51 protein-coding genes and 3 tRNA genes (1 of these 54 only partly in view) are annotated in these 56793 nt (G+C 56.1%); 22 read left to right on the top strand and 32 right to left on the bottom strand.

Translation table 11 applies throughout. The features are described from left to right. Positions 1-318: 318 nt before the first annotated feature. Positions 319-1251 carry an HNH endonuclease gene (locus AB7E06_RS11380; protein WP_395029958.1) on the bottom strand — a complete coding sequence of 311 codons (933 nt, stop codon included), beginning with the start codon at positions 1249-1251 and terminating at the stop codon, positions 319-321. A gap of 213 nt (positions 1252-1464) precedes the next feature. Here AB7E06_RS11380 and AB7E06_RS11385 point away from each other — a divergent pair, with 213 nt between their 5' ends. Beyond that, complete coding sequence (locus AB7E06_RS11385) at positions 1465-3045, top strand: phytoene desaturase family protein (RefSeq protein WP_427957044.1); 1581 nt, start codon at positions 1465-1467, stop codon at positions 3043-3045. Between the two features lie 11 nt (positions 3046-3056). Here AB7E06_RS11385 and glcC read toward each other — a convergent pair whose 3' ends face one another. Further along, positions 3057-3821 carry a transcriptional regulator GlcC gene (gene glcC / locus AB7E06_RS11390; RefSeq protein WP_094196052.1) on the bottom strand — a complete coding sequence of 255 codons (765 nt, stop codon included), beginning with the start codon at positions 3819-3821 and terminating at the stop codon, positions 3057-3059. 195 nt (positions 3822-4016) lie between these two features. On the opposite strand from glcC, the gene glcD reads away from it, so the two are divergent. From glcD to glcF, 3 genes are read left to right on the top strand one after another with little or no spacing between them, the layout of a single operon-like run. Next, a complete protein-coding gene (glcD, locus tag AB7E06_RS11395) occupies positions 4017-5516 on the top strand; it encodes a glycolate oxidase subunit GlcD (protein WP_427957047.1) in 1500 nt (499 codons plus the stop codon). Then, positions 5516-6601: a glycolate oxidase subunit GlcE gene (glcE, locus tag AB7E06_RS11400; protein ID WP_230018746.1), complete on the top strand. Its 1086-nt coding sequence runs from the start codon at positions 5516-5518 to the stop codon at positions 6599-6601. Before glcD ends, glcE begins: the two co-directional genes overlap by 1 nt. Beyond that, positions 6586-7809: a glycolate oxidase subunit GlcF gene (gene glcF / locus AB7E06_RS11405; RefSeq protein WP_427957051.1), complete on the top strand. Its 1224-nt coding sequence runs from the start codon at positions 6586-6588 to the stop codon at positions 7807-7809. Before glcE ends, glcF begins: the two co-directional genes overlap by 16 nt. Before the next feature lie 226 nt (positions 7810-8035). Here the strand turns inward: glcF and AB7E06_RS11410 are convergent, their stop codons facing one another. From AB7E06_RS11410 to AB7E06_RS11445, 8 genes are all read right to left on the bottom strand, one after another. Then, on the bottom strand, positions 8036-8989 hold the full coding sequence (locus AB7E06_RS11410) for a Gfo/Idh/MocA family oxidoreductase (RefSeq protein WP_094196056.1): 954 nt from the start codon (positions 8987-8989) through the stop codon (positions 8036-8038). Positions 8990-9028: 39 nt separating this feature from the next. Further along, positions 9029-9877 carry a class III extradiol dioxygenase subunit beta gene (locus AB7E06_RS11415; protein WP_094196057.1) on the bottom strand — a complete coding sequence of 283 codons (849 nt, stop codon included), beginning with the start codon at positions 9875-9877 and terminating at the stop codon, positions 9029-9031. 12 nt (positions 9878-9889) lie between these two features. Beyond that, positions 9890-10282, bottom strand: a complete 393-nt coding sequence (gene ligA / locus AB7E06_RS11420) for a protocatechuate 4,5-dioxygenase subunit alpha (RefSeq protein ID WP_094196058.1) — start codon at positions 10280-10282, stop codon at positions 9890-9892. A 16-nt stretch (positions 10283-10298) separates the two neighbouring features. Further along, positions 10299-11219: an amidohydrolase family protein gene (locus tag AB7E06_RS11425; protein ID WP_094196059.1), complete on the bottom strand. Its 921-nt coding sequence runs from the start codon at positions 11217-11219 to the stop codon at positions 10299-10301. A gap of 10 nt (positions 11220-11229) precedes the next feature. Further along, positions 11230-11913, bottom strand: coding sequence for a 4-carboxy-4-hydroxy-2-oxoadipate aldolase/oxaloacetate decarboxylase (gene ligK, locus AB7E06_RS11430; protein ID WP_094196060.1), 684 nt, complete (start codon positions 11911-11913; stop codon positions 11230-11232). A 32-nt stretch (positions 11914-11945) separates the two neighbouring features. Beyond that, positions 11946-12974 carry an amidohydrolase family protein gene (locus AB7E06_RS11435; protein WP_094196061.1) on the bottom strand — a complete coding sequence of 343 codons (1029 nt, stop codon included), beginning with the start codon at positions 12972-12974 and terminating at the stop codon, positions 11946-11948. Positions 12975-13007: 33 nt separating this feature from the next. After that, complete coding sequence (locus AB7E06_RS11440) at positions 13008-14378, bottom strand: MFS transporter (RefSeq protein WP_427957058.1); 1371 nt, start codon at positions 14376-14378, stop codon at positions 13008-13010. 118 nt (positions 14379-14496) lie between these two features. After that, the gene (locus tag AB7E06_RS11445; RefSeq protein WP_108727118.1) at positions 14497-15606 is read right to left on the bottom strand and encodes a 4-oxalomesaconate tautomerase; all 1110 of its coding nucleotides are present in this window, start codon (positions 15604-15606) and stop codon (positions 14497-14499) included. 136 nt (positions 15607-15742) lie between these two features. Here AB7E06_RS11445 and AB7E06_RS11450 point away from each other — a divergent pair, with 136 nt between their 5' ends. Continuing rightward, positions 15743-16699 carry a LysR family transcriptional regulator gene (locus AB7E06_RS11450; protein ID WP_022983202.1) on the top strand — a complete coding sequence of 319 codons (957 nt, stop codon included), beginning with the start codon at positions 15743-15745 and terminating at the stop codon, positions 16697-16699. Here the strand turns inward: AB7E06_RS11450 and AB7E06_RS11455 are convergent. The 7 genes from AB7E06_RS11455 to AB7E06_RS11485 all read right to left on the bottom strand — a co-directional run bounded on the left by AB7E06_RS11455 (position 16696) and on the right by AB7E06_RS11485 (position 24130). Then, entirely contained in the window at positions 16696-18114 is a 1419-nt protein-coding gene (locus AB7E06_RS11455) for an MFS transporter (RefSeq protein ID WP_406611818.1), read from the bottom strand. The genes AB7E06_RS11450 and AB7E06_RS11455 overlap by 4 nt on opposite strands. 59 nt (positions 18115-18173) lie before the next feature. After that, complete coding sequence (locus AB7E06_RS11460; protein ID WP_094196064.1) at positions 18174-19625, bottom strand: aldehyde dehydrogenase; 1452 nt, start codon at positions 19623-19625, stop codon at positions 18174-18176. A gap of 36 nt (positions 19626-19661) precedes the next feature. Then, positions 19662-21227, bottom strand: coding sequence for an FAD-binding oxidoreductase (locus AB7E06_RS11465; RefSeq protein ID WP_234354390.1), 1566 nt, complete (start codon positions 21225-21227; stop codon positions 19662-19664). 10 nt (positions 21228-21237) lie between these two features. Further along, positions 21238-21729, bottom strand: a complete 492-nt coding sequence (locus AB7E06_RS11470) for a hypothetical protein (protein WP_321265830.1) — start codon at positions 21727-21729, stop codon at positions 21238-21240. 10 nt (positions 21730-21739) lie between these two features. Further along, positions 21740-22102, bottom strand: a complete 363-nt coding sequence (locus AB7E06_RS11475) for a cytochrome c (RefSeq protein ID WP_346548812.1) — start codon at positions 22100-22102, stop codon at positions 21740-21742. Between the two features lie 38 nt (positions 22103-22140). Further along, positions 22141-23310 carry a 4-hydroxybenzoate 3-monooxygenase gene (pobA, locus tag AB7E06_RS11480; RefSeq protein WP_094196067.1) on the bottom strand — a complete coding sequence of 390 codons (1170 nt, stop codon included), beginning with the start codon at positions 23308-23310 and terminating at the stop codon, positions 22141-22143. Positions 23311-23695: 385 nt separating this feature from the next. Beyond that, on the bottom strand, positions 23696-24130 hold the full coding sequence (locus AB7E06_RS11485) for a hypothetical protein (protein WP_427957067.1): 435 nt from the start codon (positions 24128-24130) through the stop codon (positions 23696-23698). A 307-nt stretch (positions 24131-24437) separates the two neighbouring features. On the opposite strand from AB7E06_RS11485, the gene AB7E06_RS11490 reads away from it, so the two are divergent. Next, the gene (locus AB7E06_RS11490) at positions 24438-25496 is read left to right on the top strand and encodes a DUF1176 domain-containing protein (protein ID WP_427957070.1); all 1059 of its coding nucleotides are present in this window, start codon (positions 24438-24440) and stop codon (positions 25494-25496) included. 318 nt (positions 25497-25814) lie between these two features. On the opposite strand, the gene AB7E06_RS11495 is transcribed toward AB7E06_RS11490, so the two are convergent. Next, positions 25815-25890: transfer RNA gene (locus AB7E06_RS11495), tRNA-Thr, on the bottom strand. 111 nt (positions 25891-26001) lie between these two features. On the opposite strand from AB7E06_RS11495, the gene AB7E06_RS11500 reads away from it, so the two are divergent. After that, the gene (locus AB7E06_RS11500) at positions 26002-26385 is read left to right on the top strand and encodes an MAPEG family protein (RefSeq protein WP_094196070.1); all 384 of its coding nucleotides are present in this window, start codon (positions 26002-26004) and stop codon (positions 26383-26385) included. Positions 26386-26521: 136 nt separating this feature from the next. Here AB7E06_RS11500 and AB7E06_RS11505 read toward each other — a convergent pair whose 3' ends face one another. Together AB7E06_RS11505 and AB7E06_RS11510 are read right to left on the bottom strand one after the other, a co-directional pair. After that, entirely contained in the window at positions 26522-27610 is a 1089-nt protein-coding gene (locus AB7E06_RS11505; protein WP_108727120.1) for an AI-2E family transporter, read from the bottom strand. A 243-nt stretch (positions 27611-27853) separates the two neighbouring features. Next, positions 27854-29431 (bottom strand): Na/Pi cotransporter family protein, encoded by a 1578-nt coding sequence (locus AB7E06_RS11510; RefSeq protein ID WP_199827862.1) that lies wholly within the window; start codon positions 29429-29431, stop codon positions 27854-27856. A gap of 299 nt (positions 29432-29730) precedes the next feature. On the opposite strand from AB7E06_RS11510, the gene AB7E06_RS11515 reads away from it, so the two are divergent. Next, positions 29731-30021, top strand: a complete 291-nt coding sequence (locus AB7E06_RS11515) for an IrmA family protein (RefSeq protein ID WP_427957074.1) — start codon at positions 29731-29733, stop codon at positions 30019-30021. Positions 30022-30166: 145 nt separating this feature from the next. Here the strand turns inward: AB7E06_RS11515 and AB7E06_RS11520 are convergent. After that, positions 30167-30242, bottom strand: a tRNA-Asn gene (locus AB7E06_RS11520). 543 nt (positions 30243-30785) lie between these two features. Between AB7E06_RS11520 and AB7E06_RS11525 the strand changes: the two genes are divergently transcribed. Beyond that, entirely contained in the window at positions 30786-31928 is a 1143-nt protein-coding gene (locus tag AB7E06_RS11525; protein WP_094196073.1) for a porin, read from the top strand. 262 nt (positions 31929-32190) lie between these two features. Here the strand turns inward: AB7E06_RS11525 and AB7E06_RS11530 are convergent. Beyond that, a tRNA-Asn gene (locus AB7E06_RS11530) sits at positions 32191-32266 on the bottom strand. 339 nt (positions 32267-32605) lie between these two features. On the opposite strand from AB7E06_RS11530, the gene AB7E06_RS11535 reads away from it, so the two are divergent. Beyond that, the gene (locus AB7E06_RS11535) at positions 32606-33526 is read left to right on the top strand and encodes a DMT family transporter (RefSeq protein WP_094196074.1); all 921 of its coding nucleotides are present in this window, start codon (positions 32606-32608) and stop codon (positions 33524-33526) included. An 18-nt stretch (positions 33527-33544) separates the two neighbouring features. Here the strand turns inward: AB7E06_RS11535 and AB7E06_RS11540 are convergent, their stop codons facing one another. Together AB7E06_RS11540 and AB7E06_RS11545 are read right to left on the bottom strand one after the other, a co-directional pair. Beyond that, a complete protein-coding gene (locus AB7E06_RS11540; protein WP_094196075.1) occupies positions 33545-34768 on the bottom strand; it encodes a patatin-like phospholipase family protein in 1224 nt (407 codons plus the stop codon). 122 nt (positions 34769-34890) lie between these two features. After that, entirely contained in the window at positions 34891-35796 is a 906-nt protein-coding gene (locus AB7E06_RS11545) for a LysR family transcriptional regulator (protein WP_427957079.1), read from the bottom strand. A gap of 100 nt (positions 35797-35896) precedes the next feature. Between AB7E06_RS11545 and AB7E06_RS11550 the strand changes: the two genes are divergently transcribed. After that, positions 35897-36952: a YeiH family protein gene (locus AB7E06_RS11550; protein ID WP_094196077.1), complete on the top strand. Its 1056-nt coding sequence runs from the start codon at positions 35897-35899 to the stop codon at positions 36950-36952. Positions 36953-37029: 77 nt separating this feature from the next. Here the strand turns inward: AB7E06_RS11550 and AB7E06_RS11555 are convergent, their stop codons facing one another. Both AB7E06_RS11555 and AB7E06_RS11560 read right to left on the bottom strand, forming a co-directional pair. Then, positions 37030-37410, bottom strand: coding sequence for a SirB2 family protein (locus AB7E06_RS11555; RefSeq protein WP_094196078.1), 381 nt, complete (start codon positions 37408-37410; stop codon positions 37030-37032). A 117-nt stretch (positions 37411-37527) separates the two neighbouring features. Continuing rightward, positions 37528-38394 carry an MBL fold metallo-hydrolase gene (locus tag AB7E06_RS11560; RefSeq protein WP_395029952.1) on the bottom strand — a complete coding sequence of 289 codons (867 nt, stop codon included), beginning with the start codon at positions 38392-38394 and terminating at the stop codon, positions 37528-37530. Positions 38395-38468: 74 nt separating this feature from the next. Here AB7E06_RS11560 and AB7E06_RS11565 point away from each other — a divergent pair, with 74 nt between their 5' ends. From AB7E06_RS11565 to AB7E06_RS11575, 3 genes are read left to right on the top strand one after another with little or no spacing between them, the layout of a single operon-like run. After that, positions 38469-38795, top strand: coding sequence for an ArsR/SmtB family transcription factor (locus AB7E06_RS11565; protein WP_094196080.1), 327 nt, complete (start codon positions 38469-38471; stop codon positions 38793-38795). Beyond that, positions 38782-39213, top strand: a complete 432-nt coding sequence (locus tag AB7E06_RS11570) for a YeeE/YedE family protein (RefSeq protein ID WP_395029951.1) — start codon at positions 38782-38784, stop codon at positions 39211-39213. The genes AB7E06_RS11565 and AB7E06_RS11570 overlap by 14 nt, the downstream gene beginning before the upstream one ends. 10 nt (positions 39214-39223) lie before the next feature. Beyond that, on the top strand, positions 39224-39634 hold the full coding sequence (locus AB7E06_RS11575; protein ID WP_094196081.1) for a DUF6691 family protein: 411 nt from the start codon (positions 39224-39226) through the stop codon (positions 39632-39634). An 18-nt stretch (positions 39635-39652) separates the two neighbouring features. Here AB7E06_RS11575 and cadR read toward each other — a convergent pair whose 3' ends face one another. Next, positions 39653-40084: a Cd(II)/Pb(II)-responsive transcriptional regulator gene (cadR, locus tag AB7E06_RS11580; protein WP_094196082.1), complete on the bottom strand. Its 432-nt coding sequence runs from the start codon at positions 40082-40084 to the stop codon at positions 39653-39655. Positions 40085-40162: 78 nt separating this feature from the next. On the opposite strand from cadR, the gene AB7E06_RS11585 reads away from it, so the two are divergent. Both AB7E06_RS11585 and AB7E06_RS11590 read left to right on the top strand, forming a co-directional pair. Then, positions 40163-42472, top strand: coding sequence for a heavy metal translocating P-type ATPase (locus tag AB7E06_RS11585; protein WP_230018725.1), 2310 nt, complete (start codon positions 40163-40165; stop codon positions 42470-42472). A gap of 199 nt (positions 42473-42671) precedes the next feature. Then, positions 42672-44372 (top strand): SulP family inorganic anion transporter, encoded by a 1701-nt coding sequence (locus AB7E06_RS11590; RefSeq protein ID WP_094196083.1) that lies wholly within the window; start codon positions 42672-42674, stop codon positions 44370-44372. A 122-nt stretch (positions 44373-44494) separates the two neighbouring features. Here AB7E06_RS11590 and AB7E06_RS11595 read toward each other — a convergent pair whose 3' ends face one another. From AB7E06_RS11595 to glpK, 4 genes are all read right to left on the bottom strand, one after another. Further along, entirely contained in the window at positions 44495-45604 is a 1110-nt protein-coding gene (locus tag AB7E06_RS11595; protein ID WP_395029830.1) for a formylglycine-generating enzyme family protein, read from the bottom strand. Continuing rightward, complete coding sequence (locus AB7E06_RS11600; protein ID WP_199827864.1) at positions 45591-47312, bottom strand: arylsulfatase; 1722 nt, start codon at positions 47310-47312, stop codon at positions 45591-45593. Before AB7E06_RS11600 ends, AB7E06_RS11595 begins: the two co-directional genes overlap by 14 nt. 643 nt (positions 47313-47955) lie before the next feature. Continuing rightward, a complete protein-coding gene (locus AB7E06_RS11605) occupies positions 47956-48408 on the bottom strand; it encodes a TM2 domain-containing protein (protein WP_108727128.1) in 453 nt (150 codons plus the stop codon). A 27-nt stretch (positions 48409-48435) separates the two neighbouring features. Continuing rightward, a complete protein-coding gene (glpK, locus tag AB7E06_RS11610; protein ID WP_427957087.1) occupies positions 48436-49929 on the bottom strand; it encodes a glycerol kinase GlpK in 1494 nt (497 codons plus the stop codon). Between the two features lie 199 nt (positions 49930-50128). Here glpK and AB7E06_RS11615 point away from each other — a divergent pair, with 199 nt between their 5' ends. Continuing rightward, complete coding sequence (locus AB7E06_RS11615) at positions 50129-51727, top strand: FAD-dependent oxidoreductase (protein WP_427957089.1); 1599 nt, start codon at positions 50129-50131, stop codon at positions 51725-51727. 126 nt (positions 51728-51853) lie between these two features. On the opposite strand, the gene AB7E06_RS11620 is transcribed toward AB7E06_RS11615, so the two are convergent. Continuing rightward, a complete protein-coding gene (locus AB7E06_RS11620; RefSeq protein WP_321265854.1) occupies positions 51854-52351 on the bottom strand; it encodes a C40 family peptidase in 498 nt (165 codons plus the stop codon). A gap of 435 nt (positions 52352-52786) precedes the next feature. Here AB7E06_RS11620 and flhD point away from each other — a divergent pair, with 435 nt between their 5' ends. The 5 genes from flhD to cheA all read left to right on the top strand — a co-directional run. Next, positions 52787-53113 (top strand): flagellar transcriptional regulator FlhD, encoded by a 327-nt coding sequence (gene flhD / locus AB7E06_RS11625; RefSeq protein WP_094196089.1) that lies wholly within the window; start codon positions 52787-52789, stop codon positions 53111-53113. Between the two features lie 30 nt (positions 53114-53143). Continuing rightward, on the top strand, positions 53144-53794 hold the full coding sequence (gene flhC / locus AB7E06_RS11630; RefSeq protein ID WP_094196090.1) for a flagellar transcriptional regulator FlhC: 651 nt from the start codon (positions 53144-53146) through the stop codon (positions 53792-53794). Between the two features lie 193 nt (positions 53795-53987). After that, positions 53988-54863 (top strand): flagellar motor stator protein MotA, encoded by an 876-nt coding sequence (gene motA / locus AB7E06_RS11635; protein WP_121738525.1) that lies wholly within the window; start codon positions 53988-53990, stop codon positions 54861-54863. 12 nt (positions 54864-54875) lie between these two features. Then, positions 54876-55814 (top strand): flagellar motor protein MotB, encoded by a 939-nt coding sequence (gene motB / locus AB7E06_RS11640; protein WP_108727133.1) that lies wholly within the window; start codon positions 54876-54878, stop codon positions 55812-55814. An 86-nt stretch (positions 55815-55900) separates the two neighbouring features. After that, a protein-coding gene (cheA, locus tag AB7E06_RS11645) for a chemotaxis protein CheA (RefSeq protein ID WP_249461609.1) crosses the window boundary here: on the top strand, positions 55901-56793 show its 5' portion. The gene runs 1204 nt beyond the window's last position; the window shows 893 of its 2097 coding nt (coding positions 1-893); its start codon is at positions 55901-55903; its stop codon lies off the right edge, out of view.

Here is a 56793-nt window from a genome sequence, read left to right on the forward strand (position 1 = left end):
GACGGACGTCTGTGAAAGTAGGTCATCGTCAAGCTCTTATTGCTCAAAACCCCCGCAAGTATCCCTTGCGGGGGTTTTGTTTTTTATGCGCGCTACGCGTACACCTTGCTACTCAGCCGTGTTCTGGGGGCAGTAAAGACCGGATCCCTGCGATCATCGGTCGGACGTCCCTTCCTTCCTCCTGGCCCGTTCTAGGCACCCTTACCGTTCTTTCCTTTGTACGGCTGCTGCACCCTGTTTAGACGAACATGGTGGTCACTTTACGCCTGGCGTTTGTTGCTGGGGTGCGGTTGTGACTGTCTCTTCAGCTTATCTCGATCAGCTATCTTCTTTAATCGCCCTTTTTGTCTCTTCCCAATGTTTTTTTAGGGCAGCTTTGGCTTGTGAGAAAAGGTTCTTACTGAGCTGTTTATTTTGCAGCTTTTTATAGTCGCCTGATCTAGACTTGGGTTCTATCCACACTTTGAATGTTTCAGGATCGATGGCGAGGAGGCCTCTATCCCATAGTGTATGCAGGTCAGCCCTTAGCAGGATTCCATTGCCAATTTGATTCGTGGATTTCCCGTTGTAAGGCGTAATATGCGCAGCTTGCAAAACATCAACTATTACGCAACCGGAGATTGGACACATCTGTTGATAATGTTTAATCAGTTTTTGCCTGAATTGTGGTTGGCCTTGGCGCTTTGTGACCTGGCGCTCTATCAGCTCTCTTCCTTCTTGCTCTGAACTGGGGTTGTACGAATTATTGTTTTCATCACTATGAAGTGTTTTGCTGCTAGCTTTTCTCTGTTTTTCACTCGGAAAGGTGTGTGTCAGTTCCAGAAATTGAGACAATTCCTCTAATGGGTCTAAAGGTGTGATGTTGAAATGAACTACCTGTATTGAGGGCTGACCCTCTGCATCTTTTAGCATTTCGACTTCAAACCGTTTGGGAACACGGTAAGGTGCTCGAAGCTCGAATTGCAGTCTTATATGCTGTTGTCGTCCATAGATTTTGAGCTGATAGATGAGTGGGTCGTCGGAGGTAGAGGCAAAGCGGTACTCTACGGTTCTGGCTCGATTTATATAACCGTGATATCCACCTACGTAGCGAGAGTAGAGAAACTCAAGGATGCGATCTAGGTTTTTTGTGGACTCTCTATGGTTGGCTCTCCATTTCTTGGCCTCAGGTTTTGTATTCGGATCCGGATCGCGCCCATGTGTCAAAGGAGCTGATTTAGGTGAGTGTTTTTTAGGTTGATTCTTGATCATACGGTTCAAATAGAAGTGAGGAAGCTTGCTCTTCTAAAGATGGTAATAGCTAATTTCAACGAGAGTTCCATAGAAAAGCAGTGGTTTCTTACCCTGCAATAAAAGTATGTAATTCTGGGGGCTTTGATGCCAAAGTTCTGAGTGAAATCCTACTCAGTTTCCTCTTTGCGCCGTAGAATACGGATAAATACTTTAGAGCTAAAGGAGTTGCCCGTGGGTGCAGAGACAACAGTAGATGCGATTGTGGTTGGGGCAGGGCACAATGGCCTGGCGGCGGCTGTGGAGTTAGCCAGCCGTGGTTGGAAGGTTCAAGTTGTGGAAGCCAAAAGTTCGGCTGGCGGTGCGGTCAGCACTCAAGAGCTGACCTTGCCGGGCTTCAAGCATGACGTATGTGCCATGAACCTGTCCTCTTTTGCCGGCTCTGCGTTTTTCCAGCGTCATAAGGATGCTTTGGGCCGCCATGGTCTGGCTTTCGTCCCCGCAGAGCATTGCTTTGCCAGTGTGTTCCGGGATCAAAGCTATTTGGGTGTCAGCACGAATCTGGAAACGACCTTGGCGCGCATTCGTGCGGTTTCTGAAAAAGACGCTCAGGCCTGGCAGGCCATGCTGGAGGACTTTCAGCGTAAAGCTCCCCATTTGTTTGCGGTGCTGGGTAGCCCTATGCCTTCCATGGGCCTGTTCAAAAGCGCGTGGAAGAGCTGGCGTGAGCTGGGCAAGGATGGCGTGGCCGAGCTGATGCAATTGCTGCTGGCGACACCTCGTGACTTTCTGGACCGCCATTTCGAGAGCGACTCATTGAAAGCCATGATGGCGGCCTGGGGGCTGCATGTGGATTTCACACCAGACACTGCCGGTGGTGCCTTGTTCCCTTACCTTGAATCCATGGCTAATCAAGCTTTCGGTATGGTGATCGGGCAGGGCGGTGCCGATACGATTATTCGTGCCATGACGGGTTTGTTGCAGGGGTTGGGCGGGGAGCTGCTATTGAATGCCCCCGTGCAAACGATTGAGCAGGAAAACGGTCGAGCCAGTGGTGTCGTTCTGGCCGATGGTCGTCGCCTGAAAGCGCGCAAGGCCGTGATTGCGAATCTGAATCCTCAACTCGTCTTTGGTCGTCTGGTGCAGTCCGCTGCGGTTCCCAAAGATTATCAGAAGAAAGTCGATGCCTTCCGCCCCGGTTTGGGCACCATGATGATTCATTTGGCGCTGGATGGCTTGCCTGACTGGAAAGCCGGTGCCGAGCTGCAGCGTTTCTCCTACGTGCATCTGGCACCCGATATGGCCATGATGAGCCGTGTCTACGCCGAAGCCGCCGCAGGCTTGTTGCCTGCCGAGCCTGTGCTGGTGGTTGGGCAGGGTACGGCCCTGGATCCTTCCCGCGCCCCAGCGGGGAAACATACCTTGTGGATTCAAGTGCGTGTGCTACCTGCTCAGGTCAAAGGCGATGCTGCTGCTCAGATTGCGGCCGGCGACTGGTCACAGCTGAAAGAGGCGTATGCAGAGCGGGTTCTGGATTTGCTCGAAAGCTATGCGCCCGGTTTGCGTAGCAAGATTCTGGGCCGCCACATCATGTCGCCCCAGGATCTGGAGCAGTTCAATGCGAACTTGATTGGTGGTGATAACCTCTCGGGCAGCCACCACCTGGATCAGAACTTTTTCTTTCGCCCAGTGGCCGGCTACTCCAAATACAAGACGCCGATCAAGGATCTGTACTTATGCGGTGCCTCGACCTGGCCGGGTGCAGGGACAGGGGCTGGATCAGGCTATATGCTGGCCAATCTGCTGGCGAAGTAAGCCCACACAACCTAGAGGCCATTCAGACGCTGCCGAGCATGCTCCAGGCGTAACTGTTTGGCCTCCATCTCCTGAAGCTGTCGCCGAATCCCATCAATATGTTCTTTGGCTGCGCGTCGGGCCAAGTCCGCTTGACCTTGCGTGACGGCATTACATAAACGGGCATGCTGTCTGTCCAGCCTGCGTTTGGAATCATGATCGGGGTACAGGTGCTGCACGGACACGCGTACCGTGGACAACATCAAGTCGTTGAACAGGCTGATCATGTGTACCAGCACCGGATTATGCGAGGCCTCACAGATAGCGGCATGAAAAGCGTGGTCGGCACGAGCAACCTGTTCAGGAGCCGCATCCTGCATTTGCAGATCTTCCAGTTCCTGAAAGCGCCGTCTTATCATGATGTGATCCGCTTCTGTCCCTCTGGAGGCAGCTAACTGGGCGGCCTCGCTTTCCAATAACTCACGCACTTCCAGCAAGTCATACAGTGTGCGCCCTTGCGCTTGCAGCAGATGCTCCAGCGGTTTGCTGACAGTGGAGTCAATCAGGTTGGCAACGAAGGACCCTTTGCCATGTCGGGTTTCAATCAAGCCGCGCACGCGCAGGATTTGTAGTCCTTCCCGCAGGGCAGAGCGGGACACTGCTAGCCGTTGCGTCAGTTGTCGCTCGGACGGCAGAACTTGTCCCGGTTTCAGGACGCCATCCATAATAAATGTTTCGATGCGTTGGGCGACCAGCTCGGCGGTGACTTCTAAACGCTTGGGTTCCTGCATGTTCATTCGTGGTCAGACCAGTTGTATGCCTGTGAAAATGATAACAAGCCGAGTATCTATCTGTCTGATTTTTAAGTATAAAGATAAACCCTAATACTCTCTAAGGGTAAAAACTGGTCGGACCAGTAGTCTGGCGGCTGGACAAGCCCGCCAGCATCAAAGACCATCCGTTTCAGGAGACTTTAAAAGACAGGAGGCGTCATGAGCTTGCGCTACGACGAAAAACTGGACGGAGTGCTGCCCCGCGTGGACAAAATGCAGCTGCTTAGCCGTTTGCGTGATGATATTCCCGACCTGGATGTGCTGCACACGGATGAGCAGTTGCACCCTTATGAGTGTGATGGGCTCAGTGTGTATCGCGCCAAACCCTTGCTGGTGGTGTTGCCTCGTAATGTGGAGCAGGTACAGGCCGTAATGCGTTTGGCCCATGAAGTCGGCGTGCCGGTGGTGGCCCGTGGTGCGGGTACCGGTTTGTCGGGCGGTGCCATGCCTTTGGAGCAGGGCATTTTGCTGGTGATGGCACGCTTGAACCAGATTCTGGATTTGGATCCCGTAGCCGGGATTGCCCGTGTTCAGCCAGGCGTGCGTAATATTGCGATCTCTCAGGCGGCCCAACCCTTTGGTTTGTATTACGCGCCGGATCCGTCTTCGCAGATTGCCTGTTCGATTGGTGGCAACGTAGCGGAAAATGCGGGTGGTGTGCATTGCCTGAAATATGGCCTGACCGTACATAATATTTTGCGCCTGGAAGTCATTACCGTCACAGGCGAACGCTTGATTCTAGGCTCCGAAGCCCTGGATTCGCCCGGTTTTGATCTGATGGCTTTGTTCACCGGTTCCGAAGGCATGTTGGGCGTCGTCACGGAAATTACGGTCAAGTTGTTGGCGCGTCCGCCCTGTACGGTGGTGCTGCTGGCCAGTTTTGACGAAGTGGAAAAAGCGGCCGATGCCGTGGCGCAGATTATTGCCCAGGGCATTGTGCCGGCAGGGCTGGAGATGATGGATCAAATGTCCATCCGTGCGGCCGAGGACTTTATTCACGCAGGCTATCCCGTTGATGCACAAGCGATTTTGCTTTGCGAGATTGATGGCGCTTTGGAAGATGTGCAGGACGATGTGGCCCGTGTCGAGCAGGTGTTGTTCCAGGCCGGTGCGCAAGAGGTGCGAGTGGCTCGGGACGAACAGGAGCGGCAGCGTTTCTGGGCTGGTCGTAAAAATGCTTTCCCCGCCGTAGGCCGGATCTCACCCGACTATTACTGTATGGATGGCACCATTCCGCGTCGTCAGTTGGCCTATGTCCTGAAGAAAACCGCCGAGCTTTCCGAAGAGTACGGCCTGCGTGTCGCCAACGTATTTCATGCTGGCGATGGCAATATGCACCCCCTGATTTTGTTCGATGCCAATGAGCCCGGCGAACTGGAACGCGCGGAAGCCTTGGGTGGCAAGATTCTGGAATTGTGTGTGGAAGTCGGCGGCACAATTACTGGCGAGCACGGCGTAGGTCGAGAAAAAATCAATCAGATGTGTGTGCAGTTCAACGAAGACGAGCTGCAGTTTTTCCATGCGATCAAAGCTGCTTTTGATCCCAAAACCATGCTAAATCCCGGCAAGAACATTCCTACCCTGCATCGCTGTGCCGAAATGGGTGGCATGCATATTCATCACGGGCAACTGCCTTTCCCAGAGTTGGAGCGATTCTGATGAGTACCGTAGAACATAAGAATCAGGATCGCAGCGCTGAATTGCTGGAGCAGGTTCAGCAAGCCCTGGCCACGAAAACCCCGTTGCGTCTGCAAGGCGGCAACACTAAAGCCTTTTTGGGCAAAGCCGTGCAGGGGCAAGCGTTGAGTCTGGCAGGCCATGAAGGTGTGGTCGATTACGACCCGGCGGAGCTGGTGGTCACGGTGCGCGCCGGGACGTCCTTGCAAGCATTGGAAAAAGTCCTGAACGAGCAAGGCCAATGCCTACCTTTTGAGCCACCTCTGTTTGATGGCCGAGCTACGGTTGGCGGAGCCACCGCCTGTGGTTTGTCGGGACCGCGCCGTCCCTGGGTGGGTTCACTACGGGACTATGTGCTGGGCTGTCGTTTGATCAGTGGCATGGGCACACATATGCGCTTTGGCGGCCAGGTCATGAAGAACGTCGCTGGTTATGACGTGTCGCGTTTGATGGTTGGTGCGCAAGGCGCCTTGGGTGTGATTACGGAGGTGTCCTTCAAGGTCCTGCCGCGTCCACGTAGTCGCGCCAGTCTGGTGCTGGATGTCGCTCAGCAAGACATGGCGGGTTTATTGCGTGGCTGGCGTGACCAAAGTCGCCCCATTACGGGTGCAGCATGGCAGGACGGGCGTTTGCATTTGCGTCTGGAAGGGGGAGACAGTTCGGTGCAGTTGGCCCAGGAGCAAATCGGCGGGGAGGCCTTGGACTTGTCCTATTGGGATGATTTGTGCGAACAGCGCCTGGAGTTTTTCAGGCAGCCCGGCACTTTGTGGCGAATTGCTTTGCCAGTGGATGCACCCGTACAAACATGGCCGGGCCAGATTCTGGTGGACTGGGGTGGGACACAACTGTGGCTAAAATCCGATGCCCCTGCCGAGCAGATTCATGAGCAGGCTCAAACCATGAAAGGGCATGCCCGTTGCTGGTCTGGATCAGGCGCCGGGCAGGATATCTTGCCCGAGTCCTTGTTGATATGGCATCAGCGCTTGAAGCAACAACTGGACCCTGTTGGGATTTTTAACCCTGGTCGTCTCTTTCCTTCGCTGGAGTCCACATGCAAACACAATTGACATCATGGGCTCAACAACTGCCGCAAGCCGAGCAAGCCCAGGCCATTTTGCGCTCCTGTGTGCATTGCGGGTTCTGTAATGCCACCTGTCCGACGTATCTGGATCAAGGCAATGAGCTGGACGGTCCCCGTGGCCGTATTTACCTGATCAAGATGTTCCTGGAAGGCAAGGCGACCTCGGAGCTGACTCAGCACCACCTGGATCGCTGCCTGAGTTGCCGTAACTGTGAAACCACCTGTCCTTCGGGGGTGAAGTATCACAACTTGCTCGATATTGGCCGGGCTGCGTTGGAGCCCAAAGTCAAGCGTCCTTTGAAGGATCGCGCCATGCGAGTCGCCTTGACGCAGATTCTGCCAGAACCCGGTCGCGTCGGTGCCTTGTTGGGGGTCGCGCGAACCATGCGTCCCTTGCTGCCATCTTCTTTACAGGAAAAAATCCCGCCCAAGCAGAATGCGGATTTGACGCGCCCTGCACAGCGACATAGCAAACGCGTTCTGATGCTGGAAGGCTGTGTGCAACCTGCCATGGCACCGTCTATTAACGCCGCGACGGCCAGAGTGCTGGACCGCTTGGGCATCAGCGTCACGCCTATCGCTCAGGCAGCTTGCTGTGGTGCATCGTCCTTTCACTTGGGCGCGCAAGAGCAGGGCTTGGAGCAGGCCCGTCGCAATATCGATGCCTGGTGGCCGCAGATCGAACAGGGGGCGGTGGCGATCGTGCAGACCGCCAGTGGCTGCGGGGCCTTTGTGAAAGAGTATGTGGATCTGTTCAGGAATGATCCTGCCTACGCCGAGCGCGCTCGCCGCGTCAGTGAACTGGCCAAAGATCTGGTCGAAGTGCTGGAGGAGCAGCCTTTGGAGGAATGCCTGAACACGCAAACCCGCCCACGTCTGGCTTTTCATTGCCCTTGTACTTTGCAGCACGCGCAGAAACTGGGGGGGCGAGTCGAGGCGGTGCTGACTCGTCTGGGTTTTGATCTGGGTGCGGTGCCTGATAGCCATTTATGCTGCGGCTCAGCCGGTACGTATTCACTGACTCAACCTGAAATTGCCGGACGCCTGCGGGACCGCAAGATGGATGCGCTGGAGAGCAGCAAACCTGACCTGATTGTTACGGCCAATATGGCTTGCGGGAATCATTTGAATGGAGCGGGCCGCACGCCGGTCAAGCATTGGATTGAGCTGGTGGATCAATACTTGAGTGCATAGTTGCAGGAATCAGGGTTGTCCGAGTCGTTGAGTGTTTGTCTGCTGCGCTTTGATGAGCTTAAAAGAACGACCCAGAGCAGCCGCATCGTTTGCGTGTGAGTATCGAGGCAGGCAGGGGCAAAGTAGGGGGTTTTGCCATCCTGCCTGCCGTTCAATAAAGCCCCTTGATGATGTGCTTGCCGCTGTTGGGCCGGCAGTCTGTGTTGCGGGAAGGGGCGGTGCGGGCTTAAGCGGTCAGTTGTTTTTCGAGCTGGTCCAGTGTTTCATAGCAGGCCAGCACTGAGGCCACGCTGGAGTTAGGCTCGCGATTTTCCAGAATGGCCGCGATGAACTCCCGGTCTTGCAGTTCAATACCATCCATGGAGACATCCACCTGCGAGACGTCGATCACCTCGTCCTTGCCGGTGGTCAGATCGTCGTAGCGGGCCAGATAGGTTCCCTTGTCGCAGATGTAGCGAAAGAAGGTGCCAAAAGGCCCATCATTGTTGAACGATAGCGATAGCGTGCACAGTGCCCCGCTTTCTGTCAGCAACTGGATGGACATGTCCATGGCAATGCCAAGCTCAGGATGAATAGGGCCTTGGATGGCATTGGCCTTGATGACTTTGGAGCCAGTCTGGTATTGAAAAAGATCGACGGTGTGCGCGGCATGATGCCAGAGCAGATGGTCTGTCCAGGAACGCGGCTTGCCCAAAGCATTGGTGTTGCTGCGGCGGAAAAAATAGGTCTGTACATCCATTTGCTGAATGTTCAATTCACCCGCCTGTATCTTTTGATGAATCCACTGATGGCTGGGGTTGAAGCGGCGCGTGTGGCCAACCATGGCCACTAGGCCTTTTTCCTGTTGTACTTGCAGCACTTCCTGGGCGCCGGCCAGGGTGTCCGCCAAGGGAATTTCAACCTGTACGTGTTTGCCCGCTTTCAGGCAGGCCAGTGTTTGTTCGGCGTGCATTTGAGTCGGGGTACACAAGATGACGGCATCGACTTCCTTGCTGGCCAGCGCCTCGTTCAGATCGCCCGAGGCGTGGGGGACGCCGTACTTTTGCGCCACTTCCTGGGCCTTGGCCTGGGTGCTGGACACGATATAGGTGACCTGGGCTTCGGGGATACGGGCCAGGCCGTCCAGATGCTTGATGCCGAAGGCGCCTGCGCCTACCAGTGCAATATTGACTTTCTTCATTTCTATTTCCTTTCGTTCAGAGTGTGGGGCCAGGCCCGCTCACGCTGTCTCTTTGTTTTCCAGGATCAGGTGTCCGACCGCGGTATTGGAGGCGGGCACATGGTAGAAGCGGTGGCGCACATCGACGTGTGGATTCATGGCGCCACGCGCGACCAGCCACATCACCAGCTCAATGCCTTCCGAGCCTGCCTCACGCACATAGTCGATATGGGGCACGCGAGCCAGGGCATCGGGGTCGGCAATCAGGCGATCCAGAAATTCGTTGTCCCATTGCGCGTTGATCAGTCCGGCGCGCGGGCCTTGCAACTGGTGGCTCATGCCGCCTGTGCCCCAGATCTGGACATTCAGATCTTCGTCATACGAGGCGACTGCGCGACCGATTGCCCGGCCCAAATCCAGACAACGCTGGCCGGAGGGGGCCGGATACTGAACCACATTGACGTGCAAGGGGATCACGGGGCAGGGCCATTGTTCGACCTGACCGAACATCAGCGACAGCGGAACGGTCAGGCCATGGTCCACTTCCATTTTGTTGCACAGCGTCAGGTCGAAATCGTCCTGAATGACCGAGTGGGCAATGTGGGCCGCCAGTTCGGGATGCCCTTGTACCGTGGGAACCGGGCGTTTGCCCCAGCCCTCGTCACTGGGTTCAAAAGAGGCGCCGGTGCCCAGGGCAAACGTGGGGATCAGGTCCAGGCTGAAGTTGTTGGCGTGGTCGTTGTAGACCAGGATGATGACATCCGGCTTGTTTTCCTGCTCCCATTGCTTGGAGAATTCGTAGCCGTCGAACACTTTTTTCCAGTAGGGTTCGGTGTGCTTGCCCAGATCCAGCGCGGCACCGATAGCGGGAACGTGCGAGGTATAAACAGAGTGTTTGATCTTTGCCATGATAGGTTCCGGTTATTTTTCTTGTTCGTGTAAGTAGCGGTTGCCTTCGGGGGAGCGGCCACCCTTGAGCATCATTTCCCGATAGTCCTGTTCGCTCATCCCGGTCATGCTGCCCGCCATTTGTTGGAAGGACAGGCCATCGGTAGCGCCGATCTTGGCCAGAAAGTAGATGTTGCCGCCCAGTTGCATGCAGCGATTCAGGTCACGGCTAAGTACAGCCTGTTTTTGCTCTGCACTCATGGGCCATTCATCCAGATAGGCGGACTCGTCCGCTTTAAAGCGGGCCCGGTTTTCTGCTTTCATCAGTGACATGCAAAACTGGTTCAGGTGGTAGCCCTTACGCGATTGTTCCGAGTCAAAAATAATCGTGCCCGGTATATCCTGGTACGGTTTGTCCAGTGCCATCGTTATCTCCTCAAATTCATGTCAACTCTTCTGGCCAATACAGGCGCATCGGGTTGTCCACTAGTAGTAATTGTTGCTCTGCGGGACTGGGCGCAATTTGCGCCACGTAGTCAACCAGCAAACCGTCATCGGGCATATGGTCTTTCAGGTTGGGGTGGGGCCAGTCAGTGCCGAACAAAACACGGTCGGGGAACTGCTGCATCAATCGGCGGGCAAATGGCACGACATCCTGATACGCATGCTGCTCGCCATGCAGGGCGGCAGGCCCGCTTTTGCTCAGACGTTCGGGACACGAGAGCTTGGACCAAATGTTCGGGTGTTCGGCCATCAAGCGTACGAACAGGTCGAACTCGGCACTCTCAGCCCCTTTGCTGACATCCGGACGGCCCATGTGGTCAACGACCACTGTGGTCGGTAGACCGGTGAAAAAATCCCATAGTTCTGGCAAATCCTGTGCCTCGAAGTACACCACCACATGCCAGCCCAAAGGCGCTATTTTATGGGCAACGCTCAGCAGTTCTTCTTTCGGCGTGAAATCGACCAGACGTTTGACAAAATTGAAACGCACACCGCGCACGCCAGCCTGGTGCATGGCGTCCAACTGCTGTTGCGTGACATCCGAGCCCAGGGTGACAACGCCACGGGCCTTGCCGTGTGAGGCCTGCAAGGCATCGAGCAGGGCGCGGTTGTCCTTGCCGTGACAGGTGGCTTGCACAATGACGTTGCGGGCAAAGCCCAGGTGGTCGCGCAAGGCAAACAACTGCTGTTTGCTGGCATCGCAGGGAGTGTATTTGCGCTCGGGGGCGAAGGGGAATTGCTCAGCGGGACCAAACACATGGCAGTGGGCATCAACCGCGCCAGCCGGCAACTGGAGCCGGGGTTTGGAGGGGGCGGCGTACCAGTCCAGCCAGCCGGGAGTCTTCTCGAAATGGCTCATCATCCTTCCTTCAGTCGATATAGCGGAGCCCGGCCTTCTCCAGGGGCTCGCGCATTTTGTACATATCCAGGCCCAGGACACCGCTGGCCAGCTTGGCGCGTTTTTCCCCCTCGAAGCTTTCTCGTTTTTGGGCAGCGGCCAGCGTGACGGCGGCCTGGGCGGCGGGTACGCACACCACGCCATCATCATCAGCCACGATGACATCGCCGGGCGTGACCCACATGCCGGCACACACGACTGGAATATTGACCGAACCCAAGGTGGCCTTGATGGTGCCCTTGGAGGAGATGGCTTTGCTCCAGACGGGAAAGTTCATTGCCTGCAAGGTGTTGATATCGCGCACTCCGGCGTCAATGATCAAGGCGCGCGCTCCACGGGCCTGGAAACTGGTGGCTAGCAGGTCGCCAAAATAGCCGTCGCTACACTCCGAGGTCACCGCAGCGACCACGATATCGCCGGGCTGTATCTGCTCGGCGACGACGTGCATCATCCAGTTGTCGCCCGGTTGCAGCAGCACCGTGACGGCGGTCCCCGAGACTTGCTGGCCGGGGTAAATCGGGCGCATATAAGGTTTGAGCAGACCGACACGGCCCATAGCTTCGTGGACAGTGGCCGAGCCCAGGGCTGCCAGTGCATCGGCGGCCTGGCGGTCGGCACGTTGAATGTTGCGGTACACGACACCCAGTTCGTACATGGTTGTTTCCTTGGTGAATGGTTGCAGGTGGCTTACAAGCCTTTTTTCTTCAGGGCAGCGTCCAGGCGCGGGAACACGCGGCGGGCGTTGCCTTCGTAGATCTGGTGGCGTTCTTGTTCGTTCAGCTTGAGCGTGGCTTCGATATAGCGTTTGGTGTCGTCGTAGTAGTGGCCGGTCGTGGGGTCAATGCCGCGCACCGCGCCAATCATTTCGCTGGCGAATAGGATGTTCTTGACAGGGATAACCTCGGTCAGCAGGTCGATGCCCGGCTGGTGGTACACGCAGGTGTCAAAGAAGATGTTGTTGAGCAGGTGCTCGTCCAGCAGGGGCTTTTTCAGCTCCTGTGCCAGACCACGGAAACGGCCCCAGTGATAGGGCACAGCGCCGCCACCATGAGGGATAAGGAACTTGAGCGTGGGAAAGTCCTTGAACAGATCGCTGGTCAGGCATTGCATGAAGGCCGTGGTGTCTGCGTTCAGATAATGGGCGCCGGTGGTGTGAAAGCAGGCATTGCAACTGGTCGAGACGTGGATCATGGCAGGGATGTCGTACTCCACCATTTTTTCGTAAATGGGGTACCAGGAGCGGTCGGACAGCGGCGGGGCCGTCCAGTGACCACCGGACGGGTCAGGGTTCAGGTTGATGCCGACGTTGCCATACTCTTCTACACACTTGACCAGTTCGGGAATGCAGGTTTTGGGGTCCACGCCCGGCGATTGCGGGAGCATGGCAGCCGGGATGAAATGGTCTGGAAACAGTTCGCTGACGCGATAGCACAGTTCGTTGCAAATGGCGGCCCAGGTGCTGGAGGTCTCGAAGTTGCCGATATGGTGGGCCATGAAACTGGCACGGGGACTGAAGATGGTCAGGTCCGAGCCGCGTTGTTTCATCAGCTTGAGCTGGTTGTTCTCGATGGTCTCGCGGATCTCGTCATCGCTGATCTTCAGATCACTGGCGCGGGGCGTTTGACTGGGGTCTTTCAGGCCGGCGATCTGCAAGTCGCGCCAGGCCCCCAGTGCGGCGGGGGCCGTGGTGTAGTGCCCGTGTACGTCGATGATCATGGAAGGGTCTCCTGCGTCTTGATGCTTAAGGGGTTAATGAGAGGGGGTAACCGTGCCGCCTTGCGGCTGCGCACGGCTGTATTGCTTGATGAGGAGGGCGGCCATGGCGATGACGCCTGGGATGGCCACAACGGTAAAGATCTGGCTGAAATCCAGGTCGCGCGCCGTCAGCTCGGCCACCAGGAAAGAACCGGCAATGCCGCCAAAACGGCCGATGCCCAGCATCCAGGCCACGCCCGTGGCGCGTCCCCGAGTGGGGTAGTAGGCCGCTGCCAGCGCAGGCATGGAGGACTGTGCGGTATTCATGAGCGTGCCGGCCAGAAAGACGACCACGACCAGGCCGCCCAGATGTCCGGCCATCTGGCCTATCCACCAGATGGATACAGCGGTCAATGCGTAGCCCAGAGCGATGATGCGGTTGGCGTTGAAGCGATCCATCAACCAGCCAGAGAGCACCGCACCTACACCACCCAAGGGGAATAGGGCGGCGACCAGGGTGCTGGTCTGGGAGCTAAGCCCGGCCTCTTTGAACAGCACGGGCATCCAGTTCATCAAGGCGTAGAAAATGACCAGCCCCATGAAGTAGGCCAGCCAGAGCATGAGTGATCCCAAGCGGTACTGACGCGATAACACGATACCGATGCCACTGTTGGCGGCAGGCTGGGGGCTGGTCTCGCTCAGGGTAAAGCGTTGGACGCCGTCCACGGCCTTGCCGGCAATGGGGGCCAGTGCCCGGCGGATGCGGTCGGCGGAGTCATTTCGGGCGACCATGTGGCGCACGGACTCGGGCAGCTTCGGGATCAGCACGATCAGTAGCAGCAGGGGGGCAATGCCACCCAGTATCAATACACTGCGCCAGCCAAACTGGGGAATCATCCAGGAGGCCAGAAAGCCGCCCAGGGCGGCACCCAGAGGAAAGCCGCAGAACATGGCATTGGTCAGGGTGGCACGGCGGGCATCGGGGCAGTATTCGCTCATCAAGGTGACGGCGTTGGGCATGGCCGCTCCCAGGCCCAAACCGGTCACAAAGCGCAGAGCGGCCAATGTCCAGATGTCTGGGGAGAAACCGGAGGCCAGGCAGGCGAGGGCAAAAACCGCTACCGAGCTGACCAGCACCGTCTTTCTGCCCAGCCGATCAGCCAGTGGCCCGGACAGCAAGGCTCCCGTTGCCAGTCCGAACAGAGCAGCGCTGAGTACGGGGGCCAGAGCAGGCTTGCTGACACCCCATTCGGCGATCAACGAAGGGGCGATATAGCCGATGGCAGCCGTATCAAAACCATCGAGCAGCACAATCAGAAAGCACAAACTGAAGATGAGCCATTGAAAGCCAGAAAAGGGGGACTCGTTGAGCAAGGTTTGCACATCAAGGCTGGGTTGGTCTGTGTTGTTGGCTAGGGATGTCATGGTTTGTCTCGTCCAATATCATTGTTTTTCGGTGGGCACCGTATGCGCAGGCGAAGCCCACCCCCTGCCACCCCAGTGGCGCAAGCCCTGCGGTGTTCTTTTTTTGTTTGAAATGCGTTTAGTTCGAGTGCGGGACCAGAACGTCGCCGCGCATCAGTGCTCTTGCGGTACGCAGCAATGCTGCCTTGGTCACAATCTCGGGGTTTTCGGGGTCGCTATCGAGCGTGACGCTGAATTCGCCAGTGGGATGTTCGACCGATAGCGTGACTGGACCTTGAGCTTGCTCGAAGCGGGCGATCCCCTCGCAAACCGTGCCGGGCAGTTTGATGGCCGTACCCACTGTCACGGCAGCCAGCACGCCAATGGCCTCATGACATACATGGGGGATGAAACTACGGGTGGTCACAGCGCCGCCGTGTTCAGGCGGGGCGATCAGTGTCATCTTCGGGTAATTCTTGGTCGAGACATCGCCCAGTCCCATGCGTTCGGATATCTGCAGGCGCAACGCTTCTACGCGTTGCTTCAGTTCCGTATTGGCGTTGAGCTCAGCCACGCTTTCCAGACCGCTTACGCCCACATCGGTCGCCTTGAAAATCACTAGCGGCATACCGTTGTCAATGCAGGTGACATCCAGGGTGAACGGGGGCAAGCCGTCCGCATGAACGGTGATGGTGTCTTTTGGGTTGCCCGTGGGCAGCAGGCCCGAGCAAACCGAGCCTGCCGTATCCAGAAAATTGATGGCAATCGGGGCGCTGGTGCCCGGTACACCGTTAATCGCGGCATCGCCGTCGTAGCTGATGACGCCTTCGGGGGTTTGCACCTGAATTTCGCTGACCATGCCGGTATTGAGCGTCAGGACTTTGACCGTGGTGGTGGGGCCTTGCGCCTGGATCAGGCCTTTTTCCAAGGCAAAGGGGACGACCGCCGCCAGCATATTGCCGCAATTGGGCTTGGTGTCCACCAGATCGGAGTCGGGCTGCAGTTGGGCAAACAAAAAGCTCAAATCAGCTTGGCCGGTGCTGCAGATGTCCACGATCCCCACTTTGCTGGTCAAGGCGTGGGCGCCACCGATGCCATCGATCTGACGACGGTCGGGTGAGCCCATCAGCCTGAGCAAGAGTCGATCTCGTTCCTGGATATCGTCGGGCAGATCTTTGGCGTAGAAGAATGGACCTTTGGATGTACCCCCCCGCATCAGGATACAAGGAATGCTATATTGGCTGGCCATAGGTGGTGCTCCATAGGTCACTGAAAAAACAGGCAAACTGCGAGGCACATTGACTGTGTTCCTATTCGCTCTTGCTATGCGTACCTATTTTAGTAAGCCCGATAAAAGATAAAAGAACGAAACCCGACTAGTAGATATGTCAAAAAAACATAGCGAAGACAAGCGCCCTATGGAATACGTGATCGATCTCAAGCAATTGAGCTACTTCACGCATGTGGCCGAACTGGGCAGCTATACCCGAGCTGCAGAATTTACCAATGTGGCTCAGCCAGTCCTGAGCCGGCAGATTCGCAAGTTGGAAATTGATTTGCGGCAGAATTTGCTGATTCGTCACGGGCGCGGTGTCATGTTGACCGACGCCGGCAAGATCTTGCTCAAACACAGCCGCTTGATTTTGCGCCAGTTGGAGCAGGCGCAGGAGGATCTGAGTCTGTCTGAGGGCAAGCTGACGGGGCACATGTATTTAGGTTTGCCGCCAACGGTGGCGCGCACCATTTCTTTGGATGTCGTGCAGGCGTTCAAGGAACAGTTACCCGATGCACACCTGACGATTATCGAGTCCCTGACGGTGAATCTGGAGGAGCAAATTCATCTGGATCGGGTCAATATGGGATTGCTGTATAACCCTTCTTCCTCGCCAACACTGGAGACGCAGCTTCTGGCCGAGGAACAGTTGCACCTGATTTGCGGTGTGGACAGCCCTTATGCGCAGGGACGCAGCCGTATAGCGCTTAAAGATCTGGCCGATATTCCGCTGATCATGCCCAGCCTGTCCAACAGTTTTCGGATGTTGGTGGAAAAAGAGATGCAAAAGCTCAATCTGAAGCCTCAGATTGAGTTTGAGATCAACAGTGTGGGGGTGATCATTCAATTGCTGGCCAAAGGCATGGGGGCTGCCATTTTGTCCCGCTCGGTGTTGGAGTTCATCCCGCAAAGTGGCTTACTGACGGCTATTCCAATCGAGCAGCCGGCCTTGGTCAATCGTTTGTACTTGGCCTATTCCTCCAAACGTTTGCCCACCAAACTCCAGGTTAAAGTGCGGCAGATCCTGATTGATATTTGCCAGCGACATTTCCCTGGTCGGGATGATTAAGCGCCTTGCTTTTGGGTCATGTTATGCCCATCCATGGCATGCAGGCGTCGAAAAATGAATGCGGAGCTCAGGGTAATGAGCCCGACAATGACAAATGTGAACTGGAAGGCTGTGGTGGCCGTCTGTACGGATGAGGCGCCAAACAGGGCTTGTCCGTAGCGCAGGAGCATGGCACCGATGGCGGTTCCCAAACCCATGGCCAGTTGCTGATTTACCGCCATCAGGCTATTGCCGCTGCTTTTTTGATAGGGACGCAATCTGGCCATGGTCAGGGTGTTGACGGCGCTGAACTGAATCGAGTTGGCGGCTCCCAAAAGCAGTAAGTGCAGACTGATCCACACGGTACTGGTTTGCGCGTCAATAAAAGCCAGCGCCGTAATCAGCAGGCCGATCAGGATGGTATTGCTGAGCAAAATGGACCGATAGCCAAATCGGTTCAGCAATGGGTGCAAAAAGGGTTTGGCTGCCATGGCGGAAATGGCCATGGGCAACAGCAAGAAAGCGGATTGCACGGGGCTGTAGGCAAAGCTGATCTGAAACAGCATGGGCAGCAAAAAGGGCAATGCTGCCATGCCGATCCGGCTAAGTAGATTGCTGCTCAAACCAATCCGATAGGTACGTACAGACAGCAGATGGCCTGGATACAAGGCGTTTTGTTTGTGCGTGCTATGGCGCTTGTAGCCTAGCAAAAGAAAAAAACCGGCCAGTATTAACATCCCTGACAAAGCGGGGCTGGCGATGTGGCCCGCCAATTCAAAGCCCAGCGTCAGCAGGCAGGCGCTGCCAATGAACAGCAGCAAGCCGTGCAGATCCAGTTTTCCCGGCTTTTCGGTGTAGTTAGGCATCCACTTGCTGGCAAAAAACAGGGACAGCACGGCAAAGGGCAGATTGATCAGGAAAATCCAGTGCCAACTGGCATATTGCACCAGATAGCCGCCTACCAGCGGCCCCAGTATGGGCCCCAGCAGAGCGGGCATGACGGCATAGTTCAATACACGCAATAACTCGGCATTGCGAAATGATTTCATCAATACCAGTCGTGCCACTGGGGTCAGCAAGGCTCCGCCCATGCCCTGAATCACACGGGAGACCAGCAGCATGGACAATTGCGAGGACAGGGCACACAACAGCGATCCCAGGCCAAACAGAAACATGGCGGCCATGAAGATTCGTCGGGTGCCAAAACGGTCGCTCAGGTGTGCGCTGATGGGGATGCATACTGCCACAGTTAGGACGTAGCTGACGATGACCGACTGCATGTGCAGGGCTGAGGTGTTCAGGTCGCGGGCCATGCTGGGCAACGCCGTGTTGAGTACGGTGACGTCCAGCATTTGCATGAAGATTGCCAACGCCAACAGCGCGGGCAACATGGTTTTTTGAAAAGGAGCAAGCGGTGCGGGGGCAGGGTGAGGCATGACAACAGGGCGCAGGGTCGGCCCGGGACCGATCCTGCGCCCGGGCCTGCAGGCCAGATTTATAAAGGATACTGGCGGGGGGTCGTCTGGACGGTAATCCAGCGCAGTTCGGTGAACTCATTGATGGCGGATTTGCTGCCAAAGCGGCCATAACCGCTGGCTTTCATGCCGCCAAACGGGGCTTGGGCCTCATCATGGACGGTGGGGCCATTGATGTGGCAAATACCGCTTTGTATCTGTTTGGCAATACTCAGGCCACGGTTCACATTCTGGGTGAATACCGCTGCCGCCAAGCCATATTCGCTATCGTTGGCCAAGCGGATTGCCTCGCTGTCTTCGTGATAGCGGGTCATGGTGACGACCGGGCCAAAGGATTCCGTGGCATAGAGCTGCATGTCGGGGGTGACGTCATTGACGATCAGCGGATGCATCAGGGCGCCCTCGATGTTCAGGGGGAGCGGCAAGGTGGCACCTTTGGCAACGGCGTCCTCTACCAGGGCTTTGATGCGCTGGGCAGACTGGGCACTTTCCAGATAGGCAAAGCGCGTGTCTGCCTGATCGGGTGAGCCAACTGGAATGGTCTTGATCTTGGCGACCAGTTTTTCCAGAAAGGACGAGGCAATCGACTCATGCACAATCAAACGCTCGGTTGACATGCAGATCTGGCCCTGGTTGAAGTAGGCGCCAAAGGCTACGCCGGCAACGGCCTGCTCCAGGTCGGCGTCTTCGCACACAATAACCGGTGCCTTGCCACCCAGTTCCAGCAGAACGGGTTTGAGGTATTTGGCGGCGGTGGCGGCGATGATCTTGCCGACCTTGGTGGAGCCGGTGAAGTTGATGCGTTTGACGGCCGGGTGGGCAATGAGCTGCTCGACGACAGCAGGCGCATCTTCGGGAGCGTGGGTAATGACGTTGATCACGCCGGCTCCGACGCCCGCGTCATTGAGCACTTGTCCCAGCAGAACATGGGTGGCCGGACACTGTTCGGAGGCTTTCAGGATGACGGTGTTGCCGCAGGCCAGGGGCATGGCCATGGCACGGGTGGCCAGAATCACGGGTGCATTCCAGGGAGCGATGCTCACGACCACGCCGCAGGGAACGCGATAGGCCATGGACAGGCTGCCGGGCAGATCCGAGGGGATGATGGAGCCGTCAATCTGCGTGGTCATGGCAGCGGCTTCACGCAAGATGTTGGCCGACAAATGTACGTTGAAACCATACCAGGAGTCGGTCGAACCTGTTTCCTGACGGACCGTGGCGATGAACTCGGCTGCGCGCTCGTCCATGAGGTCCGCCGCTTTGAGCAGGCGCAGGCGGCGCTCGGTGGGGCCCAGGGCTGACCAGTGCACAAAGGCTTGCTCGGCGGCCTGCAGCGCGGCTTGTACATCATCGGGCTGGGCGGCCGCCGCGACGGTCGCGGTTTGGCCGGTAACGGGATTCTGACGCGTAAATGTCTGTTGACCACTGGCCTCACGAAGCTGGCCATTGATCAGTAGTTGACTGGTGTTCATTATGTCTCCTGCAATGCTGCGGATAGATAGGCAAAGTTAAAACGGGTTGTTCAGGTCAATGCCGGATTTGCCCGGTGCCAGGATATTGTTCGGGTCCAGGGCGCGCTTGATCGCGTGTTCGACCTGGCGTTTCACCGTTCCGTATGATTGGGCGACCCGCTCCTGAAAGCGTGTATTGACCCGATACACGGCATACCCTTCTTTCTCGAACTCATCGAGCAGTTCATTAAAGCAGGCATCGGCCCGTGCCGTCTCTTGTGGATTGCTGCGATCGTAAAGCACATCGATGACATGGTGCATGTCTCGCCAGCCCACAATGAACTCACCGACGTAATCGAGCCCGTGCTTGTTCAAAATGGTCTTGGCCAGTGTTTTTTGCTTGTCGCATTCGCTGCCACGGGCCTGGCTGACGGGGGCGAACCACATGGAGCCACCGCCTCCGCGCCAGTTATACAAGCCAAATTCCTGCAAATTGGGCACGCCCGACATCAGTTCGGCGCGGTATTTGAAGGGTTGTGTATCGCCCGCCTCTTCCTGGGTCACCAACGTGCCTTTACCCATTTTCTTGACTGCTTCCTGGACAATTTTCCAGTTCACATCCACTTGCTCTTGTGTACCGTACAGGGCGGCGTAGACGTTCCAGGCTCCCAGGTTCTTGTCTTTCTGGATTTGCTTCAGAACGCTGTCCGGGGTGGCGCCCGGTTCACTCAGGTAGTCGCTGCGCCGCGTATTGCAGGTAGCGGCTTCCCACAGAATATTGGCAATAACCACCGAGTTGGGGATGACCTGGGCAATGCGCAAGGGGCGAATCATCTCCACGATATCGGCAATATCGGCCTCTTGCTCGAACTTGATTTCAAAGGGTTTATAGACCGGAGGTTTGGGCATGAGCCAAAACCCCATTTTGGTGCAGATGCCGTAATTGGCCTGGGTAAACATCCCGTCCAGAGTGGGACCGTATCCCCATTTGAAAACCTGCCAGGCCTTGTCGCCCGGAACACTGCCCATGCCGGTACGCAATACCTGACCGTCGGCCAGCACCAGCTCCATGCCGCATTGCATCATGAAGTGTTCGCCGTACGGGGTATAGCCCACGCCACGATCCATCGTATTGCCCAACGGGCCGGCAATGGCCGAGGGCGCAGAAAAGGACAGCATGAGAGGAATATTGTTGTCCTCCAGATAGTCGTAGAGCTGCTGATACGTCACCCCGGGTTCGACCAAAGCGGTGCACAGATCAGGGTCCACATGGAGGATCTTGTTCATTTTTTTCAGATCCAGCACCACCTGGCCCCGTTGTCCGGGCGCGGCCGAGCCATAACCGAAGTTGCGCCCAGTGGAAATGGTCCAGATAGGGATCTTGTATTCGTTGCAGATCTTGACGATCTGCTGTACCTGCTCCACGGTGGTGGCCGACAGCACCGCCGAGGGCGTATGCGCCTCTTCGGAGACCGACATCATGATTTTGGTGTAGGGCTGAATCTGTGCCGACTCCAGCAGGACATTTTCCTTGCCCAACAAGGTCTGGAACTGGGTCAGCGCCTGTTGAAACTGGGACTGATCTACCCCTTTGGGTAGCACCATTTGTTTGTTGTTTTGCACGACCCCCTCCTTAAATTTCGAGCATGAACGACACGTGATGGCCGTTTACGTAGTGTGTGTTTTGAATGGCAGATTGTATGGGTGCGGCCCCGGCCAAGGCAGCGCCCAGACCTTGGCTGTCCCGGGTGCTGAGCTGTGCGTGGTGGGCCTGCCAATGCAGACGGCCCTGAGCGCTGCGCAGCAGATCGATCACAATGGTGGCGCTGGCATCATCGACCAGCCCCAGGATTTTTTTAGGCCCTGTCTGCTCTAGCAGGGTTTGCCATTGGCGCAGAAAGGACAAGTCGGTGCTGGTGTACAGCACCTGGGGGGCTGACGCGGGCTGGTACGCCTTTACGCCGCTGAGAAATGCCGACGCGCATTGGCCCGGCGTAAGAATGACATGCAGGGGGGGCGCTTGCTGTACACGGTTTGCCCAGGCAGTGGCGGACGAACCCAGGCTGCCCAGGGCCGATCCTGTCAGTACCATGCCTTTGAGAACCTGACGACGTTGACTGTTCATGCCAGGCTCCTTATTTGATGGTCGCGCTGGCGGGCACCCGGGCCGGGGAGGTGGACAGATACTGACCTAGCTCCTTGAGGGTGGCATCGCTGATATGGGTCTGCGGAAAGGCAGGCATGGCTCTTAGGCCGCTGCGCACAATAATGGCAAAGAACTCGGGCGGAAGCTGCCGGCCTTTCAGCTCCGGGCCGATTCCTGCTTCGTGACAGTAAATACAGGTTTTTTCGTAGGTTTTCTGCCCCAGTGTCTTTGCTTGTTCGGCGGCAGCGCCTGTCGAAAAACACAAGCTTCCCAGGCCCGCCAATGTCAGCAAGCGAGCCGTTCTGAGAGCGTGGCAAGTGAAGCCTTGTATTGCTGGCCTGTGGTAAGCCATATCCGTCTCCTGGTTACGATTGATTTTGATGTTTTTTGTTAGTAGGGAAGACCAACGTAGTTCTCGGCAAGCAGGCGGGCGCCGTGCTCGGAGTTCATCAGTTGGTTAAATTCTGCTGCCTGAAGTTTGTGATCCCAGTGATTCATGTCCGGGAAGGTGTGCATCATCCGCGTCATGTACCAGGAGAACCGCTCCGCGCCCCAGATGCGTTTCAGACAACGATCCGAGTAGCTCTCTATTTTGTCGCGACACTGGTTCTGGTAGAAGTCCAGCAGCGCCTCCGAGAGGTACAAGACATCACTGGCGGCCAGATTCAGGCCTTTGGCGCCGGTGGGAGGAACAATATGGGCCGCATCACCTGCCAGGAACAGGTTGTGATGGCGCATGGGTTCGGTCACGAAGCTGCGTAAAGGGGCAATGCTTTTTTCAATGCTGGGGCCGGTGACTAGGTTGGCAGAACGTTCAGGCCCCAGACGGGTGCGTAGTTCGTCCCAGAAACGCTCATCGGACCAGTCTTCTACCTTGTCGCTCAAGGGCACCTGAAGATAGTAGCGGCTGCGTGTTTTGGAGCGTTGGCTGCACAGTACAAAGCCGCGCTCATGCTTTACATAGATCAGTTCGTCCGAGACCGGTGGGGTGTCAGCCATCAGGCCCAACCAGCCAAAGGGATACACACACTCGTAGGTTTTCAGGATATCGGCCGGAATGGCGGGACGCGATACACCATGAAAGCCGTCACAACCGACGATGAAGTCACAGTCCAGACGGTGTGTCTGCCCTTCGTGCTTATAGGTGACATAAGGGTGGCTGCTTTCTACTTCATGCAAGGCCACCTCTTGGGCTTCATAGACGGTTGTCGCGCCGATCTTTTCACGTGCCTGCATCAAGTCGCGGGTGACTTCGGTCTGGCCATAGACCACGACATGGCGATTGACCAGTTTTTCAAAATCGACTCGAAACGAGGTGTCGCCAAACACCAGTTCACAGCCATTGTGTACCAGACCGTTCTTTTTCAGATTATCGGTGACACCGGCCTGCTCCAGGGCATCGACGGTGACGCTTTCCAGCACGCCGGCCCGAATGCGGCCCAGAACGTAGTCTCCCGTTTGACGTTCAAGAATGATGTTGTCGATACCGTTTCGGGACAGAATCTGTCCCAGCAGCAAACCGGACGGGCCCGCTCCGATAATAGCTACTTGAGTTCGCATTTTTTTCTCCACCAAGATGTTGCTGTGTTACTCGCTGTTTGGCGTATTGTCGTGAAAAAATCAGCAGGCAAATACATCGAATATGTACTAGCAGCTATGCGTTTTTATGCGAACAGTACTGTTTGAGTAGCCGAATCAATTTTAGGTGTTCTGTCTTCGAGTTGGACGTGTGTCTTTTCCTTTTGCACGGTGAGCGGATGAGCTTAAGGCCCTGTCTGCCTGGGCCAGCACACGGTATGTTCGATACTTTGGCATGGTGCGGCGCAGCCGTGGTGAGAGCCGCAGGGTCCGGCCTTATATCGCTGGCTGGCCTGATGCGTGCCGATAAGCCATGACGTTTCGTTCCTGAAAATAGCGCGCGGACGGTACGCCTGAGGCTAGGTTTCTAACGCAGTTCACGCGCTTTGCAACGAGTCTTGCCTAGCTCGTCCTTTCGGCAAGAGGTCGCAGCGGTGCCCTCAGCATCAAAATAAATCCCCATGTCTTCTTTCTTGTTGTCGGGCGGGCCGAAGCGATTGGCCGGGTTCCTGTTCTGTTCAAGCTGAGGCAGGCGGTTGCGCTCCAGTTGCTGCTCGCGAGCCGCCTGGCGTGCTTTTTCCTCATTGTTCAGTGCCTTTTGGAAGTTTCTGCTGAACTCCGAGTCCTGGGCTGGAACTCTGGGCGTGCTTGGCGAAGGACTCGCTTGGCCTGGCATGGCGGAAGTCGAGCGCAGTTTTTTAAGATCTTCAGTGGTGACGGAAAAGTCGGTAGAAGCCGCGTGGCTGGCAACGGCAAGGAGACTGAGCAAGCCAATTGCAATGGGATTCAGGTATTTGCGCATCAGAATGTACTCGACGTGAATGAGGTTTGATTATCTATCGCTTGATAGACATTTCATGTTTTTTTGTTGGCATTCGATGCAAAGGGTTTGCCAGGGCACAAACGGCAACAGGGTGAACCAGGCGTCCGCAGCTCAGCCAGATAGCGCCAAGCTTTGCCAAGAGGGCGATAGAACAGAATAATGTCACGCACACACGCGGTCGGACGTTTAATGTGGTTTTCGGAAATAGGCTTGGGAAAACGCATTTGGCACCGTGGCGACGTAACATGTGCTGTGTATCCAGACAAGGCCTTAGGAAGGAGAGGAAATGAGCGGGCAGAAACAAGATCGCAGTGCATTTTTTTCAGTACGAACAGTCGCTATATCGCTCGTACTCTGTATGGGAGGTGCAGCGGCTCATGCTGCGTCAGTCTCGTTTTCTCATAAGGACTGGGACCTGAGCTGCGATAACACGCTAACTTGCCGTGCTGCCGGTTACGCTGCTGATGGTGAAGAGTCCGGTTCAACGGTTTTATTGACTCGTAAAGCGGGCAGTGGAGAGCCGGTGGCCAATAGAGTCATGCTTGCCCACTATAGTGATGCCAAGTGGCAAAAAGGCTCAGCACCAGAACTTGTTATTGCGGGCCGTAAAGCAGGTCCACTGAGTTTTGCGAGTGACGAAGCATGGCAAATGAACGAGGCACAGTTAGCCCTGTTTTTGACAGCCTTGCAAAAAGATCAGGCAATCTCCTTTCGTGAGAATGGCAGCACCTATGCGTTCTCGGGAGCCGGTTCAAGTGCGGTCTTGTTGAAAATGGACGATGTTCAAGGGCGGGTAAATACCCCAGGCGCTATTTTGCGTAAAGGAAAAGGCAGTGAGTCTTCGGTAAAGGCGCCTATTGCTGCGCCAGTTATCAACCGTGCCCCGGTAGTGGATAAAAGCCTGCGCCCGATGACAGCGCAAGAGGACGCCTTGATCAGGCCTGTGCTTTTGAAGGTGCTAGCCGCTGACCAAGAGCCATCCTGCAGCGCAGACATACTGTCCGAGCCATGGGAAATTGCACGACTGAATCAGCAGTTCTCCCTGGTTGGCGCACCTTGCTGGCTAGCGGCTTACAACGCTGGGGCAGCCTATTTTTTGATCGATAACACTATGCAGTCTGCGCCGGTATTAGTCAGTACCAGTGCCACTGACTACGATAATGGAACCATTTCGTCCAGCATGAAGGGCCGTGGGTTGGGCGATTGCTGGAGTTATGAAGCATCGGTCTGGGATGGAGCCGAGTTTGTTGCAAGTGAACGCGGCGACACGGGGCGCTGCGCACTGATTCGAGCGGGGGGCGCTTGGGTTATTCCGGAGTATCTCAGCCAAGTTGTTGGGCCGTGAGGCTGTATAAAAGCCATTGATGCGGCCTTTGGAGATGGATAAGCCCCGGTTTTGGAGTCTGGGGTTTATTTTTTTGGTGCTCAGTCTGGCGATGGTGTGTTGGCAAGTTGAAAGATGCCGACGGCTTCTGGGCTGGACCGCGATGGTTGCCCGCCTGTTTTGTCATGCGCCTATTTTCGTGGGGCCTGCCGTGGGGCTTTTTGGGGGCCGTCTATGTGGAATAGTTGAAGCCAGGCGATCAAATGCTTCTGCGCTGAGAAAGCTAAACCATTGATTTGATGACTATTGATTATTTTATTTCAATGGTTTTAGATTAGCTGGTGCCGATGAAAGGAATCGAACCCTCGACCTTCTCATTACGAATGAGCTGCTCTACCGACTGAGCTACATCGGCTAACCTAAGACAGTAAGTATATCCTGTTTTTTTTGAGTTTGTAAATTCTGCGCGCGCATTTGCGGCGTAGCGTGCTATGTTGGGCGTTTTCAGCCTGTTAAGGGGACGGTGATGCTGGGGATCAAGATCAGTTTGGTGGTAGCGGCTTTCTTGCCTTGGTTGGCAGCGATTTGTGCTAAAGCCGGTGCGGCGGGTTTTACGAATCACGAACCTCGTCCGTGGCTGGCCAGTTTGTCGGGCTGGCGCTCTCGGGCCAATGCGGCGCAGGCCAATGCGTTTGAGGCACTGCCGTTCTTTTATGCGGCGGTGTTGTTGGCCTTGTGGTCGGGGGCAGATGCCTTGCGCGTGCAAAACCTGATGATGGTCTGGATCGCGCTGCGTGTGTTGTATCTGTTGATGTACATCATGGACAAGGCCAGCTTGCGTTCGCTGGTGTGGTTCCTGGCCGTGGCGGTCAATATCTGGATTTTGTTTTTGCCAGTGGTCGTGGTGTAAATCTGCTGCAAAGGTAAAGGGGCTGGTTCCGCCTGAGAAGGTAGAACCAGCCCCTTTTTTATACATCCAGACAACACGCTATCTCATCTGATAAACCGGCCAGAGCAGCGGATGTCTTGGGCTGGGTGCTTGGGGCTTAGTTACTGTGATTTTCCTGTTCTTCAGCTTCAACGCGGGCGCTGACCGCCGAGGGGAACAGATCCCAGCAGGCAATGAACATGGCGGCGATCAGCGGGCCGATCACAAAGCCGTTCAGGCCGAAAATCGACAAACCGCCCAGGGTGGAGATCAGAATCACGTAGTCCGGGATTTTGGTGTCTTTACCCACCAACAAGGGGCGCAGCAGGTTATCGACCAGGCCAATGACCAAAATACCGAAGGCCGTCAGGATAATGCCGGGGACGTAGTGACCCGCGACAAAGAAATAGATGGCGACGGGAGCCCAGATCAGCGAGGCACCTACAGCGGGCAACAAGGACAGGACGGCCATCAGAACACCCCAGAACAAGGCGCCCTGAATGTCCAGGAACCAGAACATGATCCCGCCCAGCGCCCCTTGAGTGGCAGCCACAGCAATATTGCCTTTGACGGTGGCACGCACCACGGTGGTGAATTTGCGAAACAGATGGGTTTTCTGGTTCTCGCTCAAGGGAATCAGTTGGCGGTAGTGACGACCCAGCTCCACGCCATCGCGCAGCAGGAAAAACAGCATGTACAGCATGATGCCCAGGCTGACCAGGAACTGGAAGGTGTTCTGGCCTACGTTCAGGGCTTGTTTGGTCAGGAACTGGCCACCTTGTACGGCAAACTGGGAAAACTTCTCTTGCAGGGATGCGGTGTCATGTAGGCCGAAACGGGCGGCAAAGTCATGCACACTTGGAGGCAGGGCATTGAGGATCTTTTGCAAATAGGCACCAGGGTTCAATTGGCCGCTATTCATCAACTCGTACAGAGAGGCGATTTGTTGAACCAATGACATGGAGATCAGGATGACCGGAATAATGACGATCAACACAATAACCAGCAAACTGATCAGGGCAGACAGCGAACGCCGGCCTTTGGTTTTAGCCAGCAGCTTGCGTTGCAAAGGGATAAATAAAATAGCCAGAACGGCACCCCAGAATATGGCGCCGTAAAAGGGAAGAAGTATCCATACAAAGGCAGCGGAGACCGCGGCCAGTAAAAGCAAAAAAGTACGGAATTGTAAATTTGGCCGGGTGGACATGGAGTTTTTCCATTAGCGTGAATTTGAGCCGATTGTAAGGGGAATCCTGACGACGGGAGTGAATCTTGGTATCTGTTTGCAGGGTTCTGGTCAGTCTTGGAACAAAGGCTCTTTCATATTCTTGTTATATGAGTCTTGCCAAGCAGGAGGGCTGCAATAGCTGCTTTAGGTATGAATCGTCAGGTGGGAGCATGTCTGCCTGCGGGTAGCGGCGTCACCTTGGTGGAACCGGAGCTGTCTGGCTCACAGTTCCGTTTGGCGGGCCAGATTCAAGTAATAGCTGCTGCGCCAGACATGCTGGCTGCTGCGTTCGAACCAGCGGTGGGTATCGGTGATACGCAGGGTACGGGAGGCGTCGTCATGGCCTTGCGGAGCGGCCAGAAGCTGGCCGCGAATGGTGCTCAAGCGTTCAGTCAGGGCATGGGCCTTGACTTGTATCTGCTCGAGCCAATCGGCAGGGGCTTGCCCGTGCAGGCTTGCCTGGGCCAGGGTATTGAGTTCGGTGGCCAGGGTTTGGGCTTGCTGATAGCGACTATCGTGCAGATCGCCGTTGGGAGGGTTTTGCAAGCGGCTGCGCAGGCGATGCATGTGGTCAATGGTGTGCAAGAGGGCACTGATGCGGGTGGCCACGGCAGGATCATCCGCTGCGCTGGGGATACGCAGTACAAATTCGTAGGCTTGATCCAGCACGGTTTCGATTTGTTGTAAGTCGGCGGTAGCGGTGTTGGGGCGGCTCATGTTCAGGGTGTGTTGATACAGGTTCAGTAGACGCTGCGCCAGCTCCTCCAAAGTGCGCTGGGTGGTTTCCAGGGCAAGAGCTGGTACTTGTAGCAAGCTGTCGTCCAGGTGGTGCTGGGGACGGGCCGAGCGATCTGGCACCAGTCTTTGCACCCAACGGGCAAATTGTTGCGTAAAGGGCAGGCACAAGGCGGCGCCGATGCTGATGAACAAGCTGTGAAATGCGGCCAATCCGACTGCGCCGGGCGGGATGTTGATATAGGAACCGGTGGCGTGCATGGCCTTGAGAAACACAGGAAGGATCAGCAGCCCCAATAGACCGGCAATGACGTTGAACAGGATGTAGGCGATGGCCGTGCGCTTGGCGTAGATAGTGCCACCGATGGCGACCAATATTCCGGTCAGGGTGGTGCCGATGGAGGCGCCTACGACAACGGCGGCGGCCTGGTCAAAGCTGACGGCCCCGGCATCCAGAGCGGTCAAGGTCATGGCAATAGCGGCTGTCGACGATTGCAGTACGGCAGTCAGGGCCAGGCCGGTCAACATGATCAGAAAATGAGCACCATAGCCCTGCGTAGGCAGATGAGCCAGGCTGAAACTGGCGGCCAGCCCTTGCATGCCGTCTTGCAACATGCTCAGCCCCAGAAACAGGATGCCAAAACCCGCCAGCGCACGGCCAAGTTCTTTGTAGCGACCGGGGGCCAGCAGTTTGAGCAGGGCACCCAAACCAAGGAGTGGCAGGGTGTAAAAGCCCAGATCCACTTTTAGTCCCAGGCCGGAGACGATCCAGCCGGTCGCGGTATTACCCAGACTGGCACCGATGACCACGCCAATGGCTTGTGTAAACGAGATCAGTCCTGCACTAACAAAGCCGATCAGGGTGACAGTGGTGGCGGTAGAGGATTGTGCCAGGGCGGTAATCAGCGCGCCTGAGGCAAAGGCCTTGATAGGTCTGCCGGTAAACGCCAGCAGAATCTGCTTGAGAGAGCCGCCTGCAAAAGCCACCAGCCCTTCGGACAGCAGCATCATGCCAATCAGGAACAGACCAAGCCCCCCTAAAAAGGGGAAAAGAGTATCAAGCATATAAAAGTGCGAACAGCGAAATAATCGGCAGGTTCTAGCGAGAAAAGCCGGAACAGAATGTTGGATGGTGCATTATCGCCAGTTACGCTGTCTGTGGAGTGAAATTCTTGAGTGTTGCACACAGGATGTTGGTGCAAGCGTATGGTGCAAATGCAGCGATCATCCTCTTTTTGTGTAGAAAAGCGCTGGGATCCCTATTGTAAAAGAGAGGGCAATGTGGATTCTTGTAAAAGCGTGAAGCTGGCCGCAGGGGCCATGCTGCTGAGGGTTTGAAGGTTAGTCAGGCGCAGGCGGTTCAAATGTGGCATTCCGATACGGTATTTGCGAATCAGGGGATGGGCGCTGCGAACGCTATGTTTGATTCCCTAATGGAGCCTGTTCAGGCGCCGAGCAAGAAAAACAATAAGTTGGTGGCTGAAGATGTTGGCAGTTCCAGTGCCGATCGTTATGCCACTGCGTATTGGCATAACGAAATCGCTTGGGATCAGAATTTGCGAGTGGAGGTGACGGGGGCGACGGCGGTGATGAATGGCGAGCGTGTTGATTTGCTGGCCAAGGACCGGCTGGATGTGCAGAACTTTGTTCCATAGAGATCGGCATCACGCCCGCAGGAGCAACGTAGGCGATCCAGGATCGTGATCTGGCCGGAAAAGCCTCTTGCGTAATCAAGAGGCTTTTTCATGGCAGCAGACGTAGAAAAGCCCAGCGACTTGCGTCGCTGGGCTTTGGTATTTTTGGCTCCCCGACCAGGGCTCGAACCTGGGACCTGCGGATTAACAGTCCGTCGCTCTACCGACTGAGCTATCGGGGACCAGCAAAGAAAATAATTATAGGGTAAAGCTATCGAGCTTGTAAAGAGTTATTTTATAAGAAATGTATTTTCATATACGCAAAACTGGATGCAGATTTGGCAATAGGCGTAATTCCTGATTTTTCCCTTGAAAACATACCGTCTGGTCAATAAGGTCCATCGCTCTGTTTTGTAGCAAATGGTTGCAAGCCGGTTGTTTACTGGCTTTGCGCCTGCTTTGCCTGTTTTTTGCTGAATTCTCTGTAGGTGAAAAACTAGGGAAAATGCGTATGAAACCTAGAAAACACGCTGCATTCAATTTGTTGACATCAATATTGTTTATGTCTGAAATATAAATACTTGCAGTATATGTGCTTCAACTATCAAGCCCCTTTCGTTCCCGTTTCAGGGTTGATCTGTTGAGCCGTTTTGCTTCAAGAAACAGGAGGGGTGCGGGAATTTGACGCTGGTAAATCAGCGTTCAGGCGGTAGGTCTCAGCACTGGATCAAGAGTCGGACAAGACAAGAAATCCGGCATTCAGACGTTTACAGAGAACAGAGAACATGAAAAAAACTATCTTGGCAGCCTTGTTGATGCCCGTATTGGCGGCTCCCGCCTACGCAGCATCGAATGTGACCTTGTACGGCGTGGTGGACACCGGCCTGGGCTACGAGCAGTGGAAAGGAAGTGACTTGAACGGTGGCGCCGTCAAACAAAGCCGTTTTGGTCTGTATGACCAGGGTTGGATGGGTAATCGTTGGGGCCTGAAGGGCAGCGAAGATCTGGGCGGCGGTCTGAAAGCCAACTTTGTGCTGGAAAGCGGCTTTGATTTGAGCACTGGCAATATGCGCCAAGGCCGTTTGTTTGGCCGTCAAGCGACGATCGGTTTGAGTGGGGATTCCTGGGGGCGTGTGGACCTGGGCCGTCAAACCACGGTTACTTCCTTGTACGTTGCCGGTGTGGCCAGCCCCTTTGGTGGTAACGGCTACCAGTACGGTGTTGGCGCTGCATTCAACGCCGCCAATACGGTTCGTTATGACAATATGGTCGCCTACCAAAGCCCCGAATTTTCCGGCTTTCAGTTTGGTGCGGGCTACTCCTTCAACACCAATGGCACCCAAAAGTGGGATCGCAGCGGTTTGACGGGCAATGCCATCAACAGCGATGACGCGAATGTCAAAGCCTTTAGCGTCGCCATGCGCTATAGCGATGGTCCGTTGAAAGCCGCCTTGAGTTTCGACCAGGCCCGTTATGGTTCGGCGCGTGAGCAAGGTGGCAACCTGGTTGCGGCTGAAAGCGGCAATGTCAGCGCCTGGAGTCTGGCCGCCAGCTACCAATTCAGTTTTGCTACGGTGCATGCTGCCTTTGGTCAAAGCCGCAACGGCTACATCGGTGGCTCGCTACAAACAGAACAGTTTGGCCCTGGTCTGCGCAAAGACCTGAAGGTCAATTCCTATGCCTTGGGTGTGACCGTTCCTACTGGGAAGGCCGGTTCGGTTCTGGCTTCCTGGACCATGGCTGACCCTCGTTCGACGCCACGCAGCACGGATGATGCCAAGACTCAACACGTGTTCAGTGCTGGCTACCTGCACAATCTGTCCAAGCGCACCAATCTGTACGCCATTGGTTCCTATGCTCGCAATATCGGTTACTACAACGATCTGAAGAGCACGGTTGCTACGGTCGGTATTACGCACCGTTTCTGATCTTTCTGACTGATTCTGCCAGTCCCGGGTCGACGTAGTGCGTTAGCAGCGGCGGCATCGTCCCGGGCAGGGGCTAGGTCAGGGGAAAAGAGCCACAGCGGGACTGCATCAACATGCAGTCCCGCTGTCCTTTATAAGTGGGTGGATTTTGTTTGTCCAAATGTTAATAACGCCGCTTCTTCGTGATGGGATGGACGCGTTTTTCAGGGACAAAAAAAATCAGCCCAAAGCAAATGCGATGGGCTGATTTCGATGGTTTTCTTGGCTCCCCGACCAGGGCTCGAACCTGGGACCTGCGGATTAACAGTCCGTCGCTCTACCGACTGAGCTATCGGGGACCAGAGAAAAAGAATATAGCATGTATTTTTAGAAATGTGCAAGCCTTTGTGGGCGGGAGCGATAAAATTGTTTGCACATTGATGCTGTTTTCAGGATGGCTAGGCGAGGTCTTGGCCTTGATTGAACCCCGTTGTTCGATATCGCTTCAGGCACACCCTTCTGTTTTTGGTGCGCTGTAGGGGCTGCTTCGTCATTGTGGAGAATGCGGGCAGGGACAACATGGCCGCAGTGCAAGGCAAAGGGTAGAATCGACATCTTATTGTCCTTACTGACTCTTTTTTCGCCGGGGCCAATAGCTCTTGCGCTAACCATGTCGCCCTGCAAAGTGATGAATCCCCATGCAAGTTAGTCAAAGCCCCAGTGCGCAACGCAGCTCCTTTTTAATTGGGCTGGCGCTGTCGGGGGGCGGTTCTATTCTTTTCTCCGCCAAGGCGGTGGTTGCCAAGCTGACCTACCAATACGATGTCAACGCCCTGACCGTGATTGGCTTTCGCATGTTGTTGTCCTTGCCTTTCTTTCTGGCTATCGCTCTATGGCAGGTAAAGAAGGTACGTCAGGGCAAGCTGGCCGCACTGACTGGCCGCCAGAAACTGGAGCTGGTGGTGCTGGGCTTTCTGGGTTATTACCTGGCCAGTTTGCTGGATTTCATTGGCCTTGAATATATTTCGGCAGGATTGGAGCGGCTGATTCTGTTTTTGTCGCCTACCTTTGTGCTGCTGTTCTCCGCCGTTTTTCTGAAACGACGGATTTTGCCTAAGCAGTGGCTGGCTCTGGCGCTGGCTTATCTGGGGGTAGGGCTGGTCTTTATACAGGATTTGAGCCTGACAGGCGATGATGTGTTGCTGGGCGCGCTCTGTGTACTGGGCTCGGCCATTTCCTATGCCATTTACTTGATTGGCTCAGGCGAATTGCTCAAAGCGATTGGCTCTACACGGCTGGTGGCTTATGCCATGTCTTTCTCGGCGGTCTATACCCTGATCCACTTTTTTGCCGTGCTTGGCTGGCAGGGTTTGGTGCAGCCCGCTCCCGTTTATGGTCTGTCCATGATCCACGCCGTCTTTAATACGGTCTTGCCAACTTTTATGACGATGTGGGCGGTGGAACGTATTGGCGCGCCCATGAGTGCTCAAATGGGTTTGATTGGCCCGGTCTCGGTCTTGTTTCTGGCGAACTGGTTCCTGAATGAGCCCATTACGCTCATGCAATTGCTGGGTACGGCCTTTGTGCTTAGCGGCGCGATGGTCTTGAGCCGCCGCTAAGTCCCTGCACAGGCTGGCTTACTTGCCGTTGTTTGCCAGCCGTTTTTCGATTTCGTCGCGATGTACGTCGTAGGTGGTAAAGCCGGCCAGATTTGCAGGCATATTCAGTTTGTCACGGTGGATCAGCGTCTGGCGAATATCATCCAGGCCACTGCGCCAGTGTTCGCGCATGGTCATGCGGCCAAACTGGTAGTCCTTGTAGTGCTGTTCGTAGGGCTGGTTGCGATAAATCAGGTGCACCACGTTGTAGCGTTTGTTGCTGGCCAGCTCTTCGGCCAGACGGCAAGGCAGCAGTTCTTTGCGTTGCTCTTCGGGGATCAACGGCAACAGCTCTGACAGGATATGACGCATGTACTGCGAATGACGCATGTCCTCGGTCACCATACGCGTACGGCTGGAGTAGCGGATTTCGTTCAGGCGGTCGCTGACTTCGCCCATATTATTGGGCACCGGGCCACGCGCACTCCACAAATCCACTTGAAAAACCAGGGTGTCGCGGCGGGGGGACTGATCCAGCACATAAGACAGTGGCGTATTGGAGACCAGGCCACCGTCCCAGTAATACTGCCCATCAATTTCCACAGGGGCGAAAGCTGGGGGCAGAGCGCCCGAGGCCATGAAGTGCTCGGCCCGCAGCGTGGTGCGATGGTTGTCAAAGTACACAAAGTTACCCGTGCCCACATTGACCGCGCCGACCGAAATGCGCTGACGTTTGTCGTTGATGCGATCAAAGTCACACAAGCGCTCCAGCGTGTCTTTCAGTGCGCTGGTGTCGTAATAGCTGGCTCCCTCGGGAACGCCTGGTGTGGCTTGCATGGGAGGGGGAAAGCGGGGGCGAAAAAAGCCGCGCTGTCCCAAGACCAGGGCATTGCTGGCATTGAAGGCGCTGATGGCCTCGCGCATCACATCGTTAATGCCAAACAGGGCGCGCTCCAGGCAGGCCGGGCTAGACCAGCCATAGTAGGGCTCACAAATGGTGTTCCAGAACTCTCGCAAGCGCTCTACCTGCCGCTCGGGGGGATTGCCCGCAATAATCGCGGTGTTCAGGGCCCCAATAGAGATGCCGGACAAACAGTCGGGCTCGATTCCTGCTTCCAGCAAACCTTCATACACACCGGCTTGGTAGGCCCCCAAGGCGCCACCGCCTTGCAACACCAGGGCGACGGTTTCGTAGGGTGGCAAATAAGAGGGACGGGCAAAAGCGGGGACGTCTTGCGCTTGTGGCGTAGGAACAGTATTCATGGCATCACTCGGTTCAAGAGGTGGGCAGGAGAGCGGGACTTATGATCCTTTCTGTTTATGCTGCACTGCAGCAAGGATACCATTGCCGCCGGTCTTCACCCTTTCAAGAATGCAAACTTGCGTCAATTTTCCGTGCCTGACGAGCCCGGTGCCGGGCTGTGCAGATGTTGCGCAAAGGCGCTTAAAACCTGGCTGCGGTAGCGTTCCTTGTGTAGCACCAGAGATAGACGACGCTTTAAGTCCAGAAAGGGCGTATCCAGAATACGTAGTCGCTGATTGGCAACAGCATCCTGGGTGGCCGCTTGTGGCAGGCAGGCCAGACCCAGCCCGGCGATGACGGCCTGTTTAATGGCTTCCACCTGGCCCAGCTCCATCAGCACATGCCCGCCAGGCAGCACATTCAGGGCTTGTTCGGTCAGCGCACGGGAGGCCGAGCCACGTTCGCGCATGATCCAGCTCATGCCCGCAAAGTCCTGTTTTTTCAAAGTGGTTTTGGTGGCCAGTGGGTGGTCGGGGGCGGCGCAGACCACCAGCGCATCGTCGCGCCAGATCCAGGCTTCCAATTGCGGATGGTTGACCGGACCCTCCACGCAAGCGATGTCGCAGCTGTGCTCGAGCAACTGGTTGATGATGTTGGCCGTGTTGTCTACCGACACATGCAGGGACACGCGCGGATGCTGGCGTACAAATGGCCCCACCAGATCCCCGATCAGGTAGTTACCGACCGTATTGCTGGCCCCGATGCGAATTTCGCCACGCAGCTCGCGCTCGTCCTGCTGGCTTTGCATCTCCCGCAGACGCTCCAGGATTTCGCGCGCGTGCGGCAGCAATTGCTTGCCACGACTGGTCAGCTGCATGCGCCCTGGTGTGCGTTCAAACAAGGGGCAATCCAGCTGCTTTTCCAGTTCGGCCAAGGCCATGCTGGCGGCGGGTTGGGACAAGTGAATGTTGGCCGCGCAAGCGCGCACCGTGCCCAAAGTGGCAATGCCGACAAACACTTCCAGTTGTCTGATGCTGATCGCATTCATGATAAATAAAATTGATACTTACGATAAGTAATAATGAATTTTTTAATACTCGGGGTCAACCTAAAATTACTTTTACTTATTACATACCTGGAATGACGAGATGAGCAGTGTGACCGATTTACCCGCAGGAAGCACAGCCCTGAAAGCGCAGGGCAAATCGGGTTTCTCTTTGAAGCCGTCGCGTTGGTGGGGTTTTTTACTGGCGGTGGCTGTGGGGGTTACCGCCATGGGCCTGGGAAAATTGTGGCCTTTGATTGGCGGTCCTGTCTTTGCCATTGTGCTGGGAATGGTAGTGCGTAACAGCATGGGCGTGGCTCCGGTGTTTCAACCTGGTTTGCGTTTTTCGTCCAAAGTGCTGTTGCAATGGTCGATTATTGGCCTGGGTTTTGGCCTGAGCCTGCCGCAAGTGATGCGTACCGGCATGGATTCACTGGCCGTCACCTTGGTGACGCTGACGGTGGCGTTTGTGACAGCATTGCTGCTGGGCCGTGCCTTGGGAATTCCGTCCAAGCTGCGTACCTTGATCGGGGTGGGGACGGCGATTTGTGGCGGTTCGGCGATTGCGGCGGTGACACCGATTCTTAAACCCGAAGAGCATGAAACGGCTCTGGCGATCTCGACCATTTTTATCTTCAATATTGTGGCGGTGCTGATTTTCCCCTTGGCCGGTCACATGATGAATATGTCCGACGCCGGTTTTGGGGTATGGGCGGGCACGGCCATCAACGATACGTCCTCGGTGGTGGCGGCAGGGTATAGCTACAGCCGTCAGGCTGGTGACCACGCCACGATCGTGAAATTGACGCGTGCCACCCTGATTATTCCTATCTGCCTGATTCTGGCTGGCCTGGAAATGTGGCGTTCGCGTCAGGCGGGTCGGGATTTTGACCTGATGCGGGTGTTTCCTTGGTTCATTGTCTGGTTCATGGTGGCCTCGGCAATGCGCTCGCTCGGGTGGGTGCCGGTGGAGTGGTTGGAACCGCTGCGTTTCCTGGCTGAATTCCTGATGGTGCTGGCCCTGGCTGCGATTGGCTTGTGCTCGGATTTAAAGGTGATGGCACGAGCCGGCGCGCGACCTGCCTTGCTGGGCCTGGGAGTCTGGATTGCAGTTGCCGTCAGCAGCTTGTTGGTTCAGCGCTGGATAGGTGTCTGGTAAGGCGGGGCAGTAAAAAGCCCCTGGCAGTGGGGATAATCCTCCACTGCCAGGGGTTTTTTTATGTGCTGCTTGTGTGCTTAAACGAACCAGGAAGCCGGGCTGCGGTTCAGCGCCACGCCCACGATATAGGCAAAGATGGCAATCGCGATCAGTGCGGCCACACCTCGGCTAAAGGGGGTTTTACCGCGTTTGATGGCATAGCTGCCTACCACGATATAAACCACCAACAGCACAATTTTGGTTATCAGCCAGGGTTGGTTGGCCGCGGCGCCCAACATGCCGGCCAGTGCTAGACCACAGACCAGCAAGACGGTATCGATCACATGTGGGGCAATGCGCACAAAGCGATTCTGCAAACAGGATGAGCCGGACACTGACCAGAAGGCCCGAATAATAAAAAACAAGATGCTCAGCCCGGCGGCTGTCATGTGCAAGTGTTTGAGGGCCATGTAAGTCATGCCTGGTATTTCCTTCTGAAGTTCAGGTTGCAGAAAAAGGCAGTATACGCAGGCTGGGACTTAAAAGTTTTTTTGCGCCCGGGCCTGTGTCTGCCTGGGCGCAAAGTACAGCCGTATTCAGAGTTGATTGACGGGCAGCTTCAGATAGACCTGGCCATTACTTTCTGGCTTGGGGAAGTGGCCTGCCCGGATATTGACTTGGATGGATGGCAGGATCAGGCGCGGCATGCCCAGGGTTTTATCGCGTGCTGTGCGGCGCTCGCAAAATTGCTCCACGCTGATGCCATCGTGTACATGGATGTTGCCCTCTTTTTGTTCTTGAACCGTGCATTGACATTGAGGTTCCCGCCCTTCAGGCGGATAGTCGTGACACATGAACAAGACCGTCTCTGCGGGCAAGGCCAGCAAGCGCTGGATGGATTCATACAGATGGCTGGCGCTGCCACCCGGAAAGTCGCAACGGGCGGTGCCGACATCGGGCAAAAACAAGGTGTCGCCTACAAAGACGCCCAGCCCCTGAACGTGATAGGCCATATCGGCTGGCGTGTGGCCGGGTACGTGCAGGGCTTGCACCTGAATCGCACCAATCTGGAACTGTTCCTGATCCTTGAACAGCGTATCAAAGGGCGTGCCATTGGCCTGAATTTCGGCCTCTATATTAAAGATGCGGCTGAACGTGGACTGCACTTGCTTGATGTGCTCACCAATGGCGATTTTGCCGCCCACTTGTTCTTGCAACCAGACTGCAGCAGACAGATGGTCGGCATGGGCGTGAGTTTCCAGGATCCATTGCACGTCCAGCTGCTGCTGGCGCACAAAATCCACGACCTTTTGAACCGAGACAGTGCTGCTGCGGCCAGAGGCGGCGTCATAGTCCAGCACCGAGTCGATGATGGCGCATTCGCGTTGGCCTGCGGCATAGACCACGTAGGTGAACGTGGAGGTGTCTGTGTGAAAGAAGCTGGCGACCTGGGCTTGTAGCATGTCAGACCTCTTGTTGCTTATAAAATATTAAAAGATATTATATAATAATATATATTGTGTTTTTGTAGAACGATATGGATCAAACAAAATTGGACGCCTTGCGGCAGGTAGCAGGCCAAGCCAGCAGCCTGCTGGCCAGCTTGGCCAATCCCGACCGCCTGATGATTCTTTGCACCTTGGTGCAGGGAGAATGCAATGTGGGAGAGTTGGCACAGCGCAGTGGCATTGCTCAGCCTACTTTATCGCAGCAATTAACAGTTTTGCGGCGCGAAGAGTTAATTGCCAGCCGCAAAGAGGGTAAATACGTTTATTACCGTTTGGAGAATCCAGCGGTGCTGGCGGTAATGCAGACTTTATATGGAATCTTTTGCGCCCCGGGAGGCACTGATGATCACAATTGATTGGGCTTCGTTTACACCATGGAGCGCCTTGTTTGGGGGCGCTTTGGTGGGTTTGGCAGCCTCTATTCTGGTGCTGTTCAATGGTCGGGTGTTTGGCATATCTGGCTTGTTGTCCGGCACCTGGAGCGGGGAGGCGGGGGACAAGGGCTGGCGTTGGATGGCTCTGTTAGGTTTGGCGGCGGCACCCTGGCTGTATCGCTTGCTCGGGGAAAGTGTGCCTGCCGTACAGCCGCAGCCCTGGATGTGGGTGGTCGTGGCCGGTTTGCTGGTGGGTTTTGGAACCCGTCTGGGGTCAGGTTGCACCAGCGGGCACGGTGTGTGCGGCCTGTCGCGCCTGTCGCCTCGCTCTTTGGTCGCAACGCTTGCTTTCATGGCCAGCGGTTTTTTGACTGTATTTGTGCTGCGTCATCTGGCGTAAGGAGCTTGCCATGCAATATTTCATCGCTTTAATTTCCGGCCTGATTTTTGGTTTGGGCTTATTGATTTCCGGCTTGGCCAATCCTGGCAAGGTGCTGGCGTTTCTGGATCTGGCCGGGGCCTGGGACCCGTCTTTGGCCTTGGTGATGGCTGCGGCGATTGCGGTGGCGATTGTGCCCTTCACTCTGGCGCGTCGTCGTCCTTGTGCGTTTGTGACGGGTCAGCCCATGAACCTGCCCAAGCAACGTCAAATAGACCGTCCTTTGGTATTGGGTTCCCTGATTTTTGGTGCTGGTTGGGGGATAGCGGGCTTTTGTCCGGGACCGGCCGTTGTGCTGGCGGCGTCGGGCGCGCCCTTGGCGGTGTTGTTTTTAGTCGCAATGTTGATCGGAATGTGGGTGGCAGGGCGGGTGCGTGGCTAAATGCCACGTCACACAGCCTTAACCCAAATGAGTGCTGGGGGCCGGAACCTGATCCGGCTCCATATTCACCAAACCCTGCAAAATGCCGCAATGCTCCAGGCCACCAGCTTGTCCGCAGCGGTGGCGAAGCTCAATCAATTGCTTTTGCAGGTGTTCCAGTTCCGCAATTCGTACGGCAACGTGCTCGATGTGCTCATCGAGCAATTCGTTTACCGGGGCGCAGTCTTGCGCCGGACCGTCCATGAACGCCAACAGACCGCGAATTTCTTCGTGCGTCATGTCTAGGCTGCGGCAGTTGCGGATAAAACGCAGCCGTTCCAGATGGATAGTGCGATATAGGCGGTAGTTGCCCTCGCTGCGCTCAGGTTCGGGCAGCAGCCCGACCTTCTCGTAATAGCGGATGGTTTCCGTGTTGCAGTGGCTTTTTTCAGCCAGCTCGCCAATTTTCATTGCTTTGCCTCCAATAGGCTTGACCTTGTAGTTACTTTAGGCTTTCTACTGGTCTCATGCAAGAAGCGAGGAACTGCTATGACATCAGCGAACAATACGTCCAAGCCCGAGGTGGGGCAGCGCACATCATCGGCCTGCCAGACCGGCCATGAGCATAGCCATGATCATGGCCATGCGATGAGCGATCACAACCATGAGCATGATCACCGTCACGACCATGCTGAACAGGCGCCACACGCTCACGAAGGGGCGTGCTGCTCGGCGCCTGTTTTGGGGCCATCGGTCGCGTTGGCGGCCAGTACTTCTACCCGTCTGGTGGTGCATATTGCCGACATGGACTGCCCGGCGGAAGAGAACATGATTCGCTCCGGCCTGAAAAAGCTGGATCAGGTCCAGAGTCTGGGTTTTGATTTGATGCAGCGGGTTTTGACCGTGGATCACGTGGAGGGCGCTCGCGACAAGGTGCTCAGTGCCCTGCGTGGCCTGGGTTTTGAGCCCCGCATGGCTGACGAGAAGCCTGTAAAGCAGGTCTCGCCTAAACAAGGTCTGATCCGCATTGCCGGGGCTGTGGTGCTGGCTTTGGCCGCCGAGATCAGTCATTGGCTGGCGGCACCCGAGTGGCTGGTCATTATTCTGGCCCTGGCGGCGATCTTGTCCGGCGGCGTTCAGGTCTACAAAAAAGGCTGGATTGCGCTGCGTAATGGTCAGCTCAATATCAATGCCTTGATGAGTATTGCCGTTACCGGCGCGGTGCTGTTGGCCCAATGGCCCGAAGCCGCCATGGTGATGTCCTTGTTCAGCCTGGCTGAATGGATTGAGGCCCGTTCCCTGGACCGCGCCCGTAACGCGGTGGACAGTCTGCTCAAGCTGGTGCCCGATGAGGTGCTTGTCAGTGCCGATGGCAAGGACTGGCAACGCGTACCGGCCAATCAGGTTCAGGCTGGCTGGCAGGTGCGTGTCGCCCCCGGCGAGCGTTTTGGCCTGGACGGTAAAGTCCTGCAAGGGCTAAGCACGGTTAATCAGGCCCCCATTACGGGTGAAAGCGCCCCCGTAGATAAAGCCCCTGGTGATGAAGTCTTTGCAGGCACCATCAATGGTATGGGCGAGCTGGTCTATCAAGTCCAGGCTGCGCATGATGACACCTTGCTGGCCCGCATTACGCGCTCGGTACAGGAAGCCCAAGCCAACAAGGCCCCGATTCAGCGTTTTGTCGACCAGTTCTCTCGCATCTACACCCCCTTGGTGGTGGTGGCGGCAGCCTTGATGGCCGTGGCCTTGCCCCTGATCTGGGACGTGAGCTGGTCTGAGTCCGTGTACCGTGCTCTGGTTCTGCTGGTGATTGCCTGCCCTTGCGCACTGGTGATTTCCACCCCGGTGGCGGTGGTCAGTGCTTTGGCCAGTGCCGCACGTGCCGGTATCTTGATTAAAGGCGGCGTGTATCTGGAACGGGCTCGTCAATTGCGCTACCTGGCGGTGGACAAGACTGGCACCCTGACTTTGGGCGAACCTTCCTTGAGCGAATACGGCAGTTTGCGTCCAAGCCTGTCGGATAGCGAAGTGCTGGATATGGCGCTTGCCTTGGCCGAGCGTTCGGATCACCCCGCTTCGCAAGCGATTGCACGTGGTCGCGTGGCATCGGGCCTGCTAAGCCTGGACCAGTTCGAGGCCTTGGCCGGCAATGGTGTGCAGGCACAAGGGGCGACAGGCCAATTGCGTCTGGGCAAGCGTAGCTGGGTGCTGGGCCAGAACCAGGCCCAGTCCAGTCAGGGCGAACAGCAAGCCGTAGAGAGCGGTGCCACCATGGTGTATCTGGGTGATGAGCAAGGGCTGCTGGCCTGGTTCGCCATGATGGATACCCTGCGTCCCACCACCACCCCAGCGATCCGTGATCTGCAGGCGCAGGGCGTGCAAGTGGAGGTGCTCTCGGGCGACCACGAACAAGCTGTGCGCCATGTAGCTCGGCAAGCCGGAATCAAGGATTTCCGAGGCGGGTTGCTGCCACAGGATAAGCTGGACCGTATCGAGGAAAAGCTGGGCAAGGGCCTGGTGGCGATGGTGGGCGATGGCATCAATGATGCGCCTGCCCTGGCCCGTGCGGATGTAGGTATCGCTATGGGGGCGCTGGGTTCAGACATTGCAATTGAAACTGCAGACGTGGCCTTGATGGACGATGATCTGGGCAAGATTGCCTTGCTGATGCGTCAGTCGCGCGCCTTGCATGCAGTGCTGTGGCAGAACATCAGCCTGGCCTTGGGCATCAAGGCGGTATTTTTGGTGATGGCCCTGACCGGACAGGCCACCATGTGGATGGCGGTGTTTGCCGACGTGGGTGCCAGCTTGCTGGTGGTGCTGAACAGCTTGCGTCTGCTTCGCGCCCGCCATCCTTGAGTTCCGTGTTTCGTGCAATTGAGCCCCACCTCTTTTAGGTGGGGTTTTTTTATGCTTCATTCTTATGTTGCGTCAAATAAGCCCATCACTAACGTGAAGTTGATTTGACACACAGTAGTATCATTAACGCTTCATTTGAGTTTGGGCCCCGCTTGTTTCTCATCTGTGTCAAGCAGGCTGGGCATGACAAGGACGCGCGATGATTGCACTGCTGGAAGCGGGTCGAGCCGGGCTCCTGGGGCGAAAACATTGGCTAAATAACCTGCTGGCCGGTTTGGTGGTGGGGGTGGTGGCCTTGCCGCTGGCCATGGCCTTTGCTATTGCATCTGGAGTCAAGCCCGAGCAGGGTTTGTATACCGCCATTATTGCCGGTTTGGCGGTTTCTTTATTTGGTGGCAGTCGGGTCCAGATTGCCGGGCCGACGGGCGCTTTCATTGTCATCTTGTCCGGGGTGGTGGCCCAGCATGGCGTGGCTGGGCTGCAAATTGCTACGCTGATGGCTGGGGTGATTTTGCTGCTGCTGGGCCTGTTGCGCCTGGGGGCGGTCATCCGCTTTATTCCCGATCCGGTCATTGTGGGTTTTACCGCAGGTATTGGGGTGATTATCTGGGTGGGCCAGTGGCGGGACTTTTTTGGCCTTCCCGTTGTCGAGGGGCAGCACTTTCATGAGAAGCTCTGGTTCTTGCTACAGAACCTGCCTTCACTGGATGGGGCAACCACGCTTTTAGGTGCCTTGTCCTTGGCTATTTTGATTCTGGTCCCCAAGGTTCCTAGTCTGGTGCGTTTACCCGGCCCTTTGGTGGCCTTGGTGCTCATCACGCTTATCCAGGCGATATTCCGTTTTGAGTCGGTGGCCACGATCGGTTCCAGCTTCGGGGCCTTGCCCAGTGGCTTGCCGTCGTTCCAATGGCCAGACATTACCTTGACCCGTGTGGTGGAGTTGATCGGGCCTGCCTTTGCCATTGCCATGCTGGGCGCGATCGAGTCTTTGCTGTCCGCAGTCGTGGCCGATTCCATGACTGGGACCCGCCACGACTCCAATCAGGAGCTGGTCGGGCAGGGGATTGCCAACGTGCTCTCGCCCTTGTTCGGCGGGATCGCGGCGACCGGGGCGATTGCCCGTACCGCTACCAATATTCGTAATGGTGGCGACAGCCCCATCGCCGGTATCGTGCATGCGGTTTTCCTGGTGCTGGTTTTGTTACTGTTAGCGCCGCTGGCCGCCTATATTCCGCTGACGGTGCTGGCTGCCATTCTGTTCATGGTGGCCTGGAACATGAGTCAGGCCAAGCTGGTGCTTCGTTTGCAGCGTCGCATGCCCCCGGCTGACTTATTCATTTTATGGGTGACGTTTGCGCTGACGGTATTTGCGGATCTGGTCGTGGCCGTCAACATCGGGGTGGTTCTGGCCATGTTGTATGTGCTCAAACGCACCTCAGATGGGGTGCAGGTGCGGGCGCTGGAAGGCCGTCGTTTGCAGCGGGCATTGGATTTGCCCCTTAACCAGGAGCTGCGCCAGGATATTTCGGTGCTCACCTTGGAAGGGCCCTACTTTTTTGCCAGCGTGGAGGCGGTGAATCGTTCCTTGCTGACGGTGCCCGAGCCGGTTCGGGCCGTGGTCCTGCGTCTGAATTACGTGCCTTTTGTGGATGCGACGGCCATGCAGGCTCTGGAAACCGCCCTGGCGGAGCTGGAGCAGCGCAATGTCATGGTGGCTCTTTGCGAAGCCAACGAGAAAGTGACTCGTAAGCTGGTACGCATGGGACTGTTCAAGCAGATTCACGCCAGTCGTGTGTTTGATAGTTTGCAGAACGCTTGGGAAAGTGTCAGCGAGACTCTGGACCACCGGGCCGGCAAGGAGAAAGACGTGGCCCTGTCCGAAACAGGCGTGATGACTTAAGCGAAGCGTTTTTGTTAGCCTGCTCGTGACAAGACCTTGTGTGGAATCATCCCCTCGTCAACAACGAGGGGATGATTGTTTGGAGCCAGGCTTGGCAAGAACCAATCCTGTTTTTCCAGTTTTCACTTTTGTTCCCTATTCAGCACGGTACGAAAGCCCACATGCTGGGTAGACAGGGTGGTTTCCTGTGGCTGTCGTGAGGCTGGACGATAGCGTACGCAGAAATTGGCCGCACACAGAAACGAGCCGCCCTTGATGACGCCCGTTGCCGGGTTTGCCTTGGCATCCTTTGCCGCTGCGACAAGGGGTTTGGGTGTCAGGGGCCGATGTTGGGGCTGCCATGCACTGCGTGTCCATTCCCAGACATTACCGACTGAATCCCACAGGCCATAGTTGTTGGCCGGAAAACAGCCCACAGGGGCAGTGCCTTCGTAGCCATCACGCAGCAGGTTTTTGGCGGGGAAGTTACCTTGCCAGGTGTTGGCCATCAAACGGCCACGCACTTCAGGCGTATTGCCCCAAGGGTAGCGTGCACTTTCCAGTCCGCCGCGCGCCGCAAATTCCCATTGCTCTTCGGTAGGCAGATCGCGTCCTAACCAGCGGGCGTAGGCCAGCGCATCCTCGTAAGCAATATGGACGACCGGATGATTGTCCCGGCCATTCAGATTGGTATCGGGGCCACCGGGGTGGCGCCAGTTGGCACCTGGTACCCATACCCACCAGTTGTAATTGCCGGTAGGGGCATGCTGATTGTGCCCGTCGTGGTGATCGTGGTCATGCGTCGCTGCCGGTGGCGTAAAGACGGCGGATCCGGGCTGACGATACTGCTCGGGAACCTGAGCATTCGATGGGAATTCCGGCACCCGTTCCGCCTGGGTGACATAGCCTGTCGCCGCCACAAATTGCGCGAACTGGGCATTGGTGACTTCGTGCTGATCTATCTGAAAGGCCTGGACTTGCACGGGGTGTACCGGCTTTTCTTCAGGGTAGCCCTCGTCGGAACCCATCAGAAAGCGCCCGCCAGCAATGGCGACCAAACCGGCCTGATTGGCGACGCCTTGCTTGGCTGGGCCGAAGCCTGCCGGTATGCCGCTATACGCCTGGCAATCGTGCGCTGGCATCGGGGGAGGGGGCAGGACGGAGCCTTGTGCCGCTGCGGGCAGCGGAGCTGTTGCCAGCAGTCCGCATACCGTCAGCAGTGCCTTGGCTCGGGGGAGCTTAAAGGACTTCATCCAGATCCTTGTAGTAGTTCAGGCTGTTGCTGTAGCCAGGGCGGGACGCCAGACCTTCAAAATCCTCCACACCGTTACGCTTGGCATAGTGCTCGTACTCGGCAATCAGCTCCTTCAGCTTTTCAGGATGTGTTTCGGACAGATCGTTCAGCTCGGCGCGGTCTTCGGCCAGATTGAATAGCTCCCAGCGGTCTTTGCCCCACGGTGCATTGGCGTAGACGATTTTCCAGTCACCCAGGCGCATGGCGCGCCGGCCATTCAGCTCCCAGCCTTGGCGGAAGGTTTCATGCACTTGATCGCTGCGACCTGTCAGCACATCCACCATAGAGTTACCCTGCATGGGGATGACTTGGCGGCCACGGTATTCGCCCTTGGGTTGCTCGATCTGGGCCAAGGCCAGAATTGTGGGGGCGATGTCGGTGACGTGAGCTGGGGCGCGCACAAACTCGCCCTGACGTGTAGCACCGGGTACGCGCATGATGCTGGGCACCGAGATACCGCCTTCATACATAAAGGCTTTGTAAAGGTTGAATGGCGTGGAGCCAACTTGTGCCCAGCCTGGGCCGTATTCGACAAAGGAGCCGGGACGGCCTGTGTTCTCGTAGCTGTTGTCGCGATGCTTGTGCGCCCAGGCGCGGGTTTCACCTTCATCCAGCACGGTATTGCCGTCGGCACCGTTGTCGGACAGGAAGATCACGACGGTGTTGTCGTATTGGCCAGTTTGTTTCAGGTGGTCGATGACGCGGCCAATTTGCGCGTCCATGGATTCCACCATGGCGGCGTAGACAGCCATCCGTTTGCTTTCTACGCGCTGCTGCTCAGGACTCAGCGCTTTCCAGCGTGGCCAGGCTGGATTGCCCACATAGCCTTGCATGTCCTGGGGGACTAGCCCCAGTTTCTTCATGCGTTCCAGGCGTTCTTCACGCAGCACGTCATAGCCTGCATCGTAGCGGCCTTCATATTTACGTATGTATTCTTCGGGCGCATGCAAAGGCCAATGCGGCGCGGTAAAGGCCAGGTAAGCGAAGAAAGGCTGGTCCTGGCGCGTGTCTGCGTCCATGTAGGACAGCAGGCGCGAGGCAAAAAACTCGCTGGAGTAAAAGTCCTTGGGCAACTGCACTTGCTTGCCGTTCTCACGGTACAGGGCAACCGGCGCTTTGTTGGCGTCGAACGTGATGATGCCGCTTTGGTCAAAGTGGCTGGCGCCACCGTGCATCAAGGCATAGGACTGGTCAAAGCCGCGATTGGGTGGGGCGACCTCTTCGGTCACGCCTAAATGCCATTTGCCCGCCATATAGGTGCGGTAGCCATTGTCTTGCAGGACCAGTGGAAAGGGCAGGGCCCGGTCGCTCAGAAAGCCTTCGTAGCCCGGTAGGGCGCGCTGCTGAGGTGTCATCAGTTCGGCCATGCCACCAAAGCCGACCTGGTGGTTGTCCGCGCCGGACATCAGCATGGCGCGGGTCGGGGAACAGAAGGGGGAGGCGTAAAAGTCGGTCAGGGCTACGCCGTCTTTGACCAGGGCGTCCAGGTTGGGGGTGGAGATTTCCCCGCCAAACGCACCTATGTCTGAATAGCCCAGATCATCGGCCACGATCAGCAAAATATTGGGGCGTTGTGTCTTTGTGGCGGCGTGGCTGCTTAGCGTGCAGGCGGCTAAGGCCAGGCCCAGCACGCTGCGCAGCAAATAGGTAGTTTTAGTGCATCGCATTGTCTTGTGTCTCAATCTAGTTATGTTTGTCGTGACCCTCGTCATCTGGCGGACCTCCGATGCAAGTTGCAGATGTGTCCGCGTATGAAGCCGTGGATGCGAGTGTCATGGGGGTGGCTCTGAATTTTGTACTGGAAGCCATCGGGTAAAACGGATATGTAGACAGAGCCAGCAACAATGGCCTCACTCTTTTGATCTGAGCCGCCGCTGCCAGTCTTTTAGAGGCTGACGTGTCTCCCCCAATTCGATTGAACACGAAGCGGCTTGGAGATTTCCAAGACTAAAAAGGTTTACTTGAATACCTAAAAAGTATGGTGGCTAATATAAATGTTGAAAATCAAGGAGCTAGGCTTGGGTGCCGCGCGCGCTGTGGTTTTCCCTGATAGAGCCACAAAACCTTCTGAATGGAGCGTGTGCATTTGCCGCTATCAAGTTTGGGGAACGCACCAAGCGGTCAACCAGAACAATATCCCCACGCTACGCCTTTGGCTTGCGCTCCACCTTGCAGCCTGCATGCCGCCCGGATTCGTCTGGCGCACAGCAGTCCGCAATGGACTACTGTGTGTCCCGGCTCATCCCCAAAGGTTGGATCTGTCTCCAACTTTTGGGGTGTCGTTACCGAGTAAGGGGGGAATGATGAAAATTAACGAACCAGCTTGAACTCGTCGTCGCCCATGAAGGCGTAGCGCAAGGCGTCGATCAGGGCCAGGAAGTAAGCCAGCGGGGCCCAGATGGCAAACAGTACCAGGAACAGCAGTCCCATGCCGATCTGGCCCAGGTAAAAGCGGTGTACGCCCAGCCAGCCCAGGAAAATCGCCAACACAATCGCAATCTTGCGGTGGCTGTTGGGTTTGGACATCTCATCTTTTTTGTTCTTGGAAATCCAGATGACCAGCGGGATGGTAATGAGCAAGGCAATCAAGGCCTTACCCCAGTGGACCGTCAGGTAATGCTGGACTTCACGCATCAAGTGGACGAAGTCATCAAACAGAAACCCCAGGTAGGAGGAGAGGTAGCGGATGATGGCCTCGCCAAAGGTCAAGCCCAACATGACGATCAGGAAAATGGCAATGCCTAGAATGATTTTTTGCAGCATGGTGTTTCCGTCAAAAAAACAGCAAGTTCAATAAGTACGCGCCTGACGCACGGCTTGTTCCCAACTGAGCATCAGGGTTTGAGCTTCGTCGCGCGACATGGCCGGCTCGAACACCCGATCGCATTGCCACAGCGCCGCGATTTCCGGCAGACCTGAATACAGACCGCTGCCCAGGCCCGCCAGATAGGCTGCGCCCAGGGCGGTCGTCTCAATAGTAACGGGACGCACGACAGGCAGGCCCAACAAGTCTGCCTGAAATTGCATCAGAAGATTATTGGCGCAGGCTCCGCCATCCACACGCAGCTCGTGCAAGGTCGGGCCGCCGTTGGCTTGTACATCTCGATTCATGGCTTGCAGCACGGCGGCGCTTTGGTAGGCAATGCTGTCCAGGGCCGCGCGGGCAATGTGGGCCATGGTAGAGGCACGTGTCAGACCGGTAATGGTGCCTCGGGCTTGGGCATCCCAATAGGGGGCGCCCAGGCCAGTGAAGGCGGGAACCAGCCGTACGCCCTGGGCATCGGGCACGCTGCGGGCCAGCTCTTCAACTTGGGCGCTGTGTTCCAGAGCGCCCAGCCCGTCGCGTAGCCATTGGACGACTGCTCCGCCAATGAAAACACTGCCTTCCAGTGCGTAGGCAGGAGTGTCGCCGTGATGGGCTGCACTGGTCGCGATCAGCCCGTTATGGGATTGGGGAACGTGTGAGCCACAGTGCATTAACAGGAAGCAGCCCGTGCCGTACGTATTTTTGGCCATGCCGGGCTTGGTACAGGCCTGCCCGAACAGGGCGCTTTGTTGGTCGCCCGCCACACCGCAAATAGGGATGGGGCTGCCCAGAATCTCGGGGCTGCAACAGCCAAACTCAGAGGCAGAGCTTTGTACCTGGGGCAATACGCTGGCCGGGATGTTGAACAGGGTCAGCAGCTCCTCGTCCCATTGCTGGCTATGAATGTTGTAGAGCAGGGTGCGCGAGGCATTGGTGACATCAGTGGCGTGGATCTTGCCGCCGCTTAAATGCCAGATCAGCCAGCTATCAATTGTGCCGAAAGCCAGTTCACCGCGCTGTGCCCGCTCACGGGCGCCGGCAATGGAGTCCAGCAGCCAGCGCAGCTTGGAGGCTGAAAAATAGGCATCGATGGGCAGGCCGGTTTTGCTGGTAATGGTGGCTTCGTGCCCCTGCTCGCGTAACTGGGCGCAGAAGTCCTCGGCGCGCCTGTCTTGCCAGACGATGGCCTTGTGCAGGGCCTGTCCGGTTTTCCGGTCCCACAGCACGGTGGTTTCACGCTGATTGGTAATGCCTATGGCGTGAATGTCCTGGGGGCGCAGACCGGCCTGCTCAATCGCTTGTCGGGCGGTCCGAAACTGTGTGTCCAGAATTTCCTGGGGATCGTGTTCCACCCAGTCTGTGCGTGGATAGTATTGCTGGGTTTCCTGCTGCGCCTTGGCCAGAATGCGGCCGTCTGCCGCGACAACAAGGCTGCGCGAGCTGGAAGTTCCCTGATCAAGAGCAAGTATGAATGTCATGCGAATGAGGCAGTAAAAGCGGAGCAGACCACAGTGTACTGGCTCTGTGTAGCCTGTGTCCGGTAGCTGAAGGCACCTTGATACGCGAGCAAACAAGTTTCACTGGACGGTAAGAGTTCAGGGGCTAAAATCAGGGTAAATCCCGAGCCAGCCAGTGATTTTTCGGGTGTCTGCTAATTTCAGGTCCAAAGCTCATCTTATGACTACATTAAGTTCCCCCTTATTAACCGATAGAGCCCAGATGATGGGCGCCTTGGCGCGCACCACTCAGGCGGATATGGTCGTGGTGGGGGGCGGGGCAACCGGCCTGGGTGTGGCCCTGGACGCGGCCCTGCGCGGCTCGAGTGTGGTGGTGTTGGAAGCTCAGGATTTTGCCAAGGGCACATCCTCGCGGGCCACCAAGCTGGTTCACGGTGGGGTGCGTTATCTGGCTCAGGGCAATGTCAGCCTGGTACGCGAGGCCTTGCGTGAACGCATGCATTTGCTCAGTAATGCGCCGCATCTGGCGCAGCGCCTGCCTTTTGTCATGCCCAGCTACAAATGCTGGGAAACCCCGTTCTATGGGGTTGGCTTGATGGCGTACGACGGTTTGGCAGGGCGGGAAGGGTTGGGCCATACCCAGTTTCTGAGCGCTTCTAAAATTCGGCAACTGTTGCCGGGCGCCCGTCAAAGTGGCTTGAAAGGCGGTGTCAAATATTGGGATGGTCAGTTTGACGATGCGCGTCTGGCTTTGGCCCTGGCCCGTACGGCAGCCTTGAATGGTGCCTTGCTGGTCAATTACTGCCCGGTTGTAGAAGTGATGCACCGCGACGGTAAGGTGTCCGGGGTGCGCTGCCAGGACGGAGAAAGTGGTCAAACCTATACGATCCAGAGTCACTGCGTGGTCAATGCCACGGGGGTGTGGGTGGATCAGGTTCGAGAACTGGATGCACGGGAAGCCGGGCGTCAATTGCGGCCTATGGTCTCGCCCAGCCAGGGGGTGCACTTGGTGGTCGATCAGACATTTCTGCCCGGTGAACACGCTTTGCTGGTGCCGCGTACCAAGGATGGCCGAGTGCTGTTTGCCGTGCCTTGGCTGGGCAAGCTGATTCTGGGAACCACGGATACCCCCCGGGATGATGTTCCTTTGGAGCCGCGTCCTATGGCCCAGGAAGTGGATTTCATTCTGAAAGAATCTGCGAATTATCTGCAAAAAGCCCCGACTGCGCGGGACGTGCGCAGTATCTGGGTAGGCTTGCGGCCCTTGGTGCGTCCGGCTGCCGAGTCGGCTGCGGGGAAAACGCAATCGATCAGCCGGGAACACAGCATTACGGTGAGCACCAATGGTTTATTGACGGTAACGGGTGGCAAGTGGACAACGTACCGAGCTATGGCTGAGGATGTGCTGGAACGTTGCCAGCAGTCCGGTTTGCTGGGGCCTTTGCCTGCCTGCCGGACTCAGGAACAACGCTTGGTGGGGGCTTCTTATGTAGGCGATCGGCGCTCTTTGGGGCGTACCGCTGGCCTGGATGCTTATGGCAGTGAGGCTGATTGGGTGCAGACCTTGCCCGGAGCCGATCAAGAGCTGGCTCCAGGCCTGAGCGTCGCCATGGTGCGCTTTGCCTGCCGCTTTGAATATGCCCGTACCGTGGAAGACATGCTGGCCCGTCGTTCTCGGCTTTTGTTCCTGGATGCGCGCCTGGCGCAATCACTTGCCCCGGCAGTGGCAGCGATTATGCAAGAGGAAACGGGGCGTTCGCCCGAGCTGGATGCTTTTCTGGCGTTGGCCGAGCAATACGCCACCGTGCCGACGTGCTAGCCGCATCGCAATAAAAAAGGGGCCCACTCATCATGGGCCCTTTTGTTATTTGTGCTCAATGGAACAGGGTCTTGTCATACAGGCTCATGTTCCATTCAATCCCGATACTGCAGGCTTGTCGATGAATCAATCAAAGAATGTGCGAGCCGTTTCAAAGCGTTTGGCGAAATAGGGATTATCCAAAGAATCAATTCGTACGCGCCCACCACTGGAGGGCGCATTGATGAACTGTTGCTTGCCTATATAGATACCGACATGCGAGTTGGGCGTGCCCAGTGTATTAAAAAACACCAGATCGCCAGGGCGTAGCTGCGAGCGGCTGACGCGCCGCGCCGCGCCGGCCTGATCGCTGGTACGACGCGGAACAGGGGAGCTGGATTCCTGACTGAATACATAATGCACCAGCCCACTGCAATCAAAGCCGGTAGATGGTTTGTGCCCGCCGTAGCGATACGGGGTATCCAGCAGGCTCAAGGCGGACAGGACCACGGCGGAACGCCGTTGCTCATCAAGCTCAAAGATATGGGTAGTTGGAGGGCGTGAAGAAGGGGTATGTGCGCAAGCCGCCAGAAGCAGAGTCAGGCACAGGGTAAGCAGACGTTGCGTAAAAGCAGCAGGAATCATGGGCTGTTACAAAACGGATGTGGGGTTGGCGGCACAAACGCTTATCGGAAGAATATCCGATATTTCGTCGATTTTCAGGCAGAGCCTAAGCGGGATCGACGAAATAGTCATGAATTAATGATTAATACATGCAACAAAACACATTTTTGATACAAGCGTTTTGATTTTTGTCATGTTACATCTAGTTTATATATACAACATTAAGTGAGCATCTGATAATATTCTGCTGTGTCTTGATACGTTTATTGCATATATCCGACGTTTTCCATGTTTTTAGAGTATTCATGGACAGTTTGTGTCGAGAGCGTTGATAATGTAAAAAATGTATCCATGCAATATATTGCAAGGCATGATACATATTTATGTAACTTTATATGTTTTAAATATGTTTCGTTACAGAACTAGCTGATTAACAGTTTTACAAGGATGGCTGACATGCCCGTATCGGAAAATTCGCTGCTGAATGATATTCAGGAAGTCAATTTGTCGTACTTGTTACTCGCACAACGTTTGCTGCGGGAGAATTTTTCGGCAGGTATGTTCCGTTTGGGCTTTGACTCCGATGTGGCAGAGACTTTGCTGCGTCTGTCACCTGCTCAATTGGTCAAACTGGCCAGCTCCAGTTCGTTGATTTGCGGTTTCCGTTTCAACGATTACGACCTGCTTACCACCTTGACGCAGGATGTGCTCGGAGGGGTATTGCAGCAGGCCCACTCCACCATTCTTCTGTCCCAACGCGCGACGGCAGAGCAAGCCGGTTAAACCCGCTGCGAACTTATTACATCAAGAACTATGGCTATAAAAAGCGTCGCCAAAGAAGCCCAGGAAATTGGGCTGGCTTCCGACATGATTGAGCTGGGGGCGCGCTTGCAGGTTTTGCAAGCAGAAACATCATTGAGCTATGACCGGCTGGCCCGTTTATACCGCGAAGTCAAAGGCTGCTCGCCGCCTAAAGGCATGCTCCCTTTTTCTGTCGACTGGTTCATGACCTGGCTGCCCAATATCCACTCCAGTCTTTTCTTCAGTATTTACCAGTTCATGGCTGTGCATACGCCTTGCGACAAAAGTCGTGCGCTGGTTGAGGCCTATCGTTTGTACCTGGAGCAATCCTCGGCCGGGCGCTCGGAGCTCGAGCCAGATGAAGAGCCTGTGCTCAGTTTTACCCGTGCGTGGATGCTGTTGCGCTTTTTTGATAGTGGCTTGCTGCAACTGTCCCAATGCGAACGCTGCAAAGGGGGCTTTGTGGCCCATGCGCACGACCCTGACGCGGGCTTTATTTGTGCCATTTGCCGTCCGCCCCCACGGGCAGGCAAGACGCGTGCCAGCAAGGCGCGCAGCGCCTCTACGTCTCCTGCTAGCAAAAGCCGAAAATCGGAGCCTGTCAGGCAGTCGCAATCCAGAGCCCCGGGGCATGTCAACGTCCAGGTAGACGTGCCCGTTTAACAAGAGCTTTTGTATCGTCAGTGTGCAGCAAAGCCGGATGGATGCTGGTTTTTGATGTGGATCTGATAAGAATCTGAACGTGTCAAGGCAACTGGAAGCGTCGATCTAGGCTGGAAAAAGGCCATTAACGCGTCGTTTTAGCCCGGTTGCTTGCCGCCATCATTAGCAGCGTGTATTTGAAGAAGGCGTATCCGTGCTTATCATCCTTGGATATATCATTGTTTTCGTTTCCGTTTTCGGGAGCTTTGTGGGGCTGGGTGGGCATCTGGGTGCGCTCTACCAGCCTTTTGAGTTATTGCTGATTGGTGGCGCGGCCCTTGGGGCCTACTTTGCGTCCAACAGCGGTAAGTCCATCAAGCTGCTGGCCAGAGCCTTGCCGACCGCCTTTCGCAGTAGCCCCTACAACAAGCAGTTATACATGCAACTGATGGGCATGCTGTCGGTGCTGCTGAACAAGGCACGGCGCGATGGCATGATGTCTATCGAGGCCGATATCGAGAATCCTCAGCAAAGTCCTATCTTTTCCGATTACCCCAATGTGGTGAAGGATCCGGTTCTGATGAACTTTGTGTCCGACTACTTGCGTTTGATGATCAGCGGCAATATGAGCTCGTTTGAAATTGAAACGCTGATGGATCAGGACATTGAAACCCACGAGCATGAGCTGAATGTGCCAGCGCGCGCCTTGCGTGAAGTGTCCGATGCCTTGCCCGCTTTCGGGATTGTGGCGGCGGTGCTGGGGGTGGTGAAAGCCCTGGCTTCGGTTGACCAGCCGCCCGCCGTGCTGGCTGATCTGATTTCCAAGGCCATGGTGGGGACCTTTCTGGGTATTTTGATGGCCTACGGTTTTGTCGCGCCACTGGCCGCAACGATCGAGCGCCGTACGTCGGACTCGGTCAAGGTTCTGGAATGCATCAAGGTGACCTTGCTGGCCAACCTGAATGGCTACCCACCCCAACTGGCGGTGGAGTTTGGCCGTAAAGTGCTGTTTTCCTCCGATCGCCCCTCGTTCCAGGAACTGGAGGAGCATGTGCGTCAGGCCCGCTCGGGTGCTGGTCGCAAAGCGTAAGCGGATGCGCTCATGAGCAATCATAAGGATCGCGTGGTCATCCGTCGCAAGAAGATGGCCCATGCCGAGCACCATGGTGGTAGCTGGAAAATTGCCTATGCCGATTTCATGACGGCAATGATGGCTTTTTTTCTGGTGATGTGGATTCTTTCTCTGGTTCCCAAGCAGGACTTGAAGGAAATCGCCGATTACTTTCGCATGCCCTTGATGGATGCCGTCTCTGGTGGCCATCAGTCAGACTATTCACGCAGTGTCATCCCGGGTGGTCAGCCCAGTCTGGTTCCCAATCCTCATCCTGGTGTCAGCAACAACCAGGCCGCCGACGACCGTCAGGACGTCGAGCGTCTGGAGGATTTGAAATCAGCGCTGGAGGAGTTAATTCGTATTGATCCCGTCCTGAAAGAGTTCCGTCCGCAGTTGTTGCTGGACATGACCCAGGACGGTTTGCGTATTCAGATTATTGACCGTCAAAGCCGCCCCATGTTCTCTACGGGCAGTGCCCAGGTGCAACTTTACATGCGGGCCATTTTGCGTTCGCTAAGTTCCCCCTTGAACGAGATGCCTAACCGGATTCTGATTTCCGGTCACACCGATTCGCTGCAGTACGCCAGCGGCGAGCGTTTGTACAGTAACTGGGAGTTGTCCGCCGACCGTGCCAATGCCGCTCGACAGGAGCTGGTGGCCGGCGGCCTGGCCGAGGCCAAAGTCAAGCAGGTGGTGGGTTTGGCCGATAGTGTAAGTCTGGTTAAAGATAACCCGGCTGCAGCCGTAAATCGACGTATCAGCCTGCTCGTGCTCAATAGCCGGGCGGAACGACGCATGGATGAGCAGGCCGCAAGCGGTTCGGAAGAGTTTGATTTGCGCGAAGCCATGCAGGAGACCGAGGGACCCATCAGTATTCATATTCCCGGTCTGCCTGAAATGCCTTCTGCCTTGCCAATGGTGCCTTAAGGCCTGTTAATAGGCCCGATGGCCTACGCGATTGGGCTGTGCTTTTTGTTTTGTTGTTCTAAGCCATAACCAGGAAGGAAGTGTTCATGAGCTCCGGCGTAGATCTGAGTCAGTTTTACGAAACCTTTTTCGATGAAGCCGATGAGTTGCTGGCGGACATGGAGCGCTTGCTGCTGGAGCTGGATCTGGACGAGCCTGATCGCGATCAGCTCAATGCCATCTTCCGGGCCGCGCACTCAATCAAGGGTGGTGCCGGCACGTTTGGTTGCTTCGGTCAGCTGGCTGAAACTACCCACTTACTCGAAAATCTGCTCGATCTGGTCCGTAATGGCGAAATGCAATTGCGCAAGGACATGATTGACCTCTTTCTGGAAACCAAGGACGTGCTAACCGGACAAGTCAATGCCTACCGCGAGGAACAGGAGCCTGACGAGGAAGCCTACACCCGCATCTGCGCGCAACTGAGGCAATTGGCCCTGGAACAAAAGGGCATTTTGGCAACCGATACGAAAGGCACCGAAGCGATTTTGCAGGCCGAGCCTGAACCGGAACCCGAACCGGCTGCCGATACAACCGGCCTGCCGCTGCGGGTGTCCATGGGACCGGTGTCGGATAAAGATGCCCAGGCTTTGCAACAGGAAATGGAGTTGATGGGCACCATCGTCCATCAGACACGCGAGGGTGACCGCCTGGATATCTGGGTGGAAACCACGGGCTCGGCTGACGATATTCTGGCTGTGTGCTGCTTTATTTTGAATGCCGATCAGGTGTCGGTAAAACCGGCCGCTGTGCCGGGACAAGCCGCTGCACCTGCTCAGGCGTCAGCGGCGACCGTGGCTTCTGTGAGCACCGAGGCTGCCGAGCCTCCCGTGACAGCACAAGCGACTGCTGCGCCAGTTCAGCCAGTTGCTGCGGCTGCCGAACCTGAGAAAACCCAGGCGGTTGTGCCTGCTGCCACGGCCAAAGCAGCAGAAAAACC

Origin of the sequence: Alcaligenes sp., from assembly GCF_050255915.1 — a bacterium.
Lineage (GTDB): Bacteria > Pseudomonadota > Gammaproteobacteria > Burkholderiales > Burkholderiaceae_B > Alcaligenes > Alcaligenes aquatilis.

Excerpts from the sequence above, each read along its gene's own strand:
- AB7E06_RS11440 (WP_427957058.1), bottom strand. The coding sequence starts at position 14,378 with ATGACATCCCTAGCCAACAACACAGACCAACCCAGCCTTGATGTGCAA.
- glcE (WP_230018746.1), top strand. The coding sequence starts at position 5,516 with ATGAGTACCGTAGAACATAAGAATCAGGATCGCAGCGCTGAATTGCTG.
- AB7E06_RS11565 (WP_094196080.1), top strand. The coding sequence starts at position 38,469 with ATGGATCAAACAAAATTGGACGCCTTGCGGCAGGTAGCAGGCCAAGCC.
- AB7E06_RS11605 (WP_108727128.1), bottom strand. The coding sequence starts at position 48,408 with ATGCTGCAAAAAATCATTCTAGGCATTGCCATTTTCCTGATCGTCATG.
- AB7E06_RS11600 (WP_199827864.1), bottom strand. The coding sequence starts at position 47,312 with ATGCGATGCACTAAAACTACCTATTTGCTGCGCAGCGTGCTGGGCCTG.
- pobA (WP_094196067.1), bottom strand. The coding sequence starts at position 23,310 with ATGCGAACTCAAGTAGCTATTATCGGAGCGGGCCCGTCCGGTTTGCTG.
- AB7E06_RS11380 (WP_395029958.1), bottom strand. The coding sequence starts at position 1,251 with ATGATCAAGAATCAACCTAAAAAACACTCACCTAAATCAGCTCCTTTG.
- flhC (WP_094196090.1), top strand. The coding sequence starts at position 53,144 with ATGGCTATAAAAAGCGTCGCCAAAGAAGCCCAGGAAATTGGGCTGGCT.
- ligK (WP_094196060.1), bottom strand. The coding sequence starts at position 11,913 with ATGTACGAACTGGGTGTCGTGTACCGCAACATTCAACGTGCCGACCGC.
- AB7E06_RS11425 (WP_094196059.1), bottom strand. The coding sequence starts at position 11,219 with ATGAGCCATTTCGAGAAGACTCCCGGCTGGCTGGACTGGTACGCCGCC.
- motB (WP_108727133.1), top strand. The coding sequence starts at position 54,876 with ATGAGCAATCATAAGGATCGCGTGGTCATCCGTCGCAAGAAGATGGCC.
- AB7E06_RS11475 (WP_346548812.1), bottom strand. The coding sequence starts at position 22,102 with ATGGCTTACCACAGGCCAGCAATACAAGGCTTCACTTGCCACGCTCTC.
- AB7E06_RS11590 (WP_094196083.1), top strand. The coding sequence starts at position 42,672 with ATGATTGCACTGCTGGAAGCGGGTCGAGCCGGGCTCCTGGGGCGAAAA.
- AB7E06_RS11585 (WP_230018725.1), top strand. The coding sequence starts at position 40,163 with ATGACATCAGCGAACAATACGTCCAAGCCCGAGGTGGGGCAGCGCACA.
- AB7E06_RS11470 (WP_321265830.1), bottom strand. The coding sequence starts at position 21,729 with ATGAACAGTCAACGTCGTCAGGTTCTCAAAGGCATGGTACTGACAGGA.
- AB7E06_RS11450 (WP_022983202.1), top strand. The coding sequence starts at position 15,743 with ATGTCAAAAAAACATAGCGAAGACAAGCGCCCTATGGAATACGTGATC.
- AB7E06_RS11550 (WP_094196077.1), top strand. The coding sequence starts at position 35,897 with ATGAGCAGTGTGACCGATTTACCCGCAGGAAGCACAGCCCTGAAAGCG.
- AB7E06_RS11560 (WP_395029952.1), bottom strand. The coding sequence starts at position 38,394 with ATGCTACAAGCCCAGGTCGCCAGCTTCTTTCACACAGACACCTCCACG.
- AB7E06_RS11540 (WP_094196075.1), bottom strand. The coding sequence starts at position 34,768 with ATGAATACTGTTCCTACGCCACAAGCGCAAGACGTCCCCGCTTTTGCC.
- glcC (WP_094196052.1), bottom strand. The coding sequence starts at position 3,821 with ATGAACATGCAGGAACCCAAGCGTTTAGAAGTCACCGCCGAGCTGGTC.
- AB7E06_RS11570 (WP_395029951.1), top strand. The coding sequence starts at position 38,782 with ATGATCACAATTGATTGGGCTTCGTTTACACCATGGAGCGCCTTGTTT.
- AB7E06_RS11505 (WP_108727120.1), bottom strand. The coding sequence starts at position 27,610 with ATGTCCACCCGGCCAAATTTACAATTCCGTACTTTTTTGCTTTTACTG.
- AB7E06_RS11545 (WP_427957079.1), bottom strand. The coding sequence starts at position 35,796 with ATGAATGCGATCAGCATCAGACAACTGGAAGTGTTTGTCGGCATTGCC.
- AB7E06_RS11595 (WP_395029830.1), bottom strand. The coding sequence starts at position 45,604 with ATGAAGTCCTTTAAGCTCCCCCGAGCCAAGGCACTGCTGACGGTATGC.
- AB7E06_RS11500 (WP_094196070.1), top strand. The coding sequence starts at position 26,002 with ATGCTGGGGATCAAGATCAGTTTGGTGGTAGCGGCTTTCTTGCCTTGG.
- glcF (WP_427957051.1), top strand. The coding sequence starts at position 6,586 with ATGCAAACACAATTGACATCATGGGCTCAACAACTGCCGCAAGCCGAG.
- AB7E06_RS11455 (WP_406611818.1), bottom strand. The coding sequence starts at position 18,114 with ATGCCTCACCCTGCCCCCGCACCGCTTGCTCCTTTTCAAAAAACCATG.
- glpK (WP_427957087.1), bottom strand. The coding sequence starts at position 49,929 with ATGACATTCATACTTGCTCTTGATCAGGGAACTTCCAGCTCGCGCAGC.
- AB7E06_RS11460 (WP_094196064.1), bottom strand. The coding sequence starts at position 19,625 with ATGAACACCAGTCAACTACTGATCAATGGCCAGCTTCGTGAGGCCAGT.
- AB7E06_RS11410 (WP_094196056.1), bottom strand. The coding sequence starts at position 8,989 with ATGAAGAAAGTCAATATTGCACTGGTAGGCGCAGGCGCCTTCGGCATC.
- AB7E06_RS11490 (WP_427957070.1), top strand. The coding sequence starts at position 24,438 with ATGAGCGGGCAGAAACAAGATCGCAGTGCATTTTTTTCAGTACGAACA.
- AB7E06_RS11445 (WP_108727118.1), bottom strand. The coding sequence starts at position 15,606 with ATGGCCAGCCAATATAGCATTCCTTGTATCCTGATGCGGGGGGGTACA.
- AB7E06_RS11620 (WP_321265854.1), bottom strand. The coding sequence starts at position 52,351 with ATGATTCCTGCTGCTTTTACGCAACGTCTGCTTACCCTGTGCCTGACT.
- ligA (WP_094196058.1), bottom strand. The coding sequence starts at position 10,282 with ATGGCACTGGACAAACCGTACCAGGATATACCGGGCACGATTATTTTT.
- glcD (WP_427957047.1), top strand. The coding sequence starts at position 4,017 with ATGAGCTTGCGCTACGACGAAAAACTGGACGGAGTGCTGCCCCGCGTG.
- flhD (WP_094196089.1), top strand. The coding sequence starts at position 52,787 with ATGCCCGTATCGGAAAATTCGCTGCTGAATGATATTCAGGAAGTCAAT.
- AB7E06_RS11555 (WP_094196078.1), bottom strand. The coding sequence starts at position 37,410 with ATGACTTACATGGCCCTCAAACACTTGCACATGACAGCCGCCGGGCTG.
- AB7E06_RS11525 (WP_094196073.1), top strand. The coding sequence starts at position 30,786 with ATGAAAAAAACTATCTTGGCAGCCTTGTTGATGCCCGTATTGGCGGCT.
- AB7E06_RS11485 (WP_427957067.1), bottom strand. The coding sequence starts at position 24,130 with ATGCGCAAATACCTGAATCCCATTGCAATTGGCTTGCTCAGTCTCCTT.
- AB7E06_RS11515 (WP_427957074.1), top strand. The coding sequence starts at position 29,731 with ATGTGGCATTCCGATACGGTATTTGCGAATCAGGGGATGGGCGCTGCG.
- AB7E06_RS11415 (WP_094196057.1), bottom strand. The coding sequence starts at position 9,877 with ATGGCAAAGATCAAACACTCTGTTTATACCTCGCACGTTCCCGCTATC.
- AB7E06_RS11510 (WP_199827862.1), bottom strand. The coding sequence starts at position 29,431 with ATGCTTGATACTCTTTTCCCCTTTTTAGGGGGGCTTGGTCTGTTCCTG.
- AB7E06_RS11615 (WP_427957089.1), top strand. The coding sequence starts at position 50,129 with ATGACTACATTAAGTTCCCCCTTATTAACCGATAGAGCCCAGATGATG.
- cadR (WP_094196082.1), bottom strand. The coding sequence starts at position 40,084 with ATGAAAATTGGCGAGCTGGCTGAAAAAAGCCACTGCAACACGGAAACC.
- AB7E06_RS11575 (WP_094196081.1), top strand. The coding sequence starts at position 39,224 with ATGCAATATTTCATCGCTTTAATTTCCGGCCTGATTTTTGGTTTGGGC.
- AB7E06_RS11535 (WP_094196074.1), top strand. The coding sequence starts at position 32,606 with ATGCAAGTTAGTCAAAGCCCCAGTGCGCAACGCAGCTCCTTTTTAATT.
- AB7E06_RS11435 (WP_094196061.1), bottom strand. The coding sequence starts at position 12,974 with ATGATCATCGACGTACACGGGCACTACACCACGGCCCCCGCCGCACTG.